At 62.4% G+C, this 57,671-nt stretch carries 46 protein-coding genes (1 of these 46 running past the window's edge); 22 read left to right on the top strand and 24 right to left on the bottom strand.

Annotated elements, in window-relative coordinates; translation table 11 throughout:
* The 3 genes from QM659_RS09130 to cutA form a co-directional block, all read right to left on the bottom strand.
* Window positions 1–596, bottom strand: the 5' portion of a protein-coding gene (locus QM659_RS09130) for a CDP-alcohol phosphatidyltransferase family protein (RefSeq protein WP_415188182.1). 154 nt of this gene lie to the left of the window's left edge; the window shows 596 of its 750 coding nt (coding positions 1–596); its start codon is at window positions 594–596; its stop codon lies off the left edge, out of view.
* An 18-nt stretch (window positions 597–614) separates the two neighbouring features.
* Window positions 615–1,016 (bottom strand): hypothetical protein, encoded by a 402-nt coding sequence (locus tag QM659_RS09125; RefSeq protein WP_415188181.1) that lies wholly within the window; start codon window positions 1,014–1,016, stop codon window positions 615–617.
* A 173-nt stretch (window positions 1,017–1,189) separates the two neighbouring features.
* Window positions 1,190–1,588 carry a divalent-cation tolerance protein CutA gene (cutA, locus tag QM659_RS09120; protein ID WP_415188180.1) on the bottom strand — a complete coding sequence of 133 codons (399 nt, stop codon included), beginning with the start codon at window positions 1,586–1,588 and terminating at the stop codon, window positions 1,190–1,192.
* Window positions 1,589–1,603: 15 nt separating this feature from the next.
* On the opposite strand from cutA, the gene QM659_RS09115 reads away from it, so the two are divergent.
* The 3 genes from QM659_RS09115 (at window position 1,604) to QM659_RS09105 (ending at window position 5,471) form a co-directional block, all read left to right on the top strand.
* On the top strand, window positions 1,604–2,413 hold the full coding sequence (locus QM659_RS09115; RefSeq protein WP_127076706.1) for an NAD kinase: 810 nt from the start codon (window positions 1,604–1,606) through the stop codon (window positions 2,411–2,413).
* Between the two features lie 82 nt (window positions 2,414–2,495).
* Window positions 2,496–4,361, top strand: a complete 1,866-nt coding sequence (locus tag QM659_RS09110) for a hypothetical protein (protein ID WP_415188179.1) — start codon at window positions 2,496–2,498, stop codon at window positions 4,359–4,361.
* Between the two features lie 114 nt (window positions 4,362–4,475).
* Window positions 4,476–5,471: a hypothetical protein gene (locus QM659_RS09105; protein WP_415188178.1), complete on the top strand. Its 996-nt coding sequence runs from the start codon at window positions 4,476–4,478 to the stop codon at window positions 5,469–5,471.
* A gap of 119 nt (window positions 5,472–5,590) precedes the next feature.
* Here the strand turns inward: QM659_RS09105 and QM659_RS09100 are convergent, their stop codons facing one another.
* From QM659_RS09100 to QM659_RS09075, 6 genes are all read right to left on the bottom strand, one after another.
* Window positions 5,591–6,703, bottom strand: coding sequence for an ABC transporter ATP-binding protein (locus tag QM659_RS09100; protein WP_415188177.1), 1,113 nt, complete (start codon window positions 6,701–6,703; stop codon window positions 5,591–5,593).
* Between the two features lie 3 nt (window positions 6,704–6,706).
* Window positions 6,707–7,531 carry a carbohydrate ABC transporter permease gene (locus tag QM659_RS09095; RefSeq protein WP_415188176.1) on the bottom strand — a complete coding sequence of 275 codons (825 nt, stop codon included), beginning with the start codon at window positions 7,529–7,531 and terminating at the stop codon, window positions 6,707–6,709.
* A gap of 1 nt (window position 7,532) precedes the next feature.
* Window positions 7,533–8,450, bottom strand: coding sequence for a carbohydrate ABC transporter permease (locus QM659_RS09090; protein WP_415188175.1), 918 nt, complete (start codon window positions 8,448–8,450; stop codon window positions 7,533–7,535).
* Between the two features lie 10 nt (window positions 8,451–8,460).
* Window positions 8,461–9,777 carry an ABC transporter substrate-binding protein gene (locus tag QM659_RS09085; protein WP_415188174.1) on the bottom strand — a complete coding sequence of 439 codons (1,317 nt, stop codon included), beginning with the start codon at window positions 9,775–9,777 and terminating at the stop codon, window positions 8,461–8,463.
* A 112-nt stretch (window positions 9,778–9,889) separates the two neighbouring features.
* Window positions 9,890–10,810: a transporter gene (locus QM659_RS09080; protein ID WP_127076713.1), complete on the bottom strand. Its 921-nt coding sequence runs from the start codon at window positions 10,808–10,810 to the stop codon at window positions 9,890–9,892.
* A 364-nt stretch (window positions 10,811–11,174) separates the two neighbouring features.
* On the bottom strand, window positions 11,175–11,330 hold the full coding sequence (locus QM659_RS09075) for a zinc-binding dehydrogenase (protein WP_415188173.1): 156 nt from the start codon (window positions 11,328–11,330) through the stop codon (window positions 11,175–11,177).
* A gap of 185 nt (window positions 11,331–11,515) precedes the next feature.
* Here QM659_RS09075 and QM659_RS09070 point away from each other — a divergent pair, with 185 nt between their 5' ends.
* The 4 genes from QM659_RS09070 (at window position 11,516) to QM659_RS09055 (ending at window position 14,649) form a co-directional block, all read left to right on the top strand.
* Window positions 11,516–12,562: an ABC transporter substrate-binding protein gene (locus tag QM659_RS09070; protein WP_415188172.1), complete on the top strand. Its 1,047-nt coding sequence runs from the start codon at window positions 11,516–11,518 to the stop codon at window positions 12,560–12,562.
* 3 nt (window positions 12,563–12,565) lie between these two features.
* Window positions 12,566–13,552, top strand: a complete 987-nt coding sequence (locus tag QM659_RS09065) for an ABC transporter permease (protein WP_415188171.1) — start codon at window positions 12,566–12,568, stop codon at window positions 13,550–13,552.
* Window positions 13,552–13,863: a hypothetical protein gene (locus QM659_RS09060; protein WP_415188170.1), complete on the top strand. Its 312-nt coding sequence runs from the start codon at window positions 13,552–13,554 to the stop codon at window positions 13,861–13,863. The genes QM659_RS09065 and QM659_RS09060 overlap by 1 nt, the downstream gene beginning before the upstream one ends.
* 177 nt (window positions 13,864–14,040) lie before the next feature.
* Complete coding sequence (locus QM659_RS09055) at window positions 14,041–14,649, top strand: hypothetical protein (RefSeq protein WP_415188169.1); 609 nt, start codon at window positions 14,041–14,043, stop codon at window positions 14,647–14,649.
* A 76-nt stretch (window positions 14,650–14,725) separates the two neighbouring features.
* Here the strand turns inward: QM659_RS09055 and QM659_RS09050 are convergent, their stop codons facing one another.
* From QM659_RS09050 to QM659_RS09030, 5 genes are all read right to left on the bottom strand, one after another.
* Entirely contained in the window at window positions 14,726–15,487 is a 762-nt protein-coding gene (locus QM659_RS09050) for an ABC transporter permease (protein WP_127076719.1), read from the bottom strand.
* Complete coding sequence (locus tag QM659_RS09045; RefSeq protein WP_415188168.1) at window positions 15,484–16,407, bottom strand: ABC transporter ATP-binding protein; 924 nt, start codon at window positions 16,405–16,407, stop codon at window positions 15,484–15,486. Before QM659_RS09045 ends, QM659_RS09050 begins: the two co-directional genes overlap by 4 nt.
* Before the next feature lie 108 nt (window positions 16,408–16,515).
* Window positions 16,516–18,105: an ATP-dependent DNA helicase gene (locus tag QM659_RS09040; RefSeq protein WP_415188167.1), complete on the bottom strand. Its 1,590-nt coding sequence runs from the start codon at window positions 18,103–18,105 to the stop codon at window positions 16,516–16,518.
* 279 nt (window positions 18,106–18,384) lie between these two features.
* Entirely contained in the window at window positions 18,385–19,488 is a 1,104-nt protein-coding gene (locus QM659_RS09035; RefSeq protein ID WP_415188166.1) for a polysaccharide deacetylase family protein, read from the bottom strand.
* Between the two features lie 128 nt (window positions 19,489–19,616).
* On the bottom strand, window positions 19,617–20,852 hold the full coding sequence (locus tag QM659_RS09030) for a hypothetical protein (RefSeq protein WP_415188165.1): 1,236 nt from the start codon (window positions 20,850–20,852) through the stop codon (window positions 19,617–19,619).
* 271 nt (window positions 20,853–21,123) lie between these two features.
* On the opposite strand from QM659_RS09030, the gene QM659_RS09025 reads away from it, so the two are divergent.
* From QM659_RS09025 to QM659_RS08975, 11 genes are all read left to right on the top strand, one after another.
* Window positions 21,124–22,008 (top strand): isocitrate lyase/PEP mutase family protein, encoded by an 885-nt coding sequence (locus tag QM659_RS09025; protein ID WP_415188164.1) that lies wholly within the window; start codon window positions 21,124–21,126, stop codon window positions 22,006–22,008.
* Between the two features lie 213 nt (window positions 22,009–22,221).
* Entirely contained in the window at window positions 22,222–22,767 is a 546-nt protein-coding gene (locus QM659_RS09020) for a DUF2087 domain-containing protein (protein ID WP_415188163.1), read from the top strand.
* 64 nt (window positions 22,768–22,831) lie between these two features.
* Window positions 22,832–23,485 (top strand): pyridoxamine 5'-phosphate oxidase family protein, encoded by a 654-nt coding sequence (locus QM659_RS09015; protein WP_415188162.1) that lies wholly within the window; start codon window positions 22,832–22,834, stop codon window positions 23,483–23,485.
* A gap of 80 nt (window positions 23,486–23,565) precedes the next feature.
* Window positions 23,566–24,291 (top strand): type 1 glutamine amidotransferase, encoded by a 726-nt coding sequence (locus QM659_RS09010; protein WP_415188161.1) that lies wholly within the window; start codon window positions 23,566–23,568, stop codon window positions 24,289–24,291.
* A 313-nt stretch (window positions 24,292–24,604) separates the two neighbouring features.
* Window positions 24,605–26,275 (top strand): sigma 54-interacting transcriptional regulator, encoded by a 1,671-nt coding sequence (locus QM659_RS09005; protein WP_415188160.1) that lies wholly within the window; start codon window positions 24,605–24,607, stop codon window positions 26,273–26,275.
* 908 nt (window positions 26,276–27,183) lie between these two features.
* Window positions 27,184–28,011 carry a nitrogenase iron protein gene (nifH, locus tag QM659_RS09000; RefSeq protein WP_303487401.1) on the top strand — a complete coding sequence of 276 codons (828 nt, stop codon included), beginning with the start codon at window positions 27,184–27,186 and terminating at the stop codon, window positions 28,009–28,011.
* A gap of 161 nt (window positions 28,012–28,172) precedes the next feature.
* Entirely contained in the window at window positions 28,173–29,744 is a 1,572-nt protein-coding gene (anfD, locus tag QM659_RS08995) for a nitrogenase iron-iron protein, alpha chain (protein WP_415188159.1), read from the top strand.
* A gap of 9 nt (window positions 29,745–29,753) precedes the next feature.
* Window positions 29,754–30,110 (top strand): Fe-only nitrogenase subunit delta, encoded by a 357-nt coding sequence (gene anfG, locus QM659_RS08990; protein ID WP_245433967.1) that lies wholly within the window; start codon window positions 29,754–29,756, stop codon window positions 30,108–30,110.
* A 17-nt stretch (window positions 30,111–30,127) separates the two neighbouring features.
* A complete protein-coding gene (gene anfK, locus QM659_RS08985; protein ID WP_303487407.1) occupies window positions 30,128–31,516 on the top strand; it encodes a Fe-only nitrogenase subunit beta in 1,389 nt (462 codons plus the stop codon).
* 130 nt (window positions 31,517–31,646) lie between these two features.
* Complete coding sequence (gene anfO, locus QM659_RS08980) at window positions 31,647–32,408, top strand: Fe-only nitrogenase accessory protein AnfO (protein WP_415188158.1); 762 nt, start codon at window positions 31,647–31,649, stop codon at window positions 32,406–32,408.
* 14 nt (window positions 32,409–32,422) lie between these two features.
* On the top strand, window positions 32,423–33,016 hold the full coding sequence (locus QM659_RS08975) for a gamma-glutamylcyclotransferase (protein ID WP_415188157.1): 594 nt from the start codon (window positions 32,423–32,425) through the stop codon (window positions 33,014–33,016).
* Window positions 33,017–33,204: 188 nt separating this feature from the next.
* On the opposite strand, the gene QM659_RS08970 is transcribed toward QM659_RS08975, so the two are convergent.
* Together QM659_RS08970 and QM659_RS08965 are read right to left on the bottom strand one after the other, a co-directional pair.
* The gene (locus QM659_RS08970; protein ID WP_303487415.1) at window positions 33,205–33,747 is read right to left on the bottom strand and encodes an NYN domain-containing protein; all 543 of its coding nucleotides are present in this window, start codon (window positions 33,745–33,747) and stop codon (window positions 33,205–33,207) included.
* Window positions 33,748–33,901: 154 nt separating this feature from the next.
* A complete protein-coding gene (locus QM659_RS08965) occupies window positions 33,902–34,459 on the bottom strand; it encodes a hypothetical protein (protein WP_415188156.1) in 558 nt (185 codons plus the stop codon).
* A 454-nt stretch (window positions 34,460–34,913) separates the two neighbouring features.
* Here QM659_RS08965 and QM659_RS08960 point away from each other — a divergent pair, with 454 nt between their 5' ends.
* Together QM659_RS08960 and QM659_RS08955 are read left to right on the top strand one after the other, a co-directional pair.
* Window positions 34,914–35,648 (top strand): response regulator, encoded by a 735-nt coding sequence (locus QM659_RS08960; RefSeq protein WP_415188155.1) that lies wholly within the window; start codon window positions 34,914–34,916, stop codon window positions 35,646–35,648.
* Window positions 35,649–35,652: 4 nt separating this feature from the next.
* The gene (locus QM659_RS08955; RefSeq protein WP_415188154.1) at window positions 35,653–37,146 is read left to right on the top strand and encodes an ATP-binding protein; all 1,494 of its coding nucleotides are present in this window, start codon (window positions 35,653–35,655) and stop codon (window positions 37,144–37,146) included.
* Window positions 37,147–37,271: 125 nt separating this feature from the next.
* Here the strand turns inward: QM659_RS08955 and parC are convergent, their stop codons facing one another.
* From parC to lexA, 3 genes are all read right to left on the bottom strand, one after another.
* Window positions 37,272–39,524 (bottom strand): DNA topoisomerase IV subunit A, encoded by a 2,253-nt coding sequence (gene parC / locus QM659_RS08950; RefSeq protein ID WP_415188153.1) that lies wholly within the window; start codon window positions 39,522–39,524, stop codon window positions 37,272–37,274.
* A gap of 173 nt (window positions 39,525–39,697) precedes the next feature.
* Window positions 39,698–41,551, bottom strand: a complete 1,854-nt coding sequence (locus QM659_RS08945; protein WP_415188152.1) for a PHA/PHB synthase family protein — start codon at window positions 41,549–41,551, stop codon at window positions 39,698–39,700.
* A gap of 228 nt (window positions 41,552–41,779) precedes the next feature.
* Window positions 41,780–42,496: a transcriptional repressor LexA gene (gene lexA, locus QM659_RS08940; protein ID WP_127076740.1), complete on the bottom strand. Its 717-nt coding sequence runs from the start codon at window positions 42,494–42,496 to the stop codon at window positions 41,780–41,782.
* A 339-nt stretch (window positions 42,497–42,835) separates the two neighbouring features.
* Here lexA and QM659_RS08935 point away from each other — a divergent pair, with 339 nt between their 5' ends.
* Both QM659_RS08935 and QM659_RS08930 read left to right on the top strand, forming a co-directional pair.
* Window positions 42,836–48,829 (top strand): DUF3320 domain-containing protein, encoded by a 5,994-nt coding sequence (locus QM659_RS08935; protein WP_415188151.1) that lies wholly within the window; start codon window positions 42,836–42,838, stop codon window positions 48,827–48,829.
* A gap of 127 nt (window positions 48,830–48,956) precedes the next feature.
* On the top strand, window positions 48,957–50,579 hold the full coding sequence (locus QM659_RS08930; protein WP_415188150.1) for an ABC-F family ATP-binding cassette domain-containing protein: 1,623 nt from the start codon (window positions 48,957–48,959) through the stop codon (window positions 50,577–50,579).
* A gap of 164 nt (window positions 50,580–50,743) precedes the next feature.
* Here QM659_RS08930 and QM659_RS08925 read toward each other — a convergent pair whose 3' ends face one another.
* The 5 genes from QM659_RS08925 to hcp form a co-directional block, all read right to left on the bottom strand.
* Window positions 50,744–52,048 carry an O-acetylhomoserine aminocarboxypropyltransferase/cysteine synthase family protein gene (locus tag QM659_RS08925; RefSeq protein ID WP_415188149.1) on the bottom strand — a complete coding sequence of 435 codons (1,305 nt, stop codon included), beginning with the start codon at window positions 52,046–52,048 and terminating at the stop codon, window positions 50,744–50,746.
* Window positions 52,049–52,056: 8 nt separating this feature from the next.
* On the bottom strand, window positions 52,057–52,596 hold the full coding sequence (locus QM659_RS08920) for a carboxymuconolactone decarboxylase family protein (protein ID WP_127076744.1): 540 nt from the start codon (window positions 52,594–52,596) through the stop codon (window positions 52,057–52,059).
* 9 nt (window positions 52,597–52,605) lie between these two features.
* The gene (locus tag QM659_RS08915) at window positions 52,606–53,973 is read right to left on the bottom strand and encodes an aspartate aminotransferase family protein (RefSeq protein WP_415188148.1); all 1,368 of its coding nucleotides are present in this window, start codon (window positions 53,971–53,973) and stop codon (window positions 52,606–52,608) included.
* A 7-nt stretch (window positions 53,974–53,980) separates the two neighbouring features.
* Window positions 53,981–55,414 (bottom strand): APC family permease, encoded by a 1,434-nt coding sequence (locus tag QM659_RS08910; RefSeq protein WP_415188147.1) that lies wholly within the window; start codon window positions 55,412–55,414, stop codon window positions 53,981–53,983.
* 488 nt (window positions 55,415–55,902) lie between these two features.
* Complete coding sequence (hcp, locus tag QM659_RS08905) at window positions 55,903–57,486, bottom strand: hydroxylamine reductase (RefSeq protein WP_415188146.1); 1,584 nt, start codon at window positions 57,484–57,486, stop codon at window positions 55,903–55,905.
* Between the last annotated feature and the right edge of the window lie 185 nt (window positions 57,487–57,671).

The raw sequence follows: 57,671 nt of genomic DNA, 5'->3' as shown, positions 1-57,671 counted from the left end.
ATCGCGGCGGCGCTCCATGCCAGCACGACGCCGAGGGTGAGAAGGCGCAGCCGTCGAACGCGCACCGGATGAACCCAGCATAGCGGAATGAAGGTGAAGACGACGCAAAGGGCGATGACGACCGCCGCGACGACCTGATCGAGGCCGAGCACAAAGCAATAAAGGACGACCGCGTTCCAGATTGCCGGGAAGCCGACGAAATAGCCCTCGGCGGTTTTGCTTTCCGTGTCGGAGAAATGATAGAGCGATGAAAGCAGGATGAGCGCGGCCAGAGGCAGGCGCAGGCCCTCAGGCGCGATGGGCGATGTCACCACCATATAGGCGGGAACGGTGACATACGTCAGATAATCGACGACGTGGTCGAGTTCTTCTCCCGAAAAGCGCGGGAGCGTCTTCTTGATGTCGAGCGCCCTCGCGAGAGGGCCGTCTATGCCGTCCACCACCAGCGCGACGCCGAGCCATGCGAACGCGGCTTCCCATTGAGAATCGCTCGCGGCCATGAGCGCGAAAAGACCGAAGACGGCACCGCTCGCGGTGAGAAGATGAACACCGGCGCAGGCCCAGATCTTAAGCGTCGAGACGAAGCGCGAGGTCATCCGATAGCCGGGGTGATGTCAGAACTTATGGGTAAAGGTGCCCTTGATCTGCACGTCGTCCTTTTCGAGCGAGCGCTGATCGAATTGCAGCGGTGGCGCCGACAACTCGGACGCAGAACCGCCATTTTTGGGGCCATACAACAGTTCGAGACCGAAGTCGAGTTTCGGCAGGGTTCCAACCACGCCGATACCGGGTATGGCGACTTCCGTACCGCCCGACTTTTGCACTTGATCGCTCGGAGCATTGAAGTCTGCCTGAGGCATGGCAGGCTTCGCAAGGGGAGACGAAGGGATCTGTGCCGCAGCCGGAGGTGTGACCGGCTCGGCTGTAAAGGCTTCTGCCCTTGTCGGCTGCTGGGCCAGCAACAAGGCGATACAACACGCCAGTGCTGCCTCCTTCAACTTTCCTTGCCAGCCCATGCACTTTACTCCCCGCTACACGCTTAAGATGATTGCGAACCTCTATGAATGCAAGTTCGTTGATTCATCCTTTAAGTACCTCTGTTTTCAGAGGTTTTCGGATCTTTAATGCGCAAGCGTTGCGAAAAAGCACCAACCTTGCGTGAAGCTTGCCATAATTTCGGCTCAATGAGCTAGCGCGAGGTGGACGTTTGATTGTGGAGCCAATCGAGATAGGATGCGGCGACATCGCTGGGCTCGAAGACAAGGATCGCGGGTACGGAGTAGGGATGCCGCGCGGAAATTTCATGCATGACCCGCGCCTTCATGCTCTTTCTGGTCTTGACGAGCATGACGGCTTCGTTTCCGGTTTCGAGGGCACCCTGCCAACGATAAATTGAAACCATTCCGGGAAGAATATTGACGCAGGCGGCGAGTTGCTCTTCCACCAGCGCACCGCCCAATTTCCGAGCGTCCTCTTCACTTGGAAGCGTGGTATATATGACGATCATAGCAGCATCTTCGGTCATGGCTTCTTCTCGGACGGATTTACCAATGGACATCGCTTTTCGGCGGGTCGGCTTGCCGGACAACGGGGCCGGGCTCTCATGGCCGAGGTAATCCCCGCCCCGAGCCGCGGCGCCGTCTTCGCGGATAAGGTGCGTCTGGGCTTCGTTGCAAGCCCCGCGCCGGAAGCCCAGGCCGCCTTGAAGCGGCTTGCGAAACGCTATGGCGCTGTCGATCCGTCATCAGCCAGCGTCATCGTGGCGCTCGGCGGGGACGGGCTCATGCTGTCCACGCTCCACCGCTTCATGGGCACCGAGGTGCCGATCTACGGCATGCATCGCGGCTCGGTCGGCTTCCTCATGAACGAGTTCATCGAGGACGACCTGCCCGAGCGCGTGGCCAACGCCAAGCTGTCGATCATCCACCCCCTCAAGATGCAGGCGGAGAACATGGCGGGCGAGACGCTGAACGCGCTCGCGGTGAACGAGGTTCATCTCTTCCGCCAGACCGCGCAGAGCGCGCGGCTGTCGATCTCGGTCGACGGCAAGGAGCGCATCGGCGAACTCGTCGCCGACGGTGTTCTCGTGGCGACGCCAGCCGGAAGCACGGCCTATAATTTCTCGGCGGGCGGCCCGATCCTGCCGCTGAAAGCGAAGCTTCTCGCGCTTACCCCCATCAGCCCGTTCCGGCCGAGGCGCTGGCGCGGCGCGCTCCTCTCGAACAAGGCGCTTGTCAAGATCACGATCCAGGAGGCCGGAAAACGCCCGGTGAGCGCGGTGGCCGACCATGCCGAATTCCGTAATGTTCTATCCGTGACCATTCGCGAGGAGCGAGCCGTGGGTTTGAAGCTCCTTTTCGATCCCGGCCACGCACTTGAGGAGCGCATCCTCGCCGAGCAGTTCCGGTTCTGACGTTGCGTATTCCGGCAACGGCAAAAGCGCGACGTAACTTTTGTCGGGTAATGATGCGAGATGCGCAAAAATGAGGTTTGCGATGCGGACGGGTCTTGCATGTCTCCTTGGCCGCTCGTGCATCGGCGGCTTGGCCCTGCTTCTGGCGACAGGCGGGGCAAGCGCTGAAACGCGCGCTGTGATCGTGCTCGATGCGACCGCGCAGATGAATGCCCATCTCGGCGGGAAGACGAAGATCGACACTGCGCGAAGTAGTATTGGCGGTGCGCTAGCGAAACTCGGACCGAATGTCAGGGCGTCGTTGTGGACGTTTGGCGGCAATCCGCAGAAGAAGTGCGAAGACCGCGCCAATGCGCTCGCCGGTGAACCGCAGGAAGCGACGCTTCCGGCGCTGACCAAGGCACTCGCCAGGATCGAGCCGAAAGCAGGCCGCGCGCCCGCGTTCTCCGCGGTCGAGGAAGCGGTAAAGGCACTTGGCGGCGACAAGCCGATTTCCGCCGTGCTGATCGCCGGGACCGGCGACGACTGCGCGACGGATGTGTGTTCTGCGGCTCGCGCGCTTCACGAGACCGCGCCGCAAGCGAAACTCACCGTATTCGGCCTTGGCGCGAACGAGAAAGCGGCGGCTGCCTATACCTGCGCGGCTAAAGCCATGGGTGGGGCCTTCGCGGCGGTCAAGACCTCGGCCGACCTCGACAAGGCGCTGCGTCAAGCCTTTGCCGAGGTGGCGAAGGCCGCGCCCGAAAGCGAGCCTGCCGCGCCCGCGAAAGCCCCCTCCCCCGTCCCTCCTGCGACGGCAACAGCCCTTCCCTCCGCCCCCGGAGCGGACGCCGGGAAGGCCGCCGCAACGCCAGCGGATGAAGCAGCACCCCCCGCGCCTGCAACAACGACGGCCGAGGACAAGCCAGCGCCGCTTGCTCCATCCCAGCCGGAGCCGAACGTCGTTCTTTCCGCCACGCTTGCGCAAGGGTTGCCGCTTCTGGACGCCGGCGTGACCTGGGAAATATTCAAGATCGTGCCGACGCCCACCGGCCAGACGCGCGCATCCGATGCGCCGCTCTGGGTCGGAGGCGGCGGACAGGGAAAGGCAAGGCTTCCCGATGGCCGTTATAAGGTCGCCCTTACCTATGGCCTCGCCACCGCGAGCGCGGAGTTATCGGTCGAGGGCTCGAAGGTGGAACGCACGGTGCCGTTCGACGCGGGTACCATCGCGGCGGAGGCCCTGAAATCGCCGGGAGGGGACGCGGCGGCTGGCGCGTTCTTCATCCTCTACAGGAAGGCCGCGAACGGCCGCCGGGATGAGATCGCCCGCTCAAGCACCGCTCCCGCGATCTTTCACGTGAACAGCGGCGATTATGTCCTCGCGGCGACGGCGGGGCTTTCGAGCCTCGAAACGCCGGTGCGGGTCGAAGGCGGAAAGGTTGCCGTCGTCAGCATGACGCTGAACGTCGGGACGCTCGCGGTAAGGGCATTGGCAGCCCCGGCGGCGGCGACCACGCTTCCGGCCTGGTATCGCCTCTTCACCGACGGCGCAACCCCGGTTGCGAAAAGCGGTGCCCCGCTCCTTCGTTTGTCGGGCGCATCGCCGCGCATTGATCTTCCGGCAGGAACCTATCGCCTCGAAACCGTGTACGGCGCTATAAGAGACGTGCGAACGGTGAGCGTCGCGCCGGGACGGACGACGGTGGAAAACGTCGTTCTCGACGTAGGCGAGGCAAAAATCGCTCTCCTCTCCGGCAAGCAGGACGGCATCTGCGCCGTCTTCGAGGCGGGCAGCGAACGCACCGCCCCGCCCCTGATCCGCGCAGCCGGTGTCGAGCCGCATTTCATTCTGAAGGCGGGGCGATACGACCTTGAATGCCGGACAAAGAACAATCCGGACCTGCCCCGCCGTGCCGAAATCGTCATCGTCGCCGGAGAAATGAAGACGACGAATCTGGCGCAGTGACCGCTTTCGCCTCAATTTCATCGAAGGCGGTTTCTAGGCTCTCTCGCGCGGCGGACGCTGCCTGATCCGGGGACGATTTGACATCCGATGACGACCTTCCGGGGAGAAAAAACGATGCGCGCTGCAATGCTGGCGATTCTTGCGCGCGCCTTCGCAATCGCACTTGTCGCGGCGGCATGCCCGACGATGAGATCCGGCCCAGCCGACGCCGCGCCGAAATCGAGGAGCAGTTCGAACGTCGTCGACGGGGAGGAAATTCCGACTGACGCGGAGGCGGTCATCCCGACAGACGGCGGACAGGAGGCGGAGCAACCGCATGCGCGGCCGGCGCCGCCGACATCGGGACCGCCCGCCCCAGTCACCTTCACAGCCTATCTGAGCGAAGGCAGCGCGCCCATGGTGGCAGACGTGGTCTGGCGCGTTTTCCAGCAGCGCAACGCCCGCGATGGCACCTACAAGCTCGTGACGAAAATTTACGAGGCCCGCCCGACGCTCGAACTCAAGCCCGGCCGGTATCTGGTCAACGTCGCCTATGGCCGCGCGAACCTCACCCGGAAGATAGACGTCTGGCCGCAGACGCCCGTCAACGAGGATTTCGTCGTCAACGCAGGAGGCCTTCGGCTGATGGCCACGCTGGCGAATGGCCCTATCGTGGCCGAGCACCTGCTCAAGCTCGAAATCTATTCCGACGCGCAGGATCAAACGGGCAACCGGCAGCGGCTGTTCAGCGACCTTCGTCCCGGCATCGTCATCCGCCTGAACTCCGGCATTTATCACATCGTCAGCACCTACGGCGACGCGAACTCTGTCGTGTCTACGGACATCGTGATCGAGCCCGGCAAGATCGCCGAGGCGAATGTCGATCACGATGCGGGCAAGGTCACGTTGAAGCTCGTGCAGCGCAGGGGCGGCGAGGCCGTCGCCGATACGCGATGGACGATCTACAATGCCAGCGGCGAGGTCATCCGCGAAAGCGCGGGCGCGTTCCCGACGCATGTGCTGGCGGCGGGGGAGTATCGAGTGGCTGCCCAGCATGGCGACCGGCAATATGCTGGGGCCTTCACGATCGCCGCGGGCGATACCAAACTCGTCGAGGTTCTCATGCAGTGACCGCTGGGCGAATTGGCGGCCCTGAACTTCGCTCGGGCGCTTCTCGTGGAGGATGGCGGTTTCACCACGACCGATCCGGTTTTGGAGAAAGCGCGCCGGATTCAGCAGCAGGTGCCTGCCTACAAATCGGTATCCATATGAATAAGGGATGCGATCGACGCGGCGTAATAGTCGGCTGGAAGGCGGCTGCCGCTTGCCTTGTCGAAGAGATGAAGCCGTTGCGGTTCGTACCCGAGAACGACGCGCTCTCCCGGCTTGGGCACATCGCGGTCGAAGGCGCGAACGCAGAGTTTCGAGCCCAGCCCATCGGCATAGATTTCCACTTCGCCGCCGAGATGCTCCACGGCGGTCACTGTCGCCGCGAATTTCTCCTCTTCTCGACCGGGGTTGATCGAGAGATGCTCAGGCCGCAGACCGGCCACCAGACTTTTGGCGTCGTCGCGAGGGACCGCGCCTAGAATCGCTCCGTCATTCGCACGCACGCCGCCCTCGACTCGGGTCACGTCGAAGACGTTCATCGGCAACGTGCCAATGAAGCGAGCGACAAAGAGATTGGCTGGCCGATCATAGAGTTCGAGTGGCGCCCCTTGCTGCATGATGGTGCCCGCATTCATGAGCACGACGCGGTCTGCCATCGTGACCGCCTCAACCTGATCGTGGGTGACGTAGAGGGTGGTGACCTCAAGTTCCTTCTGCAGGGTGCGGATTTCCTGGCGCATGGCCTGACGCAATTGCGCATCGAGGTTTGACAGCGGCTCGTCGAGGAGAAACGCCACCGGCTCGCGAACGATGGCCCGCCCCATCGCGACACGCTGCCGTTGCCCGCCCGAGAGCTGTTTCGGCCTGCGGTCGAGATAGGGCTCGAGATGCAGGATCCTCGCGGTCTTCTCGACGCGCGCGGCGATCTCCGAAGCGGGAAACTTCCGCTGCCTCAGCCCATACGACATATTCTCGCGAACCGTCATATGCGGATAAAGCGCGTAGGACTGAAACACCATGGCAATGTTGCGCGCCTGCGGCGGGATGTGTGTCACGATCTCCCCGTTGAAGCGAATCGTGCCGGATGTCGGGGCATCCAGCCCCGCAATCAGCCGAAGGAGCGATGACTTTCCACATCCGGAGGGACCGAGGACGGCGACGAATTCACCGGCATCGATGTCGAGATCGATGCCGCGCAGGATCGGCTGCCCGCCGATGGTCTTTGTCAGTCCTTCAAGCGAAATGGTCGTCATGGCTTACCTGATTGAGCCTGCCGTCATGCCCTCGATCAATCGCCCCTGAAATGCGTAGGCTATGATGAAGACGGGAAGAATGCCTGCGAGCGATGCGACCGCCATCTGCCCGAAATTGACAATGCGGTCGCCCTGAAAGATCGAGAGCGCGACGGTGAGCCCCCTCACGGCGTCGTCCTGCGCGAAGACGGACGCAAACAGGAACTCATTATAAGCGAGGATGAGCGTAATGAGCCCGGTGGCAACGAGCCCCGGCGCCAGCAGCGGCAGGTTGATTTGCACGAAGGTCTTTATGTAGCCCGCGCCATCCGTCCAGGCTGCCTCGTCGAGTTCGACCGGGATTTGTTTCACGAACCCCCGCAGGAGCCAATAAGCCACCGGGATATTCATCACGCCGTAGAGGATGATCATTCCCGGTACGGTGTTCAGAAGTCCCGTAATCCGCATCAGGAAGAATAGCGGCAGCAGCGAGACGACAGGGGGCGCCACGTAGCTCGCGAGAGTGAGTTGCCCCACAAAATCGCCGCGTCCGAGTTTTGCGACGGCATAGACGGCTGGCGCGGTGATGACGAGCGTCAGAAGCGCGGATGCGCCGGCAATGAGAAGCGAGTGCCAGATGAAGGCTGTGAGGTCGATGAATTCGAACGTCTTGAGCCAATTGTCGAAGGTCGGATGAGCCGTGAAGAATCGGCCCACAAGCACCTCGTCGCGCGTCTTGAAGGACAGCGCGCCGAGATAAGCAATCGGAAGCAGAAAGAACAAAAGGACCAGAAACAGACCTGCGGCAGAGATCGAACGCCGGAAGATCGACACGGATTTTGCCGCCATGTCAGATTCTCTCCTCGAAGCGCTTGTGGAGCCGGAGAACGGGAACCAGCACCAGCGAGATGAAAACCGCGAACAGAACCGTTTCGGCGGCGGCGAGCCCCACGTCGAAACTGCGCATGGCAAGCCGCCAGATCCCGAAATTCGGCAACGCCGTCGAATTGCCGGGCCCCCCATAGGTCAGGATGTAGACGAGGTCGAACGTCTTGAACGCCATGACGAGCCGCAACACGAAGATGGCCGCGAGCGCGGGCGCCGTGAGCGGGAGCAGGATCGTCCAGAAGATGCGCCCTTCGCTTGCCCCGTCGAGGCGCGCGGCTTCGACGACATCTCCCGGCACCTGTTTCAACGCGGCATATGCCATGATGGCGATGAAGGGTGTCCACTGCCAGACATCGGCGACGATCAGCGAGATGTCTGCCCACGGCTGACTTCCGAGAAAGGATATGGGCGCGTCGATCACGCCCCAGGCCTGCAGTTTGCCATTCACAAGCCCCCCCGCCGGGGCGAGCATCAGCTTCCAGGCCGTGCCGACGAGTACGGGCGGCGTCATGAGAGGCAGGAGGACCGAACCACGGATCAGCGAATCGCCGCGCCTCGGCTTGAGAAGGAGCAACGCGAGCGCTGTTCCCGCGACGAGTTCCAGCCCCGTGACAGTCAGTGCGAACACTGCCGAGCGGAGAAGCGAGGTTAGAAAGACACCCCCGTCTCCGCCGCCCGCCCAAAGATAATTCGAGCCCCAGACCCACGACTTGAAGGGTTGGCCGAGTGTGGATTTCGTCAGCGAAAGGGCAACCAGATAGATCGCCGGATATATCGCAAAAACGACCAGACCAACGACGAGCGGGACAAGAAGGATGAACGCAGCCCTTTGCCGACTGACGTGAGCAAAGGGCGGCGTAATGGCAATCGACAGTTGCACGTCTACCCCGTCAGGCGAGCAGGTGCTCCCACTCTTTTTGCGCCGCCGCCAATGCATCCTTCGGCTTTATCTGCCCGTTGAGCGCAAGTGACAGTTGGTCAGTCAGCGCTTCGAGAAGCTTCGGCGACTGCGGTCCGTTCGGCCAGGTGAGGGTCTTGCTCGACGCAGCGATGGCAGCCTGCACTTTTGGAGCGAAGGCCTTGTAGCTGCCTGCGTTGAGGCCGGACGTACGCGCCGGATCGATACCGGAATTCTGCAAGGTCAGAAGCTGCAACGTCACATCTGCCGATGTTGCCCAGCGGACGAATTCCCAGGCAAGGGCCTTCTTCTTGGAGCCGGTGGATATGGCCCAGCCGAAGCCTGCATTGAGCGATGCGACATTCGCCTTGTTGTTGCCGCCGAGCGGGACCGGCGCGGCACCCCATTTATCGACGATTTTCGAGTTGGCGGGATCCTGCGCTCTTACGCCCAGATCGCTCCAGAATTCGATGAAGGCCGTCTTGCCGGCGAGGAATGCGGGCAGCCCTTGCTCGAACGCGGTTTCCGATGGCGTCGGCAGCGCATAGGGTGCCACGCGCACGAGCTCTTCTGCGGCGGCAATCGCTTCTTCTGAAAGAAGATTGGGCTTGCCGTCCTTGAGGAACGACCCGCCGAAACCAGCGAGCCGGTTGCCGTAGGTAGAGATGAGGATGATCGGAACCTTGAAGCCGAGCACTGCTGCGCCGTAAATCCCGTTCGCCTTTTCCTTTTCCGTGATGAGTTTTACTGCGTTGTAGTAGTCGTCCCAGGTCTTCGGGACAGCTATGCCATTTCGCGCAAGAATCTCATTATTGTAATAGAGAAGATGGGTATCGCCGTCGTAGGGAAGCCCGTAGCGTCGGCCATTCACGAGCGAGTAAGGGTCGTAGATCGCCGGCAGGAAATCTTCCGGCTGGACGAGCGCCTTGTCCTTCTCGATGAGATCGGTCAAGTCCTCCACGACCTTGTCTTCAGCCAGTGCACCGATGGTCGCGTACCAATAGTCGTGCACGTCGAAGCGATTGGCGCCTGACTGCACGTCGAGCGTCGCCTGCGCCTGAATCTGGTCATATGGGATAACTGTGAAATTGAGCGTAACGCCGAATTTTTCGAGGAATTCCTTTTTCAGGTACTCACCCGTGACCGCATGGGGCTGGATAATGGTGAGGTTCAGTTCCTGACCCGCATAAGCCCGCGAAGCGAGCAGCGGGGATATGCCGAGAGTCGCGCCCGCAGCGGCGGCGGCTGCGCCCTTCAGAAAATTGCGGCGGTCGAGAGCAACTCCGGCGATTTTGTCAGTATCTCCCATCGTTCATTACCTTTCGTCGAGAGAGCAGGACAAGGGACGATACGGCCGGTCTTCCAAGCAGTCGGAGCTCGAAAGACCGGCACTTCCAAGAGCGATGAGGATCGCGCCTGCGCTACTTGAGGGAAGCTCCTTCCGCTTTCGGCGTGTACAGCGGCACGGTCACACGTGTGAACAGACGGTCGCCGGCAGCTTCGTTCTTCCAGTAAAGCGCGCGCTCATAGTAGGCGTCGAACTGGAAGGAGCCGAAATTGTAGCCGACGATCGGGCCGACGCCGAATTCCTCGGCACGATTGCCGTCACCGTTGACCTTCCTGCCGAACTGAACGTCATCGGTGAACTGATAGCGCCAGTAGCCGCCGAAACCGACCGTCCAGTTGCCGATGGCCTTGTTGATCGAGAAGTCCGTATTGAAGACATTCCCCGATTTGTAGTCTGTTTCTTCGTTCTTCTCGTTGATATCGACGAGGAACTTGGCACTGATGTTCCAGCCATTATGCAGCCAGCTGATCCCGACGCTCGGCTCGTAGGCCCAAAAATTGGAGCTGGGCAGCGCGCCACCGGGCACCCTCGAATCGAACGTGCCATCGGGAATGTAGATCCCGAGACCGACCGAAACGTGCAGATCGTTCGGCAACTGCCAGGAAAGATTGACCGGCGAAATGATCGTGGAGAAAAAGCCGCTTCGGTTCACGTTTCCGCCGACCTTCGGATCCGACTCGATGTGGTCGAACGGCTGGACGATCGCGAAGGCATACTGAGCGCCCAGGATCTTGATATCCGGGACAAAAATCACCGCAGGGACGTTGACGTAACCGGTGATGTCGTCTCCGGTGTAATTGCCCTTCGCATCGTGGTTCTTGATCGGAGCGTAGAAGAATACGTTCTGGAAATAGACGCCCGGAGGCGGCAGCGCGCCGACCGCGCTCCCGAGGCTGATCCCGTCGGTATAAGGAACCCAGTTTTCAACAGCTGACGCCTGACCAGCCGCCATCGTTGCGCCCGCTATCGCGAGCGCAGTGCCCAATTTTCTCATAATTCCCCTCGAATGCCCCAGCGAGCCCCACAGCCCGCGCCCATTATTTGTATATAAAATCTATCAACATTAATTGGTAATGTAAATTTGAACTGAAGCGCGAAGACGCCAAAATGAGAAGTTTTCTCAGCCTGTTGTCGTTTTGTAACAAACTACATTTCGGCTCGTTGATGGAAATATTTGGTAGCAACGCGGCAAGGGTAGCGCTCGCCTTCTCCCGGCATGGATGGCGAAGAAAATTCCTCCACGCCACTTCTGATTGCGACGCGCGATCAGAGTTATTCAATCCCCGATTGTACCAAATTCACAATGGCGCTGGGGGCCAACAAAGCAGCGTTGTCGGACGCGATGGAGTCGGCTCGAATCAGATGACTTCTGTGCGCAGCACAATCTTGCCTCGCTTACGCCCTTGCTCGCTTAGCCGGTGCGCATCTGCGGCATGCAAAAGCGGAAACTCAGTTCGACGAGCGGTCGAACTTTTCCTGCATCGATCAGCGCAGCAATGTCCGATAGCTGCCAAGCGTTCGGTGAGACGATCTGACGAACGCGGGTTTTATCCTCGCGTCTTCGGTCGCCGGCGGCCAACGGCGTTCGACCGCGAATCGGAAACCAGCGAGACATGCCCCCCACGCTTAATTGTTGACTTATTATATATATTAAATTGAATATTGACTTGGTTTGAAGGGCAAGATTCGGGAGCAGAAAATGGCAAACGGTGGGAATGGCATACAAGACGGAAAACGTTCAGGCATCTCAAGGCGCAAGCTGCTCGGTGGCTTCGGCGCGGCAGCCTTGGCCGCGACTGGCGGCGTTGGCGTCGGCAAGGCGTTCAGCCAGGCAAACGTGATCGCGAAGCCGACAAAAATCCGCATCGCCTGGACCGAAGTGGCAGCCTGCCATTCGCCCGCGGCTTTCGGCCTTGCCAAGGGCTTCTATGCCAAGCACGGCCTCGACGCCGAACTCTTCTTCCAGGGGGCAAGTGGACAGACGCTCATCCATGCGCTCGCAACGAACAAGGCCGATGTCGGCCTCGGTCTCATACTCGACTTTCTGAAACCGCTCGAACAGGGCTTCGACCTCAAGCTCTTCGTCGGGACCCATGGCGGTTGCCAGAGGCTGCTGGCATCGAAGGCGTCCGGCGTCACCACAGTCGAGGGATTGAAGGGCAAGACGATATCAGTCGCCGATCTCGCCGGCCCGGCAAAGCTGTCCTTCAGCGTTACCCTCGCCAAAGCCGGGATCGACCCGGAGACGGATGTAAACTGGAGGGCCTTTCCGTGGAACCTGGTTGGTGAGGCTGTGAACAAGGGCGAAGCGCACGCGCTCGCACAGTTCGACCCCTGGGCCTACACCTATCGCAAGGAGTTCGATCTCATCCAGCTGGCGGACACGCAGACCGGCATCTATCAGGATCGCGTGTGCTGCGTGATCGGCGCCAACGTGCCGTATCTCAAGGCCAACCGGGATGCGGTGCGCCGCCTCGCCGAGGCTACCGTCGAGGTCCATGAATACGCGGCCAACCACCCCGAAGAGGTCGCGCAATATTACTTCGATACGTTCAAGCCGCAGATTTCGCTCGCCGATCTCACCGACGATCTCGACAGCATGGTCTACCACAACCACCCGATCGGCAAGGAACTGATCCAGCAGGTCAAGGATTCCCTCGACGATTTGAAGCTCATCAAGGTCATTTCAGGCGACGCCGACTCGGTCGAACTCGCCAATCAGTTCACCGACAACATTCTGGTGTAGCAGATGACGTCCGTTGCAATCGGAAATATTCGGCTGCGGCAAGGGATTCTGGGTGACGTCTGGTATCCTGGCTTCATCGCCGCCGGGACATGGCTCCTTGCGGCGATCGTCACCGATACGTTCCCGGATGTCTCGCGATGGGGCAGCCGGGATCGTTTCGTGCTCTTGCTGGAGGCTGGCGCCGCGATATTGCTTGCGCTCGGCTTTATCAACAACAGGCTCGGCAAGACGGGGCGCGTCATCGATCACTATGGGCACTGGCTCATCGCGCTCGGAGCCATCTTCACCTTTTGGGAAGTGGTGACCGCGAAGACGGGGTGGCTTCCCAAGCCGTTCTTCGCGCCGCCGCAGGCGCTGCTCCATGCCTACGTCGATGACCGGCAACGCATCGGCTACTGCATATTGGCTTCGCTGCAACTCTGGACCCTGGGCTTCGTCATCGGCGTCGCGGCCGGCTTCGTGACGGGTGTCGCGCTTGGCTGGTCGCAACTGGTGAACTACTGGGGCATGCCGGTGCTGAAGCTCATCGGCCCGGTGCCGGCAACCGCCTGGCTTCCCATCGCGTTTTATGCCTTTCCGACGACTTTTCAGGGCGGCGTATTTCTCGTGGCGCTTGCGGCGGGCATTCCGGTTGCCATTCTGACGGCTTCCGGCGTGTCGCAGGTCAACCGCGCCTATTACGACGTCGCGCGCACGCTCGGCGCCGGAACTTCGTTCCAGATTCTCCGGGTGGCCGTGCCCGCCTCGCTGCCGCACGTGTTCGTCGGCATCTTCATGGGGCTCTACTACTCCTTTGCCACACTCGTCGTCGCCGAAATGCTCGGTTCGAAATACGGACTGGGCTGGTATCTCTCCTGGGCCAGCGGTTACTCCGCTTACGCCAATGTCTACGCCGACCTGCTGCTGATGGCCGTTCTGTGCGCGGGGATCGTAAAGCTCGTCTTCACGGTCCGCGACCGTACGCTTTACTGGCAGAAAGGTATCATCTGATGAGCGGCGTTCTACGTGCGCTTCGGCATATCACTGCGGCGCGGATCGCTCTGGCAGGCACCGTCGCACTGGTGGCCGCTATGGCATGGTGGTGGCTGGCGTTCCAGCCACTCATCGAGATCGCGGACATGCCGCTGTCATCGGCGGCGGCATGTCTCGTTGCCGATTCGGACTTGTGCTCGCTCGCCCGTGCCCTGTGCAGGCGGCCGCATTTGCTCGATCTCGACAGCTACCACCCAGCCGCCTTCTGGAGCGCATTCGGGTTGCTTTCGCTCGCGGCGCTGAGGGGGCTGTCGCGGGATCCCGCGTGACCTGCCGAGCCGTGTGATTGCACGATACGGCAGGGGGCACGCCATGCCGAAGCCGTATTCGTAAGTGGAAATGGCGAAGCTTTACCTGCACCGGTCCGGGTCGCGGGAGCGGTGGAGATCGCCTCCCGCCGGAGCGGACAGGTTCCGGCAACCTGCCATTTCCGAAAGAAGCAATCCATGACCCGTCGCCGGCAGAATCGAATCCTTCGCGTTGTCGTTGCCGTCCTTTTGGGCTTCATCGCCTTATCGCTGTTTGCGAAGCTGAACGATGACAATCCCCGCCTTTCGAATCTCTATGAGTTCATCAAGGATTCTTCGCTCCTGATCGCAACCATCGCGGTTGCTTACCTCGCAAATATCTATCAGCGAAGACAGACCTTCCTTGATTCCCTTCGGGAGCAGTGGCGCGAGATCGTCAAGACGAAAGGGGCTTTGCTCTATTATTGCAGGATGCCGCAGCCCGATTCCGAACATTACTGGAGAACATTCACCCAGCTCTCCGAATGCATCGACAATATGCGCATCGTCTATGCCAATGTCGGCGAGACCGACAAACTGATAGGCGCTTACCCTTTCGAACCTCTCCACGACATGCGGCGGGCTTTTGAAAAGCTGGACCCTGCCGCTTCGCCCATCGGTGATCGCAACCTTGTTTGGGGCGAAATCGAGCAGGCGTTCAACGCAATTCGCGAGAAGTTCCTCGACGAATTCGACATCGAGGAGCCGTCAAAGCCGATCCTGAGAAGAGGGGCCGGGCGAACGAAAGTCAAGGGCGCCCGCGTCTGAGAACAACGCTCCGGCGATCGGCGCTATCGCCAAAAGCGCTTAACAAGCGCATTCGGCTTCGGGTTTATCCGGGCCGTCACGTCTTCAGCCGGTAGCCTGTCTTGAATACCCAGTAGACGGCGAGGATGCACAGCGAGAGGAAACCCGCCGTCATGGCGAGGCTCACGCCGGGGCTGACATCGGCGATGTCGAAGAACGACCAGCGGAAGCCGCTGATAAGGTACACGATGGGATTGAACAGCGTCACCGTCTGCCACGCGGGCGGCAGCACGTGGATCGAATAGAACGCCCCGCCGAGGAAGGTCAGCGGCGTGATCACGAGCAGCGGGATCACCTGAAGCTTCTCGAAATTGTCCGCCCATATGCCGATCAGGAAGCCGAACAGGCTGAAGGTGATCGCGGTCAGCACGAGAAAGCCGATCATCGCCACCGGATGAGCGATGTCGAGCGGCACGAACAGACCGGCGGTCGCCAGCACGATCAGGCCGAGAATGATCGATTTCGTTGCCGCCGCGCCGACGCAGCCGAGCGCGATTTCAAGGCCCGAGATCGGCGCGGACAGGATTTCGTAAATCGTGCCGAGGAAGCGCGGGAAATAGATGCCGAAAGACGCGTTCGCCACGGAGTTCGTGAGGATGGTGAGCATGATGAGGCCGGGCACGATGAACGCGCCATAGGTCACGCCCTGCATGTCGGTGATGCGGCCGCCGATGGCGGAGCCGAACACCACGAAGTAAAGCACCGTCGAGATGACGGGCGAGACCACGCTTTGCAGAAGCGTGCGGCGCATGCGCGCCATTTCGAACGTGTAGATTGCGTAAACGCCGCGCCAGTTCATTTGCCGCTCACCAGTCCCACGAAGATGTCTTCGAGCGAGCTTTGCTTCGTGTTCAGATCCTTGAAGCGGATGCCCGCCGCCGAAAGCTCGTTAAGAAGCGCCGTGATGCCGGTGTGCTCGCCCTTGGTGTCGTAGGTATAGACGAGTTGCTGGCCGTTCCCTGTGAGGAGGAGACTGTGGCGGCCAAGTTCCGGCGGAAGCCCCGCGAGCGGCTGCGCAAGGTCGAGGATGAGTTGCTTCTGTCCGAGCTTGCGGATCAGTTCCGCCTTTTCCTCGACGAGGATGATCTCGCCCTTGTTGATGACGCCGATGCGGTCCGCCATCTCCTCGGCTTCCTCGATGTAATGCGTGGTGAGGATGATGGTCACGCCCGCGTCGCGCAGCTTGCGGATCAACTCCCACATGCTGCGGCGCAGTTCGACGTCCACGCCTGCCGTCGGTTCGTCGAGGAACAGGATCTGCGGCTCGTGCGCGAGCGCCTTCGCGATCATCACGCGGCGCTTCATGCCGCCCGAGAGCGTCATGATCTTGCTGTAGCGGCGTTCGTAAAGCGAGAGATCCTTCAGCACCTGATCGATGAAGGCGGGATTCGGCGCCTTGCCGAAAAGGCCGCGGCTGAATGAAACCGTCGCCCAGACCTGCTCGAACGTGTCGGTCGCGAGTTCCTGCGGGACAAGCCCGATCAGCGAGCGCGCCGCCCGATAGTCCCTGACGTTGTCATGGCCGCCGACGGTGACCGTCCCGCCGCTCGCGTTCACGATGCCGCAGATGATGCTGATCAGCGTGGTCTTGCCCGCGCCATTCGGGCCGAGCAGCGCGAAAATCTCGCCCGGCGCGATGTCGAGGCTCACGCCCTTGAGGGCGACGAGGCCCGAGGCGTAGGTCTTGCTGACGTTCGAGACGGAAATGATGGGGGGCATGGAGATCTTGGAGGGAGGAAGAGGCGCGCCGATTTTTCTTTGGAAACCCTAGAAAGCAGAAATCGACCGCCCTGTCACCTTTTGCCGGTGCCACCTCAGACCGCCCGGCTATTTCATGATCAGGCCGAGCTTCACGAGGCGGGCGCGGATGCCGCCTTCCTGCCGCCCGACGGCGGCGGCAATCGCCTTCACGCTCTCGCCGCGCTTGTAGCGGGCGGATACGTCGGCCTCCTCCTCCACGCTCCATTTCCTGTATGCGTGCTCGGGGGCGCCGTTCCTCACGCTTTCGACGGACGCGGGCGCCGGGGCGGCGGGCGACGGCGTGGCGGGACCGGCGGGCAGCCCCTTCATCTCGCGCAAGTTGGATACGCGCAGCGCCTCGATCTTCTCCGCCCCCTGCGCGGCCAGTCGGTCGGCCTCGCTCTCCGACGCTTCGCGAAAATCGGCGTCCTTCGCCAAAGCCTCCGGGTGCACACGCAAGGCGCGCTCATTCCAGCCGAGAAGATGAAGGCCGCCGAGCGCGCGAACCCGCGACAGAGCGACATAACCCTGCCCGTATTCGAAAGCGTTCGACAGATCCATCAGCGCCGCGTCGAGCGACATGCCCTGGCTCTTGTGCACGGTGATCGCCCATGCGAGCCGCAGCGGCACCTGCTCGATTCCGGCCTTCACGGCGTCGTCTTCCTGCACCTTCCATTCGGCGGGCTTTGCCGTGACCGTGAAGCCGCTTTTCGTTTCGACCACCGGCCAGCCGCCTTCGCGGTCGAAATTGCAGACGACACCGAGCGTGCCGTTCACGAAGCGGCCTTCGGGGTCGTTCTTGGTGAACATCACCACAGCGCCGAGCTTCAGCGCGAGTTCTTCCGGCGAAAGGCAGCCTCGCTTGAGCCCCTCGGACAGCACCTTGTCGCCCATCGTGCTCATGAGGAAGACGTTCGGCTCGCCCGGCAGCTTCATGAGTTCGGAGTGGTTGATGCGGTCCACGTCCATGTTGTGGGTGTAAAGCCGGGTGATGCCATGCGGCAGCGTCTCGCGCGTGGGCTTGCGGCTGGCTAGGATTTCGAGGTGCTCGCGCCGGCAGGCGTTCGAACGGATGGCGCCGAGAAGCTCGGAAAACGCGCGGTCGGTCTGGCGGTGCTGTTCGGTCAGGTAGCAGATGGCGGGGTCGAGGTCGCGCCACGCGCGGCTTGCGTAGGCGAAGGGCGACGCGTCTGCCTCGTCCTGGCTTTCCGTCTCTGCGCCCGGATGCTCGTCGCGGCGCACCACGGGCGGAAGCTGGAAGAAGTCGCCGACGAACACCGTCTGGATGCCGCCGAAGGGCGCGGACGATTTGCGCACATACTGGCAGACCTGGCTGACGGCGGTGAGCGTCTGCCCGGACAGCATCGACACTTCGTCGACGATGAGGACGCGCGCCTTCTTGATGCGGTCGGTCACGCGACGGTTGCGCGCTATGAAATCGAGGTCGGCGCGTGACAGGTTCGAGCGCGTGCCGATGCCGCTCCATGCATGCACCGTCATGCCGCCAAGCTGGGCTGCCGCGATGCCGGTCGACGCGGTGACGCTGACGGGGATGCCCTCGCGCCGCAGATAGCCGACGAAACGCGACGCGACGTAACTCTTGCCGCTGCCCGGCTCGCCCGTGAGGAAGACGCTCGCTCCCGATTTGAGGATTTGAAGTGCTTCGTCCTGTCTCATGCCTGCTCGCCACCCCTCTGAGTGCGCAAACATAGCGGATCGCGAAAGGCCCCAACAAGCTGCGATTGAGCCCTGTCCCCTTCCTTCGCGCGGTGAGGGGCACCGCCGCCGGAACCGGCGCCGCGCTTTACCGCCATGAATAGCGCGACGAGACCGATTGTGTGCCGTCGAACCGGCTAAGGTATGAATTGAAAGGACGTATGCATGCCGAAGCACCTCGCGAGAATGGTTTTCCGGCCCGCGCTGCGGTCTGTCGAGGCGCTTCGCGCCCCTCCGGCGTTACTGAATCTGTCCGGTCACGAGCCAACTGTTGGCCATATAGGCCCCGCCCGTTTGTCCGCTACCGCCGCCGCCCGCGCTGGTGGCGACGAGGGCGCTGTCTGTCTGACCGCTCCCGCCTGAAGCAGTCTCGGAGCGCACTTTGCCGGTGAGCTGTTCATTCGCCTGCTGGAGTTCGACCCACTCGGTCCGCATCACGTCGACGCTGCCCGCCTTGATTTCGGGGCGTACGACCGTAGCCGCAGACGCCGTCCAGCGGCCGGTTACGGTCGCCATCTCGGGAGGCGTGCGGAACGCGTCGGGTCTCGCCACCATCTCGGGATTGGGCTGGTAGTTCGTGTTGGAGACGACATGCACGAACTTGTAGCCGTCTTTCTTGAGCGCGGTGATGATGCCGTCGAGCGCTTCCGCCGTGGGCTTCTTTATGTCGTGGAAAAGGATGATGCCCTTGCCTGCTCCGCGAACGCGCGCCAGCACGTCACGCGTCACCTTGGCTGCACTCGCGCCGGGATCGGTATCGCCCGAAATGACATCGACCGACCACGTGCTGATATTGCGACTGGCCAGATAGGCGACGACCTCGGGAGAATCGCGAAGACCGGGGAAGCGGAAGAACGGTGCGACAGGTTTGCCGAGCGCATGGCTCACCGCCGCGAACCCCTTCTCGATCTCGGCGATGGCATCCTGCGGAGCCATGCGGTCCATGCCGAACGGATGCGAAAAGGTATGTGTGCCGATGGTATGGCCGCGCCGGTCGTATTCCTTGAGAAGCTTCGGATCGGCGAGCGCCATGCGTCCCACAGAGAAGAACGTGGCCTTCACGCAGTGTTTGTCGAGCGTGTCGAGCACCGTGCGTGTATTCGTGCCGAGGGGGCCGTCATCGAATGTCAGCACCACTTCGCGGTCGCGGAGGTTGAGCGTGCGCGCATAGGACCGGTTGGACTGCGCATTCAGCGCTGTGCCGTAAAGCGCGCCGTGGGTGGAATCGGCTGCGATGATGCGCGAAACGGAAGATGTTTTCGGATCGTACGCGCAGTCATTGTCGTTTGCGAGAGCGCCCGAAAAAACGCCTCCCGCCAGGATCAGACTTAGTACAAACCGCATCTCGAAATACCTATCGTCCCGCTAGACGCTGCAAATATAGATCGGAACCGCATGCCTGACGAAGCCCAAAGCCGCGATGCCGTCGGATTTTCACGCCGCTGTTGATTCAGGGAGACAGCTGCCGCCCTTCACGACGCCGGCGCGAGTTTACGGGTGAGAGTCTCGAATTCGCGCCTTAAATTTTCATTGCGGAAGATCTGCTCGAAGCCGGGAGCGTCAAGCTTTTGCAAAGAATCGAAAGATGTTTTTGCTTCATCCATGAGCGCTTTCAACTGAAAGCTCGCCTCGACGGTTTCATAGGTATTGTCCGCGACGTTCAGATCGAACAGGGTTTTTTCACGCGTTTGCCATAAAAGGCGCCGCTGCGTCGCGAGATAGTCGCGATAGAAGCCGGATACCTTGCGTGAAAGCTCCTGCGCCCTGGCGTTCGCTTCCAGCGTCCGGCGCTGATCGTCGCGCGTGGCCGACTGCATCAGATCCCTTGTCTTCGCCCCTGTCCTCGCGATGTCGCCGATGATGCCGTCGAGACGCGCCATGTAAACCTTGTCGATTTTTTCGATGAGCAATTCCTGCGCCTGTACGAGGAGCGCAAACAGCGCGGCGTGCATCGCGAAATAGCGGCGCGCGGCCTTCAGATCGTCGTTCGATTGCTCGACGAGTTCCGCAAGCTTCCGGTCGGCGATCTTCGCCACTTCATAAGCCGTCATCAGCTTCAGAAGATCCCCGCCGAGCACGCTGTCGAGCAGGAGATCGAGTTGATCCTGACTGAGGGGAATTCCCGCGACGTCGAGCGCCTTCCCGATCTCCTGCTTGACACGCACGATGTCCGCTTCGCGTTCCTTGATGTCGTCCTGAAGCGCCGCGATGGTCCGGTCGATCGAGTCTTTCGTGTCCGTGAGAATACCGGGCCACATACTGCCCTGCGGCGCGTCGAGCCGCCGCTCGCGCAAGGTGGCGATGCGGTCGCGGTTGGAGGCGATCTTCTCGCGCTGGCGGGCGATGTCGTCCTGAAGCTTCAGAACGGGAGCATCGGTCACGATTGACAGCGCGCCATCGAGCAGCGCGCGAACGGTTTTCTCGCGGTCCTGTCGCGTTTCGGTGAAGACCGGCTCGAACAGAAACTTGTCCCGGTTCGGCAACGTCTTCACTGCCTCGCGTTCTGCCGCCGCGCGTTTCAGGATGCGGTCGATGGTGGAAAGCAGCGCGTCGGATTGAAGCCCGCGTGTGTCCGGCTCCGGGGCTTGCGCCACAGCAGCGGTGGCGGCCTCGGCCCGCTCGTCGGCGGCTCGCGACACGGCCAGCCCGAGAGGCGCGGCAAATACGACGAGCGCCACGGCGGCGCGGGCAGCGACGGTTCGTGACATGGCAGGCAACATGACGCAAGTCCCGGTCCCAGAGCAGGTTGGTCGTTAATATGGCATCGTTTTCGACGGTTCCAATCTCCCCCTCTCGCGGGCGTTGAAGGTGGCGTCCTGCACAGGTGCGTGAGGCAGGCACAGAGGTCGCCTCGCGGCCGTGACGCGCCATTGCAAGGCCGCATTTTGCTTGCGGGATCGGCGAAGGACATTTAACCCGAAGCATCTTATCCGGCGTCGTCTCGCACGACGCGGACCAATGGCAGAGGCCGTGTGTGATATGATTTCGAACCATGTCGCAGATTTCGACAGCGCGTCAGGCATCGACGAGAACGCCCTCAAGGATCAGAAGGAAAAAGTGCGCCGCTTCCGAAAGCGCTTGCAGGCGCGCGAAGCGTTCATCCTCCCCGAGGTCTGGGACGTCATCTCTGCGCGCGTGATCGCCGACGCGGGTTTCGATATCATCGGCATATCACCCGTTTCCGTCGCCTGGTCGCGCGGGCTCCTGCCGGCAGATCGCGTCCCGCTCGACACGCTTGTGGAAACAGCAAAAAGCGTCGCCTCGAATTTTTCCGTGCCGGTGAACGCCGACCTTGAGGGCGTCATCGGCCGGTCCATGGAAGAGATCGGCCGCGCGGTCAACGCCGTCGTTTCCGCCGGCTGCGTGGGCGTGACCATCGGCGACGGCGGACGGGGCGGCCAGCATGGCATGGCCTCGATGCATGACATGACGGCGGCCATCAAGGCGGCGAAGGCGGCCGCGCTTGAAACGCGCATTCCAGCCGTGGTGACTGCCCGCACTGAAGCGTTTCTGCTGGAGCCGCCCCCCTATTCTCCCTTTGAAACCGCCGTCGAGCGCGCGGAAGCCTACTTTGCGGCGGGCGCGGACTGTATCGCCGTGCCCGGCGTGCAACATATCCAGATCGTCGAGCGGCTCTCCGCGCATGTGGACGGCCCGCTCCAGATCAATGTCGCGCTGACGCCCGCGCCCGACCTGAAGGCCCTGAGCCGGGCGGGTGCATCCTCCGTCGTGCTCGGCACCGCGCTGATGCGCTCGCTGCTTGGCAATCTGCGCCTCAAGGCCGAGGAAATCCTCGCTTTCGGCCAGTTCAACAACCTCGACAAGGCCATCTCCGCCGACGCGCTGAACGACCTGCTGCGATAGGGATCGGCCGCAGCGGAAGCTTCGCGTTCGAGCTTGCGCAGGAGGGCCAGCCGCCTTATTCTTCATGGCGGTCAGCAGTTCACCGAGGCGTCGCTATTCCCGCCGGGAAGCTAAACCTGCCCTCAACACCCATCGACGGACACCCTCGGTGCCAGTCGTCAAGAGCGACCCGCGACCCGTTCTCCAAGCGGTTTGGCGCCACGAGGATGAGCCATGTCTAGAACCGTGTTTCCTTACGCCGCCAACGATATATCCGCGCTCGCCCGTTCGATCGGTCGCGAGCTTCAGTCCACGCCTGAGAAGCCGGGCCACGTTCAGATCCTGAACATGCTGGCGCGCGGAGCGGGCTTTCGCAACTTCCAGCACCTTCGCGCGCAACACGAGGCGGAAGCCAGACTCGAACGCGCGCCTGCCGCGCCGGAGCCGGTGGATTTCGTCCGAGTCGAACGCATCGCGCGCTATTTCGATGCCGCCGGGCGGTTCATCCGATGGCCTTCCAAGGCCAGCCACCGCGACCTCTGCCTGTGGGTGATGTGGTCGCGATGGCCTGCCGGCGCGGTCCTCGCCGAGCGCGAGGTGAACCACCTTCTCAACGCCCATCACCTGTTCGGCGATCACGCCCTGCTCCGGCGGGAGATGGTCGACACGGGTCTTCTGTCCCGCACGCCGGACTGCCGCGAATATCGGCGCCTGGAGAAAAAGCCTCCGGCGGATGCGGTCGCGCTGATCCGTCACTTGGGCACCCGTCTGCCAAGCTGACGCCGTGGCCTCGATCTTGCTAACGGAACTTATATATAGAGTAATACAAGAAAGGCTCCCGACCATGACCGAGGCCACCGCACCCAGCGCGCGCACAACTGTCAATCGCTACCGCTGGCTCGCGAAATACGACAAGGACACCATCCATGCCATTCTCGACGCGCAGCCGCTTTGCCACGTCGCGTTCATCCACGACGGCAAGCCCATCGTGACGCCGACGATGCAGTGGCGCGAAGGCGACCGCATCTACTGGCACGGCGCTGCGGCGGGGCGCGCGATGAAGGCGGCGACGGATGCGGAAGTCTGTCTTTGCGTCTCGATTCTCGACGGATTTGTCATGGCGCGCGCCGCTTTTAACTTCAATGTCAATCATCGCTCCGTGATGGTGTTCGGAAATGCGGAGAAGGTTACCGATCGCGCGGAAAAGGAGCGCCAGTTGAAGCGCATGGTCGACGGCTATGTCGCGGGCCAGTGGGATCGCCTGCGCCCCGTCACCGAAGCCGAGATGAATGCAACGACGATCCTGTCGCTTTCGCTCGACGAGGCTTCCGCCAAGGTGCGGACCGGTCATCCCGAAGACAACGATACCGACTACGATTTTCCGGCATGGGCGGGGACGATTCCGATCCGCTTCGATGTCGGCGAGCCGATCCCGGACCCGCGCAATCTGCCGGGCGTCGAAATGCCCGCCGGTGTGAAGGACTTCAAGATCGGCTAGAATCCATTATCTCTTCCCATGACTTTTCTCTTCGCGCGAACCGGAAACCCGCTTCGCGCGAAACCGCTTCGGGGGCTACCATGCGCATTCTCGTTTTCCAGCATCTCGCGGTCGAACATCCGGGCGTCTTTCTCGATTTCTGGCTCGACGCGGGTCATGAGGTGCTGGCCGTAGAACTCGACGAGGGCGACGAGATCCCGACCCTCGAAGAGTTCGACCTGCTCGTGGCCATGGGCGGCCCGATGGATGTCTGGCAGGAGGATGAATTGCCCTGGCTCGCAGACGAGAAACGCGCGATCCGTCGTTGGGTGGGCGAGCTTGGCCGCCCTTATCTCGGCATCTGCCTGGGGCATCAGCTCCTGGCGGCGGCGCTCGGCGGCGAGGTCGGCCCGATGGACGCACCCGAGGTCGGCTTCACACATGTAGACCTGACCGAAGCGGGCCTTGCCGACCCCATCTTCAAGGGTTTCCCGCCCCGCGCTGAAATCTTCCAGTGGCACGGCTCGGAAGTGAAGCGGCTGCCCGAAGGCGGCGTCGTGCTCGCGTCAAATGCGGCCTGCGCCACTCAGGCGATCCGCGTCGGCCGCCACGCCTACGGCTTCCAATATCATGTCGAGATCACGCCCGACACGGTGCCGGAATGGCGTGACATCCCGGAATACGCCGCGAGCCTCGAAAAGGCACTCGGCAAGGAAGGGGCAGCGGCGCTGGAAAGCGAGACGGAAGCGCGGCTCCCCGCCTTCAACGAAGCCGCGCGTAAGCTCAACGAAAATCTGATGGCCGTCATCTCACCCTCGAACGCGTGATCGGTCGCTTTTTCGACAGGCGCTGAAAACGCCGCCATGCATGAATTAAGCTATTCCCTTTTGGATACAGCTTGGCGTATAGTTTGCTTGCCTGCGTCATTGAGCGCACCGCGTCTTCAACACGCGGCGACACGTGGCTCAGTTCTACGGAATCGGCCGGCCCCCTGGAATGCCGCCTTGGCGGGTCGGCCGTGATCGCAGGTCTTGAGCGTGATCGCCATCGATGAAATGCGGCCGCGCTCTGGTTTCTTGGTGGAGCATGACCGGTCGCAAAACCGGCGCCTTTTCGGATCGTGCTCCAAGGGCAGGATATATGGACGACACTCTGGTTCTCGACCTCGACATGGGTTCGCCTGTCGACGACTTCACGCATTGCTTCACCGGCGAGTGCCGCGCGAACGTCCTGCCGATCCTCTACAGGCTGAACCGCGCGATTTCCTCCGCGCAGGACTTGAGCGAGCCGCTGCGCATCATCCTGGACGTCATGCGCGAGACGCTTCGCATGCATCGCGGCGCGATCACGCTGTACGACCGCCAGTCCGAAACGATCTTCATCCACGACAGCTTCGGCCTGACCGACGAACAGAAACAGCGCGGCATCTACTCGCTCGGCGAAGGGATCACGGGCAAGGTTGTGGAAAGCGGCAAGCTCATCGTGGTGCCCCGCCTGCACGAAAGCACCGATTTCCTCGACCGTACGAAGGCCCATCAGGACAGAAAGCATCCGAAGGCGACGTTCTTCTGCGTGCCGATCCTGCTCGGCCAGCGCGTCCTCGGCACCATCGGCGCGGAACGGGTTTATCTGAATCCGCACCTTTTCAAGCAGGACGCGGAATTTCTCGCCGCCATCGCGCTCATGATCGCGCCCGCCGTCGAACTTTACCTCATCGCGAACAACGAGAAGGTGCGGCTCGAAAACGAGAATCGCCGCCTCAAGAACGCGCTGAAGGAACGCTACAAGCCGAAGAACATCATCGGCAATTCGAAGCCGATGATCGATGAGGTATACAACCTCATCGGCAAGGTCGCCTCGACGCGCGCGACTGTGCTGATCCTCGGCGAAAGCGGCGTCGGCAAGGAACTGGTGGCGAACGCCATCCACTACAACAGCGCGAGCGCCGACGGCCCGTTCGTGAAATTCAACTGTGCGGCAATTCCCGAAGCGCTCGCCGAAAGCGAGCTGTTCGGCCATGAGAAAGGCTCGTTCACCGGCGCGCTCCAGACACATAAGGGAAGTTTTGAACAAGCGGACGGCGGCACGATCTTCCTCGACGAAGTGGGCGAACTGAGCCTCACCGTGCAGGCGAAGCTTCTGCGCGTGCTTCAGGATCGCACCGTCGAGCGCGTCGGCAGCGGTAAATCCATCAAGGTCGATCTGCGCATCATCGCCGCGACGAACCGCAATCTTCCCGAAATGGTGGAAAACGGACTGTTCCGCGAAGACCTGTTCTATCGCCTCAACGTGGTGCCGATCACGGTGCCGCCGCTGCGCGAGCGCGGGTCCGATGTGATCCTGCTCGCGGATTATTTCGTCGCGAAATCCTGCGAGGCCAACGGGCGCAGCGTGAAGCGTATCTCGACGCCCGCGCTCAATATGCTGATGGCCTACCATTGGCCGGGAAATGTACGCGAACTGGAAAATGTCATCGAGCGCGCGGTGATCCTGTCGGACGATGAAGTGATCCACGCCTACAATCTCCCGCCCTCGCTGCAGACGCCCCAGGAAAGCGGCACGGGATTCGGCGTCGGGCTCGAAGAGAAGGTGCGCGCGGTCGAATATGAAATGATCGTCGAGGCGCTGAAGAACTCGAACGGCAACATCGGGACCGCCGCGCAGGAACTCGGGCTCACGCGCCGCATGCTTGGCGTGCGCATGGAGAAATACGGCATCAATTACAAGAACTTCAGATCGGCCGGCTACAAACCGAAAGACGGAGAACCCGGCCGCCGGCAGCCGGAGAAAGTGGGCGCCGGCTATCGGTGATGGCTTACGCGGCGCGCCGAGGCGTCAAGCATGGGTTTCGATCAAATCGAGATGATGAGCGTCAAGAACATCCACGCGAATGCGCAGGTAACGGCGATCAGGCATTTCCTTCTGTTTTTCGCGCCCGCAAGGCGTCAGGCAGCTCGACCGATACATGTTCAGGGCAAAGTCGAACCAGCGACGCCCGCACCCTCCGGGTAAATTCCGTTTTGTTAAGTAATAACGGGCCGCATCCCGATACGCGACGCTCCCCACCAATAAATGAAACGAGTCGAATACGACTCTTTCATCTATTGCTACCTTTCCCTTTCTCCACAGACACAGCCCCGCGAACACAAAATCACGCGCATGGTCGTGATCCCATATCCGTTATCGCGCGTGCCGTCCTACATCGCCGCTGCCCGATCGATTGCTTTCCCTGCGTCTTCACGTCGGGAAGTTTCGATTTGGAAGAAAGCGCCTGCTCCTGGTCGTTTGCGGGATTGTCGGGTCCAAGCGGGAAAGCGGTCGGCCGGGCGCACGTCCCTCTTCGAATCTCTTTTGCAGTTCCCACGAAACGGATTTCCCGACGGAAACCTGTCGCTTGCCCTCCCATGGCGCCCTTAACGAGAATTTACATTTTACGTATCGCTTCAAGAACGATTCTACCGGACGGGATTTCCACAGCCGGATCGGGCGGTACGCCGCTCCGCCACAGATTTGCAAAGATGTAAAAACCGCTTTTATTTTTTCATTTCTGTAATTATCCCCCTCACCAAAGGACTGATAAATCAGGCTCGCAATAAAAATTAGAGGAAGTCGAATTTTTTGCGCGATCTGGCGAGTATTGGCACGCCGGTTGCTCTTAAGGAGGTGTGAAGGCGGCGAGAGGGCCGCTAACGCAAGAACACTCTCAGGAGCACCCACTTATGACTCGCAAGGTTGCCATTTATGGCAAGGGCGGCATCGGTAAATCGACCACCACCCAGAATACTGCGGCGGCGCTCGCCTACTACCACGGCAAGCACGTCTTCATTCACGGCTGCGACCCGAAGGCCGACTCGACGCGTCTCATCCTCGGCGGCATGCCCCAGGCGACCGTGATGGACACGCTGCGCATTCACGGCGCGGAAAAGGTCACACTCGACAAGGTCGTCAAGACGGGCTTCAAGGAAATCCGCTGCGTGGAATCGGGCGGCCCGGAGCCGGGAGTTGGCTGCGCCGGCCGTGGCGTTATCACCGCCATCGACCTGATGGAAGAGAATGACGCCTACACCGAAGACCTCGACTTCGTGTTCTTCGACGTGCTCGGCGACGTGGTGTGCGGCGGCTTCGCGATGCCGATCCGCGACGGCAAGGCGCAGGAAGTGTACATCGTCGCCTCGGGCGAGATGATGGCGATCTATGCCGCGAACAACATCGCGAAGGGCCTCGTGAAGTACGCCAAGCAGTCCGGCGTGCGCCTCGGCGGCATCATCTGCAACAGCCGCATGGTCGATGGCGAACGCGAGTTCCTTCACGAGTTCACCAGCGCCATCGGCACGAAGATGATCCACTTCGTTCCGCGCGACAACATCGTGCAGAAGGCCGAATTCAACAAGAAGACCGTGACGGAGTTCGATCCTGAAGCCAATCAGGCGCAGGAATACAAGAAGCTCGGTCAGGAAATCCTCGAAAACAAGGATTTCGTCATTCCGAAGCCGCTCAACATGGACGAGCTGGAAAGCATGGTCATCAAATACGGCCTTGTAGACTAACGTCTGCGGGCGAGCCGCAAAGCCAAAATCCTGTCACCTCGTCGCAAGGTTCGCCGATCCGGCTTCCCGGATCGAACGGAGAAGCTTTGCCCGGCTGACAGGATGCGGCACCCCGGCTCGCCCACGACACCGCCACCCACGACACCGGACGGAACCGAACCATGCCGTATCATGAATTCAAAGTCAGCAAGTGCATTCCCGAGCGGAAAGAGCACGCGGTCATCAAGGGCCCGGGCGAAGACCTGAGCCATGCACTGCCCAAAGGATACCTCAACACCATTCCGGGCACGATCTCCGAGCGCGGTTGCGCGTATTGCGGGGCGAAACACGTGATCGGCACGCCGATGAAGGATGTGATCCACATCTCTCACGGTCCTGTCGGGTGCACCTACGACACGTGGCAGACGAAGCGCTACATCTCCGACAACAACAACTTCCAGCTGAAGTATACCTTCGCGACCGACGTGAAGGAAAAGCACATCGTGTTCGGCGCGGAAGGTCTTCTGAAGAAGAACATCCACGAAGCATTCGACGCGTTCCCCGAAATCAAGCGCATGACGATCTATCAAACCTGCGCCACCGCGCTTATCGGCGACGACATCGACGCCATCGCGCAGGAAGTGATGGAAGAACGCAAGGACGTCGACATCTTCGTCTGCAACTCGCCGGGCTTCGCCGGTCCCTCGCAGTCGGGCGGTCACCACAAGATCAACATCGCCTGGATCAACCAGAAGGTCGGCACCGTCGAGCCCGAGATCACGAGCGACTACGTGATCAACTATGTGGGCGAGTATAACATCCAGGGCGACCAGGAAGTGATGCTCGACTACTTCAAGCGCATGGGCATCCAGGTGTTGTCGACCTTCACCGGCAATGGCAGCTATGACGGCCTGCGCGCCATGCACCGCGCGCACCTGAACGTGCTCGAATGCGCCCGCTCCGCCGAATATATCTGCGACGAGCTTCGCGCCCGTTACGGCATTCCGCGCCTCGACATCGACGGCTTCGGCTTCGAGCCGCTCTCCGGCTCGCTGCGCAAGATCGGCCTGTTCTTCGGCATCGAGGAGCGCGCGGAAGCGATCATCGCGGAAGAAACCGCGAAGTGGAAGCCGCAGCTCGACTGGTACAAGGAACGCCTCAAGGGCAAGCGCGTCTGCCTGTGGCCGGGCGGCTCGAAGCTCTGGCACTGGGCGCACGTCATCGAAGAGGAAATGGGCGTCAAGGTCGTTTCGGTCTACACGAAGTTCGGCCACCAGGGCGACATGGAGAAGGGCATTTCGCGTTGCTCGGAAGGGGCTCTGGCGATCGACGATCCGAACGAGCTTGAGGGCTACGAAGCCATCGAGATGCTGAAGCCGGACGTGATCTTCACCGGCAAGCGCCCGGGCGAAGTCGCGAAGAAGGCGGGTGTCCCGTACCTCAACGCGCACGGCTATCACAACGGCCCGTACAAGGGTTACGAGGGCTGGGTCCGCTTCGCTCGCGACATCTACAACGCGATCTACTCGCCGATGCACCAGTTGTCGAACCTCGACATCTCGAAGGACGAGATCCCGACCGACAAGGGCTTCGTCACCCGCAAGATGCTGTCCGACGCGAACCTGCCCGTGGAAATCGTCAACGACCCGAACCTCAAGCAATACGCCGGCAAGTTGGACCCGATCCCGGATCTTCGCGTCAAGACCTATCCGGAATTCCCCAAGAAGGAAGCTGCTCCTGTCGCGGCCGAGTAAAGAGAGACGATGACTATGGACGATCTGACAAAAGACCGCATGGAGCAACTTCTCAACTACATCATGAAGAAGTGCCTCTGGCAGTTCAACTCCCGCGCGTGGGACCGCCGCAAGCAGAACGCCGGTATTCTCGGTCAAACCGCACAGATTCTGTGCGGCGAGACGCCGGTGCACGAGACCGCCAACGACAAATGCTACTGGGTGGATGCCGTGTTGCTGGCCCGCGAATATCGCGCCCGCTTCCCGTGGATCAACGAGCTGTCGCACGACGAAATCAAGGCTCTCATCAAGGTTCTGCACGAGCGCCTGGACTTCCTCACCATCGATGGCTCGCTCAATACTGAACTCACCGTTCAGCACTACTAGGAAAAGGACCCCAGACAATGACTTGCCATGTAGTGCCCAAGGAACGGGACGGCGTCATCAACCCGATCTTCACCTGCCAGCCAGCGGGCGCGCAGTTCGCGTCCATCGGCGTGAAGGAATGCATCGGAATCGTGCACGGCGGCCAGGGCTGCGTGATGTTCGTGCGCCTGCTGATCTCCCAGCATCTGAAGGAAAGCTTCGAAATCGCCTCGTCGTCGCTCCATGAAGACGGCGCGGTGTTCGGCGCGCTGAACCGCGTCGAGGAAGCCGTCGACGTGCTGCTGTCGCGCTATCCCGACGTCAAGGTGGTGCCGATCATCACCACCTGCTCGACCGAGGTCATCGGCGACGACGTGGACGGCGTCATCACGAAGCTTGAGGAAGGGCTGCTTGCCGAGAAGTTCGCGGGCCGCGAGGTGCATCTGATCGCGATGCATCAGCCGAGTTTCGTCGGCTCCATGATCTCCGGTTACGACCTCGCCGTTCGCGACTTCGTCAAGAAGTTTGCAGAGAAGGACGAGCCGACCGACAAGATCAACCTCATCACGGGCTGGGTGAACCCGGGCGACGTGAAGGAGCTGAAGCATCTTCTCAAGGAAATGGATGTCGAAGCGAACATTCTCTTCGACATCGAAAGCTTCGACTCGCCTCTCCTTCCCTCGAAGGACAATAGGAACCACGGCAACACGACCATCGAAGACCTGCGCGCCACCGCGAACGCGAAGGCGACCTTCGCGCTGAACCGCTATGAAGGCGGCAAGGCGGCCGACTTCCTCAAGAAGAAGCACAAGGTTCCGGCCATCATCGGCCCGACGCCGATCGGCATCCGCAACACGGACACCTTCCTGAAGCAGTTGTCCAATGTCACGGGCAAGCCGATCCCGCAGAAGCTCGTGCACGAACGCGGCGTGGCGATGGACGCCATCGCGGACGTGAGCCACATGTTCCTCGCGGAAAAGCGGGTCGCGATCTACGGCGCGCCGGACCTCGTGATCAGCCTCGCCGAGTTCTGCCTCGATCTCGAAATGCGCCCGAAGCTCCTTCTGCTCGGCGACGACAACTCTAAATACGCCGAAGATCCGCGCATCAAGGCGCTTCAGGAGAACGTCGATCACGAGATGGAAATCGTGCTGAACGCCGATTTCTGGGAGCTTGAGGACCGCATCAAGAACAAGGGCCTCGAACTCGACCTCATCCTCGGTCACTCGAAGGGCCGCTTCATCTCCATCGACTACAACATCCCGATGTTGCGCGTTGGCTTCCCGACCTACGACCGCGCCGGCCTCTATCGCTATCCGGTTGTGGGTTACAACGGCGCGGCATGGCTTGCCGAGCAGATGGCCAACACGCTGTTCCAGGACATGGAGAACAAGAAGAACAAGGAGTGGGTGCTGAACGTCTGGTAGCGCCGGGTTCCTCACCCCCCGTTTCGTCTCCTTCCGAGGCGGGGGGCTCCAATGCCGCCGGGCTCCTGGCAGTGTCCGGCGGCGTTCTTCCGCCTTTCAATGAAGACAGCCGCAGCGAGCGAGGGGCCCCATGAAGATTGCAGCCTATGTCAACGACGACGGCGAACTGACGAGCCTTTACAAAAAGGGCCGGTTCCGGCTCTACGAGGGCGAAGCGAAGACATGGCGCCCCATTGGCGACATTTCCTTCGAGATGAGCGCGGACGCCTCGCTGCCCAACGTGCGTGAGACCATCGAAACCGCTGCCACATCGCTCGGCGAATGCAAAATCATCCTTTCGAGCGAAGCGCGGGGTTTCTTCTATTCCTATTTCGCCGAGCTTGGCGTTTCGAGCTGGAAATCGAATGCGTCCGTGCTCGACGCACTGCCGACAGTCGAGAAGGGGGAGCGCGAGAAGGCCGAAGCCGCTGCTGCCGCTGGCTGTGAAAGCGCGCACGAAGGATGCAGTTCCGGCGGGTGCGGCTCGAAAGGGCGCAAGAAGCTGGTCCAGCTGCAACCCGTGACGGCCGCCGAGCCCCTTATCCCCGCCGAAGACCTCGGTAACGGGCATTATCGCTTCGACCTCGCCAACGAACTGAAGAAAAACCCGCTTCTCAACTCGCGGCAGGCGCTGATCCCGATTCTGTCGCAAACGCCTTTTGAAACGCTCGAAATCATCTGCGATCACATCCCGCGCTGGTTTATGCAGCGCGTCGCGGAACTCGACCTCGACGCCGCGATCGTCACGCTCGAAGCGCCTGCACACGGCGTCAAAGCCACGGTCACGCGAAAGCCCGGCTACGAGACTTCGCCTCGCCGGGCGCCCGTCAGCCTATCCGGCGGATGCGCGTAAAGGAGAGTCACCGCATGAAATCGATAACCCTGCTTTCGGCACGGCCCTCGTCCTCCAAGCCGGCAAAACCTTCGGCGCGAAGCGCGCCCGTGCTCGCCTTCATCTACGGCGCGGCCATGAACCCCGCATGGCTCGCCGAACGGGGCATCCGCGCGGAGCCCGTTGCAATCGCGCGCCTGCCCGATCAGCGGCTTTCGTTCCACGGCTATAATCAGATGTGGGACGGAGCCGAAGAAGCCACGCTGCCCGCGCAGGGAAAGGATGTCTGGGGCGTTGTCTACAAGGTGGCGGGGCTCGATGTCGACCGGCTCGACGCCGCTCAGGGCGTTCGCCTCAACGGCACCGGCACCTATTTCCACTTTCCCGTCGAAGTCGTCGGCCCGGAGGGCACGGTTTATACCGCCGTCATGTACCGCAAGGCGGCGCTTCGCGACGAGCGGCCGCCGAGCGCCGAATATCTCGCCCATATCGTACAAGGCGCAAAGGCGCGCGACCTGCCCGCCGATTATATCGACGCGATGAGCGCCATTGCTTCGGTGCCGGCCGCCTACCCCGTGCCGCTCAAGGCAAATTCCATCCCCCAGGCTGCCGAATCGGAGTGCTGCTGAAAGGCGGCTGGTGGTCCGATTCCGACATTTGCATCCGTTTGCAGCACGCTTGCGAGCAAATGTCGGAATCGAAAGGACCACTAGCAACATCATGATTCTAGTGGGGCTTTTGAATTTGACATTGAGCGAGAGCTCGCGGCCACCGGGACTCAAATGTCAAATTCGCTCCACCAGGGCGGCAGAATGAGCTATGCGGCGGACGCGGGCGCGCGGCCAATCAGAGGAGCGAGTTCCGCGAGGTCGACGAACTGATCGGCCTGGCGGCGAAGGTCGTCGGCGGCGATGGGCGGCTGCGTGCGGATCGTGGACACGACCGTGACACGCCGCCCCTTCCGCTGCAAGGCCGACACGAGACCGCAGAAATCGCCAAGCCCCGAGAACAGCACCAAATGATCGAGCGACGGCGCGAGACTCAACGCGTCGACCGCCAGTTCGATGTCCATGCCGCTCTTGATCTTCCGCCTGCCGCTCGCGTCCACGTAGTCCTTTACCGGCTTCGTGATCACGGTGTAGCCGTTATACTGAAGCCAATCCGCAACGCCGCGCAGCGGCGAGGTGGCAAAGTCCTCTGCGATTGGCAGGTAGTAGTTCACGCGAACGAGTTGGCCTGAACCACGGAACACCTGCAGCAGCGCGGCGTAATCGATCATGAAACCGAGCGTTCTTGCGGCGGCGAAAAGATTAGGCCCGTCGAGAAATAACCCGAGGCGTTCGTTCCGGTAGAATTGCATCGTCGAAAAAGATCCTTATCCAGATATGAGAGCCGTGAAGGAGAGAAGGCGCCGCGGCCTTCGCTCCGGAGCGGGATCGAGAAAAACGCTCCCGCCCATTATTCAAAACGCCTCTTCGGCCCTCGAACGTAACCATTCGCGGACCGGGCAGACCTCACGAGCGATGCTCAGGCGGCCGAGACGGCGGAAAGCGCAGGCGGGCTTCCGCGTCTGCAAGCTTTGCGAGTTGTTCCGGCGCGAGCTTCGAGCGAAGGGCCTCGACGGACTTGACGAGCGCCTCGGCAGCCTTTGAGCGCTGGGTTGCGGAGTCGGCGAGCCGCAGCGCGGTCTCGAACGGCTTCGCCTTTTCAGGCGCGTCACCTGGAACGGGAGGTTTTGGCGGCCGGGGCGGTTGGGCGACAGCGAGGAACGCGTCGGTGAAATCGCGCCAAGCGTCGATCTGGTTCGCGCGGATGCCAATCTCGGTTTCGAGCGTGGAAAGCTCCTGCGCGAGCGAGGGCCGGGGTGGATGGCGGAAGCCGTCATGCGAGAAGGGAGGGCCGTCGCCCCGAGGTGCGCCCGGACCGCCTGCTTCGCCCGGCAACGGAGGCTGAGCCGTGAATGCAATGTGCGGGAGCGGCGGGCGATCGGGTGTCTGCGCGGACGCCGAAGATGCGATGCAGGGGAGCAGAAACGCTGCAACGAGAGCGCCCCGTGATAATGAGCAAATCATCGAATATACTCCTTGTTCGACAGGTGGAGCTTACGGTTTCCGAGGCCGATTTCGATGATCGCGAGGCGACGAAGTGTAACGCTCTGTTACACGACGCCCAAACCTGCGTAATTCGCGACACTGTTCAAAATCCGGTCTTTCGAGAACAAAGCTGCCGTTCGATGTCAAAACCGGGGAAGTGCACGTATTTGCAGCGTCATAGAAAGAGGATATCCGTGTGCGGCGGTGTTCGCGCTTAGTATCGCGATACGCGAACGACGAGGGTCTGAAACAGAGACCAAATCGCACTGCCCCCGCCGCGCCGAAAAGGCAACGCATGAGCATCCCTAAAATCCGCCGCCTGATCGTTCCCGTATCGCGACGGCGACGCATGTAACGCTCGGTTACACGCGGAGGGTGGCGGCGTGAGCTTTGCCCCTCTATGATGCGGATGTCCGGTAAACGGGAGTTTTCCTTGGCTTCGACACATCATATTCTTGTCGTGGACGACGACAGGCGCATCAGGACCAGCCTCAAACGCTTTCTCACCGACAATGGCATACGAGTAACCGAAGTCGCCGATGGCGTCGCCATGTTCGCGGCCGTCGAGGCCGGGCGTTTCGATCTGATCGTGCTCGACGTAATGATGCCGGGCGAAGACGGCCTTTCGCTCTGCCGGCGACTTCGTGCAACGAGCCGCATCCCGGTCGTTCTGCTCACCGCCATGTCGAGTGAGACGGATCGCATCATCGGCCTCGAAATCGGCGCGGACGATTATGTCTGCAAGCCGTTCAGCCCGCGCGAGCTTCTCGCCCGCATTCGCGCCGTGCTGAGACGAACCGGCGACGCCACGCCTGAAACGAGGATCGCGGGCATCACCTATGTCTTCGAGAACTGGCGGCTCGATGTGGTGCGCCGCACACTGCACAATCCGGGCGGCGCGCTCGTGGACCTTACCGCAGGCGAGCACGATCTGTTGCTGGCCTTCCTCGAACGACCCCAGCACGTTCTCAGCCGTGACCAGCTTCTCGATCTCGCGCGCGGCCGCGCCGCTTCGCCCTTCGACCGCAGCATCGACGTGCAGGTGTCGAGGCTGCGCCGCAAGATCGAGGCGGACCCGCAGACACCCGAACTCATCAAGACCGTGCGGAGCGGCGGCTATATCTTCTGCGCGCCGGTTTCGGTCGAAGATACAAGGCAGTCGGCGTGACCGAATGAGACTGCCGAGCATCCGCCCGCGTTTAAGCCTCGGCACGCGCATCGCCGTCACGACGCTGATCGCGCTTCTTGCGGTACAGGCGCTGAACTCGGCCGTGTTCTTTCTGATGCCGCACCCGCAGGCAACGGTCTACAGCGCGCGCTGGCTCATCGCCGAGGTCGCGGAAACAACGCGTTCGATCCTCACCGCGCAGGAAGCGGAACGCGAAACCGCCGCGCGAGAAGCCGCCACGCGGACCGGCCTCGATATCCGGTGGCATCCGCGCGGATTTGCGCCGCCAGTGCCTGCGTTCGACCGCTCGCCTACAGGACGCCGCTCGTTCCATGAAAGGATTCGCGCAACCCTCGCCAGCGAGCTTGAAGGGCTCGGAACGCGGGTCATCATCTCCAGCCGAGGCGGCCCGTCGTTTCCGAGAGCGGAGGCGGGCGAAATGCGCTTCGTGCCGCCGGAATTCATGAAGTCGGTGCGGACCGGCCCGCTCGAACCTCAGGAGGGCGATTTCCCGCTGTTCGGCGATTTCGAAGTCGTTATCCAGGGAAGCGACGGCGGCACGCTCACCGTCGGGCCGGATCGGCCGCCGCGTTTCGCGCCCTTCTTCGATCCGAGGATGGCGAGCATTCTGGGCGCCATCCTCCTTGTGGTGATCCTGTCGGCGATGACGTCGCACCGTGTCCTCGTCCCGCTCGGCCGTCTCGCGGATGCCGCCCGCACTCTCGGCCGAACGCGCGATCCGGTTCCCATCGACACAACGGGGTTGAACGAGTTCACGGTGGTAGCCGAAGCGATGAACGACATGCAGGAGCGCATCAAGCGATTCATCGACGAGCGCACCCACATGCTCGCGGCTATCTCGCATGACCTGCGATCCTCGCTGACGGGCCTGCGCCTTGACGCCGAGCGCTTGCCGGAGGGCGAAACGAAGGCCGATCTCATCGCCGCCATGGAAGAGATGGAGCGGATGATTTCCGCGACGCTCACCTTCGCGGGCGACGACCTCAAGGGCGAGCGCGCTGAACGCGTGGACCTCGCGGCGGTGCTCATAAGCCTGTGCGATACCTTTTCTGACCGTGGCCGCCTCGCCGAGTACGAGGGACCGGACCATGCCTTTCTCGTCTGTCAGCCTACCGCGATGAAGCGCGTCTTCGCGAACCTGATCGACAACGCCGTCAAATACGGAGGCCGCGCTGAGGTGAGCGTGACCACGGGCGATGACGGCGTCACGGTGATCGTCGCCGATCGAGGGCCGGGAATCCCGCCCGGGAAAATTGAAATCGCGTTTCAGCCGTTCCGCCGCCTCGAAGATTCCCGCTCACCCGAAACCGGCGGCGTCGGCCTTGGCCTCGCCATCGCGCGGGACATCGTGCGAGCCCATGGCGGCGAAATCGCGCTTGCGAACAAGCGCGAAGGCGGCCTCACGGCGCGGGTATGGCTTCCCAGGGGAAGCGCCCCCCTGAGAGCGTCCGCAGAATGTGAAGCGGCTTCCCGATAAGACGCGCGACAGAAAGACGGCGCCCCAAAACTCAAAGCATCGTGCCGCATCCGATGCAGGGCCGCTTCCCGCCAGCCTTTCTGAAGCAGCGCGGCGTGGCGGTGCCATGCCGGACTCGATGCCGGTCAGGCGGTTTCAAACCCCGTCAGTCCGAAGCGGCCCGACTTCGGCCAGCCCTTTGGCACGGGTGAGCCCGCACCTGCGCGGGCGCCCCGGAACTCGTCCAGTTCGGTCACGACGCGGACGCGGCCCGCCGTATCGCCGAGCTTCAGGCCCGTCTCGGCGCCAAACACCTGCACATCGGCAAGGCCGCCATCCTTGTATTTCTGGAGGCGAACGCCGCGCCCGCGCGTCAGTTCATTCAACTCGGCGAGCGGAAAAACGAGCAAGCGGCGGTTTTCTCCCACGACGGCCAGCGTATCCCCTTCCGCCGGACGGCACAGCACGGCGCGCTCGCCATCGCCGAGGTTCAGCACCTGCTTGCCCTTTCGCGTCTGTGCGACAACCTCATCCTCGGCCACAACGAAGCCGTTGCCGACGCTCGACGCCACAACGAGCTTGCGGCCCGCCTTGTGCACGAAGGCTTCAAGCAGATCGTCCGCCTCGTCGAGATCGATCATGAGGCGCACGGGCTCGCCCTGCCCACGCCCGCCCGGAAGCTGGCTCGCTTCGAGCGTGTAGAATTTACCGTTGGTGGCGAAGAGCACGATCTTGTCGGTCGTCTGAGCCTTGATCGCGACCTTCAGCGCATCGTCGGTCTTGAAGGTGAGCTTGGCGAGATCGGCGTCGTGGCCCTTCAGCGCGCGTATCCAGCCCTTCTCGGACAGCACGACCGTCACCGGCTCCCTTTCGATCAGCGCTTCCTCGGCCGAAAGGTCGATATCGGGAAGAGCCGCGGTGCCGGTCTTGCGGCGCCCGAGAGGCGTCGCCTTGCCGAACTGCTTCTTGATGTCCCTGATCTCGGCGGAAATCCTGTCCCACTGCTTTTCATCGGAACCGAGAAGATCGACAAGCCCTTCGCGCTCCTTTGTCAGCGCGTCGTTCTCGGTGCGGATTTCCATCTCCTCAAGCTTTCGCAAGGATCTCAGCCGCATGTTGAGGATCGCTTCGGCCTGCACGTCCGTCAGAGCGAAACGCGCGATCAACGCCGGCTTCGGCTCGTCCTCGTTACGGATGATGCGGATCACCTCGTCGAGGTTCAGATAGGCGATAAGCAGGCCGCCCAGCACCTCTAGCCGGTGATCGATCTGCTTGAGGCGATGCTCGGAACGACGGCGCAGCACCACGCGGCGGTGGTCGAGCCACTCCTGCAACACCTGCGTCAGGCCCAACACCTGCGGCACCTGCCCCTTCGACAGCACCGTCATGTTGAGCGGAATGCGCGCCTCAAGCTCGGTCTGGCGGAAAAGCTGCTCCATGAGCAGCGCCGCGTCCACGTTTCGCGATTTCGGCTCGATGACGATGCGGATGTCCTCCGCGCTTTCGTCGTCGATGTCGCCGAGCAGCGGCAGCTTTTTCGCTTGCAGAAGGTCGGCCATCTTCTCGATGAGCCGCGACTTCTGAACGCCGTAGGGAATTTCCGTGATGACGATCTGATAGGCACCGCGACCGGTGTCTTCGGTGTGCCAGCGCGCGCGCAGCCGGAACGAGCCGCGGCCCGTGCGGTAGGCTTCCACGAGCCCCGCCGTGTCGTCGACGAGCACGCCGCCGGTCGGAAAGTCCGGCCCCGGCAGGAAGGTCAGCAGCGTCTCGACGCTCGCCTTCGGGTGCTTGATGAGATAGAGCGCCGCGTCGCAGACCTCTTCCGCATTGTGCGGGGGGATCGACGTCGCCATGCCGACCGCGATGCCCGACGAGCCGTTGGCCAGCAGGTTCGGGAACGCGGCGGGAAGCACCACCGGCTCTTCTTCCTCGCCGTCGTAGGTTTCGCGGAAATCGACGGTGTCCTCGTCGATGCCGTCGAGCAGCGCGGCGGCGATCGCCGTCATGCGCGCTTCGGTGTAGCGCATCGCGGCTGCGTTATCGCCGTCGATATTGCCGAAATTGCCCTGCCCGTCGACGAGGGGGTAACGCTGGGAGAAGCTTTGCGCGAGACGCACCAGCGCGTCGTACACCGACTGGTCGCCATGCGGGTGATATTTACCGATCACGTCGCCGACGACGCGCGCGCATTTCTTGAAGCCGCCCGCCGGATCGAGCTTCAATTGCCGCATCGCGAACAAGAGGCGGCGATGCACGGGCTTCAGCCCGTCGCGCACGTCGGGCAGCGCGCGGTGCATGATGGTGGAGAGCGCATAGGCGAGGTAGCGCTCTTCGAGCGCGTCCTTCAGCCGGATCGGCTCGATGGGTGGGTTCGCGAGAATCGTTTCGTCGGCCATGCGTCAGAGGTAGCGGGTTCGCGATGGCGGCTCAAGGGCGGAGGGCGCGGTTCCCGACGGGCATGCAATTTCAAAGGCCCGTCGGCAACGCCCCAGCAGCCTGAACAGCCGATCCTCGCGCGTCAAAGCCACCGGCAGGAGGCTTCGACGAGAGAAAGGTAATACGCGGCTGGCTACGACACCGCGCGGACGTAGGAGCCGGGTGCGTCCTCGATGGGCGCGTAACCATTGCCGCCGGGTTCGCGCGGCGGAACCTTGTCGCCGGAAAGCGAGCCGAGCCACTTCGCGTAGTCCGGCCACCAGGAACCCGGATATTCCGTTGCCCGCGCCACGAAGGCATCGACAGTGGGGATCGTCTTCGGATCGCCGTCCTCAAGGATCCAGTGCTGATATTTGGCCCGGCTTACGGGATTGACGACGCCCGCGATATGCCCGGATCCGGCCAGCACGAAGCGCACCGGTCCGCCGAACAGCTTCGAGCCGACGAGCACCGACTGCGCGGGCGCGATGTGATCCTCGCGCGTGGCGAGTTCGTAGATCGGGATCGTCACGCGGGAGAGGTCGAGCGGCACGCCGCCGAGCGACAGAAGCCCGCGCGCGAGCTTGTTGTCGCGATAGAATTCGCGCAGGTAGAAGCTGTGGTTCGCTGGCGGCATGCGCGTCGAATCCGCGTTCCAGTACAGGAGGTCGAACGGGAACGGCTGCTTGCCGAGCAGGTAATTGTTGACGATGTACGGCCAGATCAGATCGCGCGGGCGCAGCATGTTGAACACGGCCGACATGCGCGCGCCATCGAGGAAACCGCGTTCCGCCATCACCTCGTCGAGCGCCTTCAACTGCTCGTCGTCGATGAAGACGAGAAGATCGCCGGCGTTGGTGAAATCGGTCTGCGCGGCGAGGAACGTGGCCGACGCAATACGGTCGTCGCCCGTCCCGGCCATGTAGGCGAGCGTGCTCGCGAGCAGCGTACCGCCGACGCAATAGCCGACGGCATTGGTGCGCGGCTCGCCCGTGATGCGAAGCACGGCGTCGGTCGCGTCGAGCACCCCCTCACGCATGTAGTCCTCGAACGATTTCGAGGCGAGGTTGGCGTCCGGATTCACCCAGGAGACCACAAAAACCGTGAAGCCCTGATCGACGACCCATTTGATGAACGACTTCGGCGGTGTCAGGTCGAGGATGTAATATTTGTTGATCCATGGCGGCACGATCATCAGCGGCACGCGATACACGCTCTCCGTCGACGGCGTGTACTGGATGAGCTGCATGATGTCGTTCTGATAGACCACCTTTCCGGGGGTGACGGCGAGATTCTTGCCGACCTCGAAAGCCGACATGTCGGTCTGGCGTATGCGAAGCAGTTCGCCCGACTGGTTCAGATCTTCCACAAGGTGCTGCATTCCCTCCGCAAGGTTCTGACCGCCGGTCGAGACGGTGGTGCGGATCACCTCGGGATTGGTGAACGGGAAATTGGACGGCGAAAGCGCGGTCACGATCTGGTTCAGATAGAACTCGGCGCGCTTCCTTGCGTGTCTGTCGACCGTCTCGGCGTTCTCGACGAGATCGCCCGCCCATTTGCCGGTCAGAAGATAGGCCTGCTTCAGGAAATCGAAGAATGCGTTCTCCGACCACTCCTTGTCCTTGAAGCGCGGATCGCTGGCGGCCGGCTCGATCAGCGGCTGGACCTCCTCGCCGAGAAAACGCTGATAGGTCCGGCCCCAAAGGTCGATGAGATCCTGATTGAGCTTCGCCTGAGCGGCTGCCAGCTTTTGCGGGTCGCTCATCCAGTATTGCGCGATCGGCGCGAAAATCTTGCCGATGTCCGCCATTCCGCCCGCGACCGTGAAAGCGCCCGAGCGCTTGTCCCGGTCCTCGTAGATTTTCGCGACGGCCTGCCCGCTAGCCTCAAAGGCGCGAAGAAGGTTCGTCGCGAATTGCTCCGGAGACTGAAGGCCCGGCAAAGGTCTGGACGGCGCCGGAGCGCTCGCGGCTTCTCGCTTGTCGCCTTTTTGACGCTTGTCTGACATCCGTGCGTAGCTCTCCCAAACCGCAAAGTTATTCTTGCGTCCTTTTGCGCTCGTTGAATCGAGCATGGACTAATAATATAACATTCTGGCGTCGTTTGGTGAGGGGCCGAAAGCTTTTCTTCGCCCGCCGCGCTTGTCCTCCGACTAAGTGTTTACTATAGCGCTTCGATGGCGGCTGTCCCGCCCTCGCGATAGCCGCATATCAGCCATGACTCGTCAGGTTCGATCTTAATATCGCCGCAGGAGCGCGACGAGCTTGCCCTGGATCTTCACACGGTCAGGACCGAAAATACGCGTCTCGTAGGCCGGGTTTGCGGGTTCGAGAGCGATCGATTGCCCGCGCTTGCGAAGCCGTTTCAGGGTCGCCTCCTCGTCGTCGATGAGCGCGACCACGATATCCCCGCTTTCGGCGGCCGCGGTCTTTTTCAGCACGACCGTATCGCCTTCCTGAATTCCGGCTTCGACCATGGAGTCGCCGCGCACTTCGAGCGCGAAGTGATCGCCCGTGGAGAGATATTCCGGCGGCATGACGAGGACGTGGCTGTGGTCCTCGATGGCCGAGCGCGGCACGCCCGCCGCGATACGCCCCATCACGGGAACCGATATGCCGCCGTCTTCCCGGTCGCGGATGAAAGGAGACTGCGGTGCGTCCTCGAAAGATGACCGGCGTCCTTCGATGACGGTCGGCATGAAGCCCCGCCGGCGGTCGGCCTCGAAACCCGCGCGCGCGCGCTCCGGCATCTTCATGACTTCCAGGGCGCGGGCGCGATGGGGAAGCCTGCGGATGAAGCCGCGCTCTTCCAGCGCCATGATCAGGCGATGGATGCCGGACTTGGACTTGAGATGCAGCGCCTCCTTCATTTCATCGAACGACGGCGGCACGCCGGTCGCTTCGATACGCTCATTGATATAGAGGAGGAGTTGCTTTTGCTTCGGTGTCAGCATGGGCGGCCCGGTTGTGGCGAAGGACTGTACAAACCAAGAACACCATTAAGCGTTCTCATTAAGTTCCGCAAGGAAAAAGGGCACTTTTGGATCAGCCCTGCACAGGAGGAATCTCTAGCGACAGGAGATTTCCCAATGGCTAATTTATTCCCGGTCCTGCCAGCGTTCGACTTGTCGGACCGTTTTCCCCTTCCGGCCTGCCCGATTTCAGGCCGCATTTCTGCGTTGTTCAAACGCACTCTCCCCCACAGTCATCATATTGTGACGCACAAGAGAATCCAGCTTGCGAAGTCAGTAAGCAGAGAGTATCCGTGACAAGCGCAATTAGGTATATTTTTTATGACGATTACCAACGATCCGATCAACGATTCTGATCTTCAGGCGCCTTCGGTGAAGCTTCGGGCGAACGTGGCGCCGCGCATTAATCTGGCATTTCAGGTCAATTCAATTCCGGCCATCGGCGAAATCGAGATCGCCAACGGAACAGAGCGCGACTTCTCGGATGTCCTGATTTCCATTTCGTCGGAACCTCCTTTTCTCAAGCCGACGGTCTTCCGGCTGGATCGTCTCAACGCGGGGGGCGTCCGCTCGATCAGCCCGGTCGAGGCCGATCTCGACCCTGCCTTTCTCAATCGGCTGACCGAAGCCGCGGACGGCGAAATCCACATTTCGGCGAGAGCGGGCGAGGAATCGCTGGCGACCGCGACGATCCCGTGCCGGGCGCTCGCGCCGAACGAATGGACCGGACTTTCCACGCCGCCGGAACTCGTGGCCGCTTTCGTCCGCCCGAACGACCCGGCCGTCGAGGTGATTTTGCGCAATGCCGCCGAGAAACTCCGTCTGCATGGCAGGAACTCGGCGCTTGACGGCTATTCCGGCAACAGGAAGGGACGTTCGTGGGAGGTCGCCGAGGCGATCTGGGCTGCCCTCGTCGACGCGAAGATCGTCTACGCGTTCCCGCCCGCGAGTTTCGAGCAGGACGGGCAGAAGATCCGCCTGCCCGGCGCGATCCTTGAGCGCAAGCTCGGGACATGTCTCGATCTCACGCTGCTTTACGCGGCCTGCCTGGAACAGGCCGGGCTCAATCCGCTCGTCGGCTTTTCGACGGGCCACGCCTATTGCGGTCTCTGGCTCACACAGGAGGCTTTCTCCTCCTGTGTCGTCGACGAAGCCGAGACCGTTCGCAAACGCCTGCAACTGCAGGAAATGATCCTGATCGAGACAACCCTTCTCACGAACCATCCACCGCTGAAATTCCGGGCCGCGGTCGACAAGGCCGCGAGCTACGCGAACGAGGACGAACCGCGCCGCTTCGAACTGGTCGTCGATATCGCGCAGGCACGCCAACGCCGAATCCGCCCGCTCGGCGTCGAGCATGACGGTGCGCAGGATGCTCTGCCCGTGACAGCGGAGGCCGGCGGATCGGTTGGGCTCGACGAACCGCCAACCTTCGTGGAGGAAGCCGTCAGGCCCGCCGAGCCGGATCAGCCGCTCGACCGGGTGGAACAATGGAAGCGGAAGCTGCTCGACCTCTCGCTTCGCAACAGGCTCCTGAATTTCAAGAGCGGAAAAAGCGCCGTCGATCTCTCCTGCCCTGACGCGGGCGAGCTGGAAGACCGGCTCGCGAGCGGCAAGGAGATAAAAATCCTCGCCAGAGCCGACGTCATGAGCGGCGACGATCCGCGCGATGCCGAAGTCTACCAGTTGAGGGCGGGCGAAGACGCAGCGAGACAGCACGCGCTCGAAGCGCTCGGGCGGGGCGAAGTGCTCACCGCGCTTTCCGACGACGACCTTCAGGACCGGCTGACCGAAATCCATCACACTGCGCGAGGCTCGCTCGAAGAAAGCGGCGCGAACAGCCTGCATCTTGCCATGGGCTTTCTGTCGTGGTCGCCTGCGGGGAAGGACCAGCGTTGCCGCGCGCCGCTGCTTCTCGTGCCGGTCCGGCTGGAGCGCCGCACCATTCGCTCGGGCTTCCGGCTCGTGCGCCATGACGACGACGCCCGCATCAATCCGACGTTACTGCAAATGCTTCGGCAGGATTTCGGCCTCGAAATGCCGGAGTTCGAGCGCGATCTGCCGCAGGATGCGTCGGGCCTCGACGTGGCGCAGATCTGGCGCATCGCGCGGCTGCACATCAAGGACATGAAGGGGTTCGAGTTGACCGAGGAGGTCACGCTTTCGAACTTCTCTTTCGCCAAATATCTGATGTGGAAGGATCTTGTCGACCGCGCGGAGCTTCTGAAGCGGAACCCCGTGGTTCGCCATCTCATCGATACGCCGAAAGACACCTATGGCGATCCCCGCGACATGCCGGAGGAACGCGCGCTCGACCGCGAGATCCACCCGAAAGACCTGTTCATGCCGCTTCTGGCGGACTCGTCGCAGACAGCCGCGGTCGTCGCCGCGTCGCGCGAGAAGGACTTCGTGCTTTTCGGTCCGCCCGGCACGGGCAAGAGCCAGACGATTGCGAACATGATCGCGCAGCTTCTTGGCGACGGGCGGTCCGTGCTGTTCGTTTCGCAGAAGACGACGGCGCTTGAGGTCGTTCGCAAGCGACTGAACGACATCGGCCTCGGCTCCTTCTGCCTCGAAGTGCATTCGGCCAAGGCGCAAAAAACCGCTGTCCTCGCTCAGCTCAAGACAGCGTGGGAATCGCGCTCCGCCGATGCCGCGCGCGAATGGGATTCGGCGACGGAGGATCTGAAAGCGCTTCGCGACCGGCTCAACGAGGTCGTCGTCGCGCTGCATCGCCGCCATGGCAACGGCCTGTCGGTGCACCGTGCTCTGGGCCGCGTCATAGCGCAACGGGACTTCGCACCGAAGGTCAAGCTTCCGTTCTCCTCCCCCGATCAGCACGACGAAGCGGAGATGCGCGCCTTGCGCGATCTCTGCCGCAGCCTGCGAACCGCCGTGCAGGCGCTTGGCACGACGCCCGCAGCGCACCCGCTGAAGGAGATCGGCCATGCAGACTGGTCGCCGGTGTGGCGTGGCGAACTGGAAACGGCGTGCGCCGCGTTCCGCAAAGCCGTGGTCGATCTGTCAAACGCGGGCGCGGTGCTCGCGAAGCATTTCGGGACGCATGAAACGGGAGACCCGCATCGCCTCTATGCGATGATCGTCTTTGCCGCGCTCGCCTTCAAACCGGAGGCCCGCGACGCCGCCACGCTCGCCGGCAAGGATATCCGCGCGCTCAAACCGGCCTTCGAGGCATGGCGCAGGGACCGCGCCGCCTTCGATGCCGCGCAAGCGCGGCTCGCCAATCGTTACCGCGACGCCGTGTTCAGCCTCGACTTCGGCCGTCTGATGCAGGACTGGCGCGATGCAATCGCGGCCTCCTTCCTGACGCGGAACGGCCGCAAGAAGCGCGTCTGGGATGCGCTCGCACCGTTCACCGACGGCGCGCCCCCCGAGGATCTCGGCACCGAGATCGTCGGGCTGATGGAGGTGAAGGAGGGGCGCGCCAAGGCGATGCGTCATGACGCGACGTTCGGAGCGCTTGGCCCCATCTGGCAGGGGCTCGAAACCGATCCGGCGCGCGTCGAAGCAGCCTTCGCGTGGCTCGGCCAAATCTCCGAAGCCGCCGCATCGCTTGCCACCCCGGAGCGTGACAAGGCGGGGTGGCTCGCCCTTCTCGCCGCGCTCATCCTCGATCGGCCGGACTTCATGCGCGAGGGCGGCCGCTTCGCGACGGACGCGGGAAAGACGCTGACCGCATACAAGACGTTTCAGGCGGCGCGCAAGGAGCTTGTCCGCCTCGCGCATCTCTCCGACGACTATTTCGGTCTGCCGCGCTCCGGCCATTGGCTGCGAGACGCCGCGAGCCTTGCCGAAATCTGGGCAGCGAACGCGCCGAAAAGCCAGCGCTGGTGCGACTGGCTTCGCCATGCCGCCGCCGCGCGCGCTCGCGGCCTTGCGCCGCTGACAGACGCCTTGACAGCGGGCGACATCGAAGCGTCCGATATCGAAACGGCCTTCGAGGTCGCCTATGCACGCTGGTGGGTCGAACAGACCGTGCATCGCGACGCGCTGCTTCGCGGCTTCGTCTCGGACCAGCATGAGGACGCGATCGCGCGCTTCATCGAACTCGACCATAAGGTTTCGCAGCTTGCACGCCATGTGGTCGCCGCGCGCCTGTCGGGAGTGGTGCCCGCCCGCAACGCCTTCGGACAAGACCCCGAATTCGGCGTCCTTTCGCGGGAGATCGAAAAGCGGGCGCGGCACATGCCGCTTCGCAGCCTGTTCTCGAAGCTGCCGAACGCGCTGACGGCGCTGACGCCTTGCGTGATGATGAGCCCGCTTTCCGTCGCGCAATTCCTGCCCGCCGACTCGCAGCCCTTCGATGTCGTGATCTTCGACGAGGCGTCGCAGATCCCGGTGTGGGACGCCATCGGTGCCATCGCGCGCGGCAGGCAGGTGGTCGTCGCGGGCGACCCGAAGCAGCTTCCGCCGACTTCTTTCTTCGACCGCGCAGGCAATGCCACGGAGGATGCGAGCGAGGTCGAAGACCTCGAAAGCATTCTCGACGAGTGTCTTGCCGCGAACATTCCGAGCAAGCGGCTGGCCTGGCATTATCGCAGCCGCCACGAAAGCCTGATCGCGTTCTCGAACCAGAACTATTACGACGGCGCTCTCGTCACCTTCCCGTCTCCCGTGACCGAGGATCGCGCCGTCCGTTTCGAGCATGTGCCGGACGGGATCTACGAACGCGGCTCGGGGCGCGTCAACAGAGAGGAAGCGCGCGTAGTCGTGGCGGATGTCGTGCGGCGTCTTTCCGATCCGGCCTTTGCCGCCAGCGGCAGTTCGCTCGGCATCGTGACGTTCAACGGCGAGCAGCAACGGCTGATCGAAAACCTGCTCGACAAGGAGCGCCGCGAGAAGCCGGAACTCGAACGGTTCTTCGGCCACGAGTGGCACGAACCCGTGTTCGTGAAGAACCTCGAAAACGTGCAGGGCGACGAGCGCGACGTCATCCTGTTTTCCATCGCCTACGGCCCCGATCAGGCGGGCAAGGTTTCGGTGCAGATCAGCACGCTCAACAAGGAAGGCGGCACGCGTCGGCTCAACGTGGCGATCACGCGCGCGCGCTCCGAACTCGTGGTGTTCGCGACACTCCGGCCGGACCAGATCGACCTGTCGCGCACGAAGGCGACAGGCATCCGCGATTTCAAGCACTTCCTCGAATACGCGGAACGCGGACCGCGCGCGCTTGCCGCTGCCTCGGAGCCTCTTGGCGAGACGGAATCGCCGTTCGAGGACGCAGTGAAGAAGGCGCTCGAAGCGAAGGGCTGGCAGGTGCATCCGCAGATCGGCGTCTCGGGCTTCCGCATCGACCTCGGCGTCGTGCATCCCGATGCGCCGGGCCGCTATCTCGCGGGCGTGGAGTGCGACGGCGCGACCTACCATCGCTCGGCGACCGCGCGCGACCGCGACCGGCTCCGCGAGGGCGTGCTTCGCAATCTGGGCTGGCGGATCGTGCGCGTCTGGTCGACCGACTGGTGGGTCGACCCCGACAGCGCGTTCACCCATCTGCACGCACGACTTTCCGAGCACCTCGAAATGGACCGGCTGGCCGAGCGGGCCAAGTCGCAGGACGCACCCGACCCCGTCGAGCCGGCCCCTGCCCCCGTCGAGGCGGTGCTCGCGCTCATCTCCGAAACGTCGGACGAAGACGCCCCTTCCCTGCCCGCGCACGCCGCCTCAGCCGATGAACCCGATTTGGTCGAAGCAAAGGAAGACGCGCCACCGCAATCCGCGCTTTTTGCGGCGCGCGCAGAGGGCGAGCAATTGGCGTTCCCCATTGCCGACGGGGGCGGATATCGCGCCGCCGACCTTGCCGCAGCCGGTTTCGCGCCTGATCGCGACGGCTTCTACGAAACGTGGTATCGGCCGACACTTCGGAAAATGGTCGCTCACGTCATAGAGGCCGAAGGCCCCGTCTTCGACGATGTCCTCGTTCGCCGCATCGCGCGCGCCCACGGCTTCGACCGAGCCGCCGGTCGCATCCGCGAAACAGTGCTCGATGTGGTCGAGCGGCGCTTTCCCCGCTCAACGGAAGAGGGGCGCAAGATCTATTGGCCCGAAAATGCCGACAAGACGCAGCTGCCGCGTTTCCGCGCCGGCAGCACCGAACTGCGCGATCACACGGACATTCCGCTGGCAGAACTTGCAGCCCTCGCGGACCGGTTTCTGGCGGACGGCGCGAAGCCCGAGGAAGCGGCCTTCATGATGGCAAGACACCTTGGAATCGGGCGTCTGCGCGAGGCCGCGCGCGAGCGTTTTCTGGCTGCGGCCCAACACGCCGCGCGCTTCCAGGGCGAACTTTCGGATTGAGGCAAGCGCGGCCGTCCATGGAAGCGGCGCGGCTTATTTCACGCTGGCGCCGCGCCTCCCGCGTGGCATAAGGGGAGCAAATCGCGCAATAGCGCATCCGAAAACTCTCGCAGCATCCCCGGTGGTCATGATCCGTCTCGAAAACATCAGCAAGCAGCATGGCAATCATCTGCTTTTCATCGAGGCGTCCGCCTCTCTCCTGAAAGGCGAGAAGGCTGGCCTTGTCGGCCCCAACGGTGCGGGCAAGTCATCGCTATTTCGCATGATCACCGGGCAGGACGAGCCCGACGAAGGTCAGGTGGCGATCGATCGCGGCACCACCATCGGCTATTTCAATCAGGATGTCGGCGAAATGTCGGGCCATAGCGCCGTGACCGAGGTCATGAACGGAGCAGGCCCCGTCAGCGCGGTTGCGGAGGAACTGAAGGAGCTTGAGGCCGCCATGGCCGACCCCGACCGCGCCGACGAGATGGACGCGATCATCGAGCGTTACGGCGAAGTCCTGCACACTTTCGAGGAACTCGACGGCTACGCTCTCGAAGCGCGCGCGCGCGAAGTGCTCGCCGGGCTCTCCTTCACCCAGGAGATGATGGACGGCGATGTCGGCAAGCTCTCCGGCGGGTGGAAAATGCGCGTCGCTCTCGCGCGTATCCTCCTGATGCGGCCCGACGCGATGCTTCTCGACGAGCCGAGCAACCATCTCGACCTCGAAAGCCTGATCTGGCTCGAACAGTTCCTCAAGAACTACGACGGCGCGCTCTTGATGACTTCGCACGACCGCGAATTCATGAACCGCATCGTCAACAAGATCGTCGAGATCGACGGCGGTTCGCTTACCAGCTACTCCGGCGATTACGAATTCTACGCGCAGCAGCGCGAACTGGCCGAGAAGCAGCAGCAGGCGCAATTCGAACGCCAGCAGGCGATGCTCGCCAAGGAAATCAAGTTCATCGAGCGGTTCAAGGCGCGCGCCAGCCACGCCTCGCAGGTTCAGAGCCGCGTCAAGAAGCTCGAAAAGATCGACCGGGTGGAGCCGCCCAGGCGACAGCAGAGCGTGCAGTTCGATTTCCCCCCCGCGCCGCGCTCCGGCAACGATGTCGTGGCGCTCAAGGACATCCACAAGCGCTACGGCAGCAAGGTCATCTACGAAGGGTTCGATTTCGCGATCCGGCGCAAGGAACGCTGGTGCGTGATGGGCGTCAACGGCGCCGGCAAGTCGACGCTGCTCAAGCTCGTCGCAGGCGCGAGCGAGCCCGATAAGGGCACCGTCACCATCGGGGCGAGCGTGAAGATGGGTTATTTCGCTCAGCATGCGATGGAAACGCTCGATGGCGACGCGACGATCTTCCAGTCGCTCGAACATGCCTTCCCGCAGGCGGGACAAGGTACGCTGCGCACGCTCGCGGGCTGTTTCGGCTTTTCCGGCGACGACGTCGAAAAGAGATGCCGCGTGTTGTCGGGCGGCGAGAAGGCGCGGCTCGCAATGGCGATCATGCTGTTCGATCCGCCGAATTTCCTGGTGCTCGACGAACCGACAAACCATCTCGACATGGCGACGAAGGAAATGCTCATCAAGGCGCTCGCGCAATACGAGGGCACGATGCTTTTCGTCTCGCACGACCGGCATTTTCTCGCCGGCCTGTCCAACCGCGTGCTCGAACTGACGCCGGAAGGCGTGCACAGCTATGGTGGCGGCTACACCGAATATGTCGCGCGCACGGGCCACGAGGCGCCGGGCTTGCGCAGCTGACGCTGCCTTGCCCGCGCCCCGGCAGCGCCGCCGGACGCCTCCGGTTTCACGTTTGCTCGACACAATTGCGAACTGTTTCAAGGCGATGCCGACCCGTTCCGGCGGGCATCGCCTTCTCGCAAGAAAGCGCGACGGGGCACAAACCGGCCGAAGCGCCGCCAGTGTTACCCCCGCGATGCCGCGAAAGCCTGTTCCAGATCCCAGATGAGGTCGTCCACGTCCTCAGTGCCGACGGACAGGCGAATCTGGTTCGGCTTCACGCCAGCGAGCAGTTGCTCTTCCTCGGTCAACTGCCCGTGCGTGACTGTTCCCGGGTGAACGATCAGCGATTTCGAGTCGCCCACATTGGCGAGGAACGAGAAGATCTTTACCGCCTCGATCAGTTTCTTCGCGCGCTCAAAGCCGCCCTTCACGCCGAATGTCAGAATGGATCCCGGCCCTTTCGGCAGGTATTTCCGCGCAAGCTCGTGGTGCGGGCTGCTCCTGAGGCCCGGATAATTCACCCACTCCACTTCCTCGTTGGCCTCAAGCCATTCCGCGATGGCCTGCGCGTTGCCGATCTGGCGCTCCAGCCGGAAGGACAGCGTTTCGAGCCCTTGCAGGAACAGGAACGCGTTGAACGGGCTGAGGCTCGCACCGAGGTCGCGCAGATAATGCAACCGCGCCTTGATGATGTAGGCGATGTTGCCGACGCCCGGATAATTGCCCCATTTGTCCCAATGGACGAAGCCGCTATAGGCCGGGTCCGGCGTCGTGAAGTCGGGAAACTTGCCGTTCGCCCAGTTGAAATTGCCGCCGTCCACGATGAGGCCGCCGATGCTGGTGCCGTGGCCGCCGATGAATTTCGTCGCCGAATGCACCGAAATATTCGCGCCGTAATCGAACGGGCGGAACAGATACGGCGTCGCGAAGGTATTGTCGACGATGAGCGGGATGCCATGCCGCTCGGCGATACGCGCCACGGCCTCGAAGTCGATGATGTTGATGTCGGGATTGCCGATGGTCTCGACGAAGAGCGCGCGCGTCCGCTCATTGATGGCGCGCTCGAAATTGTCGGTATCGGCGGGATCGACGAGGATCGTCTTGACGCCATGCTTCGGCAGCGTGTTCTGAAACAGGTTGAACGAACCGCCGTAAAGCGTCTTCGCGGCGACGATCTCGTGGCCCGCATGGGTGATGTTGAGGATGGAATAGGCCGTCGCAGCCGAGCCGGAGGCCACCGAAAGCGCGCCCGTGCCTCCCTCCAGCGCCGCGATACGGTTTTCGAGCACTTCGTTGGTCGGATTGGTGATGCGCGTATAGTCGAAGCCGAATTCCTCAACCGAACTGATGGCTTTCGCCGCCGCGAAGTCCTTGAAAACAAAGGACGTCGTCTGATAGATAGGCACCGCCCGCGCGCCGGTTGCCGGATCGGGCGTCTGGCCCGCGTGAAGCTGTTGCGTGGCAAAGCCGAATTGGCGCTCGCTCATACGTCCTCTCAGGAGAAATAGGTTTCGGGGTCGATGCGGTAGGGATCGAGGCTCGCGTCAGCGTCGATGCGAAGCGCGCTGTTGAAGACGTTGTTCACGATCATCAGCGCGCCGAACACGGTGAGGTCCACGATTTCGGCATTTGAAAAATGCGCCGCCACGCGGGCATAAAGCGCGTCGCCGATGCGGTTCGGATCTTTCGCAAGCTGCCAGCCGAAATCCCAGATCGCCTGATCGCGGGGCGCGAGGTTCAGGTTCTCCGGGTCTTCGCCCCAGCCGATGATCGCGCGGCGCATGAAGGTGGTGCAAAGCTCGCAGGCATTCGCGCGCGAGATGGCAAAGCAGAACAGCACCGCCTCGCGCTCGCCGAGGAAAGGTTTCACGCGGTCGAACAGCTTGTACCATTCGAGCACGGCGTCGAGCGCAACGGGCGAATGCAGGAGCACCGCCTTCATGTTGGTGAGGGCGTGGGTCTTGACGAGAACGTCGTGACGCCGCTGGATCTCGGGCGGCGCGGTTTCGAGGTCGACGGGTGGGATGCGGGACATGGCCTTTTCCTATGGCTTTTTGGGTCGACAGACCTTCTCCACCGCATCGACGACGATGTCGGCGATCCGGGACAGATCTGTTTCGGTGATGGTGAGAGGAGGCGCGAGGCAGATCGTGTCGTTCACGATGCGTGTGTAAAGGCCGCGAGCCAAGAGTTCGGCGCGCAGCCGCGATGCGAGATTGAATTCGGGTGCGAAGCGCGCCCGCGTGCGCCGGTCCGCGACCAGTTCCACGCCCGCGAGAAGGCCGAGGCCGCGCACTTCGCCAACATGCGGATGCCAGCCGAGAGCCTCGCGCAGACGGCCGAGCAGAGCCCCCCCTTGCCCGGCCGCCCGCTCGACGAGGCGCTCCTCGTCGATGATGCGCAAGGTCTCAAGCGCGACCGCGCAGGCCACAGGATGCGCGGAAGCCGTGAAGCCGTGCCACCACCGCTGGTCCGGTTCGGCGGTGTCGAGCGCATCCTTGATGCGCGCGCTGACGCCGATGCCGCCGAGCGGCACATATCCGCTGGTTATGCCCTTGGCGAATTGCACGATGTCGGGAGCGAGGCCCCAGTGTTCGAGGGCGAACCATCTGCCCGTGCGGCCGAAGCCGGTGATCACCTCATCGGCAATGAACAGCACGTCGTGGCGGGAACAGATTTCGCGGATGCGCTCGAAATAGCCGTCCGGCGGCACGATGACGCCGCCCCCGCCGCCCTGTACCGGCTCCGCGATGAAGGCTGCAACCGTTTCCGGCCCTTCGCGAAGGATCGCGGCTTCGAGCAGATCCGCTGCCGCGTCGCCATCGCCGTCGAAGCGGTAGGGATAGGGCGAAGGGATATGGACAAAGCCCCGTTCTCGTGGGCCGAAACCCGCCGTGAATTCCTCCACGCCGGTGGCGCTCGCCGCGCCAATCGTCGAGCCGTGGTAGGACCACTCGCGCGCGATGATCTTCGTTTTCGCGGGCTTGCCCTCCTTCCGCCAGAACCAGCGTACGGTGCGGATGGCGGTGTCCGTCGCCTCGCTGCCGCTCGTCGTGAAGAAGAACGCCTCGATGCCGGCAGGCGCGATCTTCCTGAGCTGCTCGGCGAGCCGGATGGCCGGTTCGTGCGTGGCACCTGAATAGGCCGTCGCAAAGGCGAGCGTGGAAAGCTGGCGCGAAGCCGCCTCCACCAGTTCCCAGCGCCCGTGGCCAAGATGGACGTTCCACATGCCGGAGAGGCCGTCGAGATAGGCCCGCCCCTCGGTGTCGTAAAGTGTCGACCCTTCTCCTCTGCTCCAGATAATGGGGCTTTGCTGTTCGGACGGATGATGCTGGGGATGCAGAAGGTGGAGGCGGTCAGCCCCCACCCACGCGGCCGCTGTCGCGGGCCTTTTTCTTGCGCTCTCGGACATGCAGCGGCTATTCGGCGGCCGCCGCCGGAGCCGCAGCGTCGGCTAGATCCTTCTGAATGACCTCCAGCACGGCGGGCGAGCGCCACCTGAGAACGATGAACTGAAGTGCACCGATCAGCAGGAGCCCGAGGAAGACATAGGGCAGGATGTTGAGCGGATATTCCGGCACCGGATAAAGCACGCCGAGGACCGGCAATGTCAGGAGCAGGATCGACAGCACCGAAACCAACACATGATGGAAGCGGAGTTCACCGCGCGACCACAGGAACACCGGCGCGGCGATGGCGACGAGAATGTAAGTGGTGAGGAATCCCAGCGTCGCGATCGTGCCGAGATACGCAAACACGTCGAGCAGCCCGATACCCGCAGCGATCAGCGGCAGGGCAAGCAGCGCGGCGATGGCCGCCGAGATCGCCACGGCCACATGCGGGGTCGCGTGCGTTTCATGGGCGTCTCCCGCGCGGTTGAAGATTATGCCGTGACGCGAGAGCGAGTAGATGATGCGCGCGCCCGCGTTGATGCTGCCGAGCGCCGACGCAAAGAAGCTTGCCGCCACGCCCGCCGCGATCAGGAGGCCGAGCGGTTCGAGCCCGACGGTCGTTGCAAGAACGGACAGCGGCGCGTCGACCTTGTCGAGCCCGGTTGCGGCGCCCTGGAACGAGGCCACGAGCACGTAGCCCGTGAAGACGAAGAAGAGCCCGACGGAGAGGACCGTAACGATCACCGCGCGCGGAATGACGCGCAGCGGGTTCTTTGCCTCATGGCCGAGCACGGTTGCGCCCTCGAAGCCCACGAAGCTGAAAAAGGCGAGCACAAGGCCGAGCCGCACCTGGTCCGCCGTCACGCCATCGAGGCGAAGCTGAGCGGTATCGACGGGATTCGGCGCGCGGACGAGCCAGAGGATCGAGATCGCGAGGATGGCTACGACCGTGATGGCTTCGAGCGTGAGCGTCAGACGCGTGGACAGCTTGATGCTTCGCCATGCCACGTAGAAAGCAATCGCGACCAGGACGGCGGCGATTGCAACCGATGCGATGCGATCTGCGAAGGGGCCAAAAACGGAGTGAAGCACCACAAGGGCGTAATTCACACCGCCCGCAACGACCGCGCCCGCCGTGAAGAGATAGGCGATGACGAGAGCCCAACCGGTGATACTGCCCCAGAAGGCGCCGAGGCCCTGCCCCGCAAAGGTGTAGAGCGCGCCGGGCGATGCCGAGCGGCGGGAAAACGCAGTGATGTTGAACGACAGGAGCAGCAACGCGAGCGTTGCGAAAAGATAGCCGAGCCAGAGCGCGTTGCCAGCGGTCGCGAAGACGCCGAGAAACACGAAGGCCGGTGTGCCGGATGGCGCAATGATGCCGATGGCCTGAGCGACGACATCGAGAAAGGACAGGTGATCGCGCTTGAGCGACCCGCGAGGCGCGTGGGAGTCCGTAGACATGGTTCCATGCTCCGTTGACGGCAGAGAAAATTGTGCGGGGAATGGCCCCTTCCACGAGGCCCGGCGGCAGCGCTTACGCTACCGCCCCACTACACGGGTCTGCTGCTCCGGCAACGGCGGGCAGAAAGAGGGCGAAGCCGGCAAAGCCGCTCACTTCCCTCCATGGCAATGCGTAAGACATGCGCAAGGCTCCGCCCGAGTTAATCCATATAACGCTTACCGAACTTGTCATCTTTCGGCAACGAAATTCTAATACTCGCGCGCATCTTGCAAGATATAGGGTAGTAAATTCTGGAGACCTGGATTTTTCGAGGAACTTATTCCGATTTCGTCGAACCTTGCGAACTTATTGCACCGGGCACCATCCGCATACGTACGTTCACCGTAGGCAGGCGAGGGTTTTGGTTGTCGGCTCCCACCGACAACCACCCTTTGGGGCGTCCTCAATCGCAGCGCCTTGAAGGCTTGAAGGCGCGTGTTGCCTTCTTTCAAGCAACTTCGCGCATGGCGGAAATGTCGGACGAAGGCTCCCCGATCGGCATCAGATTGAAGCTGCGCACCAATATATCGAGCACCTTTGGCGTCACGAAAGCGGGCAGCCTGGGCCCGATGCGGACGTTCCTTATGCCGAGGTGAAGCAGCGCCAGCAGGACGCACACCGCCTTCTGCTCGAACCATGAGAGCGTGATCGAAAGCGGCAAGTCGTTAACGCCGCATTCGAACGCGTCGGCAAGCGCGAGGGCTACCTTCACCGCAGAATAGCTGTCATTGCATTGGCCCATGTCGAGCAGGCGCGGCAGGCCGGCGACCGTGCCGTAATCGTGGCCGAGCAGGCGATATTTTCCGCAGCCGAGCGTCAGAATCACGGTGTCGTCGGGCAACTCGGCGGCGAGATCGGTGTAATAGCTGCGCTCACCTTCGGAGCCATCGCAGCCGCCGATAACCGCAAAATGGCCGATCTGCCCCGCCTTCACAGCGGCGACGACCTTGTCCGCGACACCGAGCACCGCGTCATGGCCGAAGCCGACCGTATGCGCGCGCTCCTCACGAGTGTCGGTAAAACCCGGCGCGGCAAGAGCAGCCTCGATCACGGCCGAGAAGTCGCGTCCAGGGACGTGGGCGATACCGGGCCAGCCCACCACATCGCGGGTGAAAAGACGGCCGCGATAGTCCTCCGCCGGTGGCATCAGGCAGTTGGTCGTCATGAGGATGGCGCCTGGAAACTCCGGAAATTCGCGCACCTGCTTCATCCATGCGCCGCCGAAATGCCCGGCGAGATGCTCGTGTTTCCTGAGCTCGGGATAACCATGGGCGGGCAGCATCTCGCCATGGGTGTAGACGTTGATGCCGGTGCCCGCCGTTTGATCGAGCAGCGCTTTCAGGTCCACCATGTCGTGCCCGGAAACAAGGATCGCCTTGCCGGGGATGTGGCCCATGCGGACAGCCGTCGGCGTCGGGACGCCGAAAGTGGAGCAATGCGCTCGGTCGAGCAGGGCAAGCGCGTCAACCGTCACAGCGCCGCATTCGAGGTTCAGCGCGAGCAGCGCGTCGATGTCCGCGAGCCCGTCGTCGATGGCCGCGAGCGTCTTCACGACGAACGCATCGACCGCCGGATCGGACAATCCCATCTGGCGAGCGTGATGCGCGTAAGCCGCCATGCCCTTGAGACCATAGGCAAGAAGCTCCTGAAGGCCGGTCACGTCCTCGCCAAGAGCGGCCTTGCGGGCCGTAATGCTCGAAGGTGCCGACCATTCGAGGATATCGGCCCTGGATGCGTGCGGCGGCAGGCTCGCGAACGCACCCGCCGCGGCCAGCAGCGCGCGGATGCGCCCTTCGATCACATCCGGATCGAAATTGACGTTTGTGACCGTGACGAACAGCGCATCTTCGAGGAGCGGGGCAAGACTTGTCGGGCGCGCCTCCGCCGGCGTTTCGGCGTAGCGGCGGGCAAGACGCCGCGCGGCAAGCATAAGCGCGTCCTGCAGGTCGGCGACCTCCGGTGACTTGCCGCAAACGCCTCGCGTGACGCAGCCGGTCCCCCGGTTCGTTTGTTCGCATTGATAGCAGAACATATGTGCCCTCCTTGGCGCTGTCGAATCGGGGCGTTAAGGCCCTCGCTGACGCCAACCTAGAAGGGTTCAAAAGTCGGAACGTTGTCGCGGCGCAAACTCGCGGGACTTTGCGTAGCGGGCGATGAGGAGGAATCATTGGCGTCCCCGACAGGATTCGAACCTGTGACCCCCAGATTAGGAATCTG

This window comes from Rhodomicrobium sp. (assembly GCF_047605405.1).
GTDB lineage: Bacteria > Pseudomonadota > Alphaproteobacteria > Rhizobiales > Rhodomicrobiaceae > Rhodomicrobium > Rhodomicrobium lacus.
This window is presented reverse-complemented; position numbering and strand designations above follow the sequence as displayed.

What these genes read in the sequence shown, in the direction of transcription:
- hcp (WP_415188146.1), bottom strand. Translation starts at nt 57,486, where the DNA reads ATGTTCTGCTATCAATGCGAACAAACGAACCGGGGGACCGGCTGCGTC.
- QM659_RS08925 (WP_415188149.1), bottom strand. Translation starts at nt 52,048, where the DNA reads ATGAGCGAGCGCCAATTCGGCTTTGCCACGCAACAGCTTCACGCGGGC.
- nifH (WP_303487401.1), top strand. Translation starts at nt 27,184, where the DNA reads ATGACTCGCAAGGTTGCCATTTATGGCAAGGGCGGCATCGGTAAATCG.
- QM659_RS09085 (WP_415188174.1), bottom strand. Translation starts at nt 9,777, where the DNA reads ATGGGAGATACTGACAAAATCGCCGGAGTTGCTCTCGACCGCCGCAAT.
- QM659_RS08930 (WP_415188150.1), top strand. Translation starts at nt 48,957, where the DNA reads ATGATCCGTCTCGAAAACATCAGCAAGCAGCATGGCAATCATCTGCTT.
- QM659_RS08965 (WP_415188156.1), bottom strand. Translation starts at nt 34,459, where the DNA reads ATGATTTGCTCATTATCACGGGGCGCTCTCGTTGCAGCGTTTCTGCTC.
- QM659_RS08945 (WP_415188152.1), bottom strand. Translation starts at nt 41,551, where the DNA reads ATGTCAGACAAGCGTCAAAAAGGCGACAAGCGAGAAGCCGCGAGCGCT.
- QM659_RS09055 (WP_415188169.1), top strand. Translation starts at nt 14,041, where the DNA reads ATGACCCGTCGCCGGCAGAATCGAATCCTTCGCGTTGTCGTTGCCGTC.
- QM659_RS09100 (WP_415188177.1), bottom strand. Translation starts at nt 6,703, where the DNA reads ATGACGACCATTTCGCTTGAAGGACTGACAAAGACCATCGGCGGGCAG.
- QM659_RS09035 (WP_415188166.1), bottom strand. Translation starts at nt 19,488, where the DNA reads ATGCGGTTTGTACTAAGTCTGATCCTGGCGGGAGGCGTTTTTTCGGGC.
- QM659_RS08915 (WP_415188148.1), bottom strand. Translation starts at nt 53,973, where the DNA reads ATGTCCGAGAGCGCAAGAAAAAGGCCCGCGACAGCGGCCGCGTGGGTG.
- QM659_RS09050 (WP_127076719.1), bottom strand. Translation starts at nt 15,487, where the DNA reads ATGAACTGGCGCGGCGTTTACGCAATCTACACGTTCGAAATGGCGCGC.
- QM659_RS09005 (WP_415188160.1), top strand. Translation starts at nt 24,605, where the DNA reads ATGGACGACACTCTGGTTCTCGACCTCGACATGGGTTCGCCTGTCGAC.
- QM659_RS09080 (WP_127076713.1), bottom strand. Translation starts at nt 10,810, where the DNA reads ATGAGAAAATTGGGCACTGCGCTCGCGATAGCGGGCGCAACGATGGCG.
- QM659_RS08910 (WP_415188147.1), bottom strand. Translation starts at nt 55,414, where the DNA reads ATGTCTACGGACTCCCACGCGCCTCGCGGGTCGCTCAAGCGCGATCAC.
- QM659_RS09115 (WP_127076706.1), top strand. Translation starts at nt 1,604, where the DNA reads ATGGCCGAGGTAATCCCCGCCCCGAGCCGCGGCGCCGTCTTCGCGGAT.
- QM659_RS09065 (WP_415188171.1), top strand. Translation starts at nt 12,566, where the DNA reads ATGACGTCCGTTGCAATCGGAAATATTCGGCTGCGGCAAGGGATTCTG.
- parC (WP_415188153.1), bottom strand. Translation starts at nt 39,524, where the DNA reads ATGGCCGACGAAACGATTCTCGCGAACCCACCCATCGAGCCGATCCGG.
- QM659_RS08935 (WP_415188151.1), top strand. Translation starts at nt 42,836, where the DNA reads ATGACGATTACCAACGATCCGATCAACGATTCTGATCTTCAGGCGCCT.
- QM659_RS09060 (WP_415188170.1), top strand. Translation starts at nt 13,552, where the DNA reads ATGAGCGGCGTTCTACGTGCGCTTCGGCATATCACTGCGGCGCGGATC.
- anfD (WP_415188159.1), top strand. Translation starts at nt 28,173, where the DNA reads ATGCCGTATCATGAATTCAAAGTCAGCAAGTGCATTCCCGAGCGGAAA.
- anfO (WP_415188158.1), top strand. Translation starts at nt 31,647, where the DNA reads ATGAAGATTGCAGCCTATGTCAACGACGACGGCGAACTGACGAGCCTT.
- QM659_RS09030 (WP_415188165.1), bottom strand. Translation starts at nt 20,852, where the DNA reads ATGTCACGAACCGTCGCTGCCCGCGCCGCCGTGGCGCTCGTCGTATTT.
- anfK (WP_303487407.1), top strand. Translation starts at nt 30,128, where the DNA reads ATGACTTGCCATGTAGTGCCCAAGGAACGGGACGGCGTCATCAACCCG.
- QM659_RS09020 (WP_415188163.1), top strand. Translation starts at nt 22,222, where the DNA reads ATGTCTAGAACCGTGTTTCCTTACGCCGCCAACGATATATCCGCGCTC.
- QM659_RS08920 (WP_127076744.1), bottom strand. Translation starts at nt 52,596, where the DNA reads ATGTCCCGCATCCCACCCGTCGACCTCGAAACCGCGCCGCCCGAGATC.
- QM659_RS09110 (WP_415188179.1), top strand. Translation starts at nt 2,496, where the DNA reads ATGCGGACGGGTCTTGCATGTCTCCTTGGCCGCTCGTGCATCGGCGGC.
- QM659_RS09070 (WP_415188172.1), top strand. Translation starts at nt 11,516, where the DNA reads ATGGCAAACGGTGGGAATGGCATACAAGACGGAAAACGTTCAGGCATC.
- QM659_RS09040 (WP_415188167.1), bottom strand. Translation starts at nt 18,105, where the DNA reads ATGAGACAGGACGAAGCACTTCAAATCCTCAAATCGGGAGCGAGCGTC.
- lexA (WP_127076740.1), bottom strand. Translation starts at nt 42,496, where the DNA reads ATGCTGACACCGAAGCAAAAGCAACTCCTCCTCTATATCAATGAGCGT.
- QM659_RS09095 (WP_415188176.1), bottom strand. Translation starts at nt 7,531, where the DNA reads ATGGCGGCAAAATCCGTGTCGATCTTCCGGCGTTCGATCTCTGCCGCA.
- QM659_RS09010 (WP_415188161.1), top strand. Translation starts at nt 23,566, where the DNA reads ATGCGCATTCTCGTTTTCCAGCATCTCGCGGTCGAACATCCGGGCGTC.
- QM659_RS09025 (WP_415188164.1), top strand. Translation starts at nt 21,124, where the DNA reads ATGATTTCGAACCATGTCGCAGATTTCGACAGCGCGTCAGGCATCGAC.
- QM659_RS08970 (WP_303487415.1), bottom strand. Translation starts at nt 33,747, where the DNA reads ATGCAATTCTACCGGAACGAACGCCTCGGGTTATTTCTCGACGGGCCT.
- QM659_RS09045 (WP_415188168.1), bottom strand. Translation starts at nt 16,407, where the DNA reads ATGCCCCCCATCATTTCCGTCTCGAACGTCAGCAAGACCTACGCCTCG.
- QM659_RS09105 (WP_415188178.1), top strand. Translation starts at nt 4,476, where the DNA reads ATGCGCGCTGCAATGCTGGCGATTCTTGCGCGCGCCTTCGCAATCGCA.
- QM659_RS09125 (WP_415188181.1), bottom strand. Translation starts at nt 1,016, where the DNA reads ATGGGCTGGCAAGGAAAGTTGAAGGAGGCAGCACTGGCGTGTTGTATC.
- QM659_RS08955 (WP_415188154.1), top strand. Translation starts at nt 35,653, where the DNA reads ATGAGACTGCCGAGCATCCGCCCGCGTTTAAGCCTCGGCACGCGCATC.
- QM659_RS09015 (WP_415188162.1), top strand. Translation starts at nt 22,832, where the DNA reads ATGACCGAGGCCACCGCACCCAGCGCGCGCACAACTGTCAATCGCTAC.
- anfG (WP_245433967.1), top strand. Translation starts at nt 29,754, where the DNA reads ATGACTATGGACGATCTGACAAAAGACCGCATGGAGCAACTTCTCAAC.
- QM659_RS08975 (WP_415188157.1), top strand. Translation starts at nt 32,423, where the DNA reads ATGAAATCGATAACCCTGCTTTCGGCACGGCCCTCGTCCTCCAAGCCG.